This window comes from Agrobacterium sp. LMR679, from assembly GCF_027157905.1.
GTDB lineage: Bacteria > Pseudomonadota > Alphaproteobacteria > Rhizobiales > Rhizobiaceae > Agrobacterium > Agrobacterium leguminum.
Genome location: NZ_JAPVOJ010000001.1, coordinates 631,634 through 689,106 on the forward strand (window position 1 = coordinate 631,634; position 57,473 = coordinate 689,106).

The 57,473-nt window shown below is 59.1% G+C and carries 51 protein-coding genes and 6 pseudogenes (2 of these 57 running past the window's edge); 24 read left to right on the forward strand and 33 right to left on the reverse strand.

The annotated features are described in order from the left end of the window. From O3W47_RS02945 to O3W47_RS02980, 8 genes and pseudogenes are all read right to left on the reverse strand, one after another. A pseudogene (locus O3W47_RS02945) lies at window positions 1–799 on the reverse strand (autotransporter domain-containing protein); it reaches 3,616 nt to the left of the window's first position. 239 nt (window positions 800–1,038) lie between these two features. Next, window positions 1,039–1,668, reverse strand: coding sequence for an outer membrane protein (locus O3W47_RS02950; protein WP_269312916.1), 630 nt, complete (start codon window positions 1,666–1,668; stop codon window positions 1,039–1,041). Between the two features lie 273 nt (window positions 1,669–1,941). Further along, a complete protein-coding gene (locus O3W47_RS02955; protein WP_269312917.1) occupies window positions 1,942–2,961 on the reverse strand; it encodes a helix-turn-helix domain-containing protein in 1,020 nt (339 codons plus the stop codon). A gap of 20 nt (window positions 2,962–2,981) precedes the next feature. Then, window positions 2,982–3,500: a hypothetical protein gene (locus tag O3W47_RS02960; protein WP_269312918.1), complete on the reverse strand. Its 519-nt coding sequence runs from the start codon at window positions 3,498–3,500 to the stop codon at window positions 2,982–2,984. Window positions 3,501–3,685: 185 nt separating this feature from the next. Next, a complete protein-coding gene (locus O3W47_RS02965; RefSeq protein WP_269312919.1) occupies window positions 3,686–5,422 on the reverse strand; it encodes a GMC oxidoreductase in 1,737 nt (578 codons plus the stop codon). Beyond that, entirely contained in the window at window positions 5,314–5,691 is a 378-nt protein-coding gene (locus O3W47_RS02970) for an NAD(P)-binding protein (protein ID WP_269312920.1), read from the reverse strand. The genes O3W47_RS02965 and O3W47_RS02970 overlap by 109 nt, the downstream gene beginning before the upstream one ends. A 196-nt stretch (window positions 5,692–5,887) precedes the next feature. Continuing rightward, window positions 5,888–6,358, reverse strand: coding sequence for a hypothetical protein (locus O3W47_RS02975; RefSeq protein ID WP_269312921.1), 471 nt, complete (start codon window positions 6,356–6,358; stop codon window positions 5,888–5,890). 77 nt (window positions 6,359–6,435) lie between these two features. After that, complete coding sequence (locus O3W47_RS02980; RefSeq protein WP_269312922.1) at window positions 6,436–8,046, reverse strand: hypothetical protein; 1,611 nt, start codon at window positions 8,044–8,046, stop codon at window positions 6,436–6,438. Window positions 8,047–8,510: 464 nt separating this feature from the next. Between O3W47_RS02980 and fdxA the strand changes: the two genes are divergently transcribed. Together fdxA and O3W47_RS02990 are read left to right on the forward strand one after the other, a co-directional pair. Beyond that, on the forward strand, window positions 8,511–8,858 hold the full coding sequence (gene fdxA / locus O3W47_RS02985; RefSeq protein WP_269312923.1) for a ferredoxin: 348 nt from the start codon (window positions 8,511–8,513) through the stop codon (window positions 8,856–8,858). A 17-nt stretch (window positions 8,859–8,875) separates the two neighbouring features. After that, complete coding sequence (locus tag O3W47_RS02990; RefSeq protein ID WP_269312924.1) at window positions 8,876–9,766, forward strand: dihydrodipicolinate synthase family protein; 891 nt, start codon at window positions 8,876–8,878, stop codon at window positions 9,764–9,766. 222 nt (window positions 9,767–9,988) lie between these two features. On the opposite strand, the gene O3W47_RS02995 is transcribed toward O3W47_RS02990, so the two are convergent. The 10 genes and pseudogenes from O3W47_RS02995 to O3W47_RS03040 all read right to left on the reverse strand — a co-directional run bounded on the left by O3W47_RS02995 (window position 9,989) and on the right by O3W47_RS03040 (window position 20,552). After that, window positions 9,989–10,966, reverse strand: coding sequence for a DMT family transporter (locus O3W47_RS02995; RefSeq protein WP_269312925.1), 978 nt, complete (start codon window positions 10,964–10,966; stop codon window positions 9,989–9,991). A gap of 4 nt (window positions 10,967–10,970) precedes the next feature. Beyond that, the gene (locus tag O3W47_RS03000) at window positions 10,971–11,792 is read right to left on the reverse strand and encodes a phytanoyl-CoA dioxygenase family protein (protein ID WP_269312926.1); all 822 of its coding nucleotides are present in this window, start codon (window positions 11,790–11,792) and stop codon (window positions 10,971–10,973) included. Window positions 11,793–12,142: 350 nt separating this feature from the next. Beyond that, window positions 12,143–13,477: an amidohydrolase family protein gene (locus tag O3W47_RS03005; protein WP_269312927.1), complete on the reverse strand. Its 1,335-nt coding sequence runs from the start codon at window positions 13,475–13,477 to the stop codon at window positions 12,143–12,145. 47 nt (window positions 13,478–13,524) lie between these two features. Next, a complete protein-coding gene (locus O3W47_RS03010; RefSeq protein WP_269312928.1) occupies window positions 13,525–14,448 on the reverse strand; it encodes a LysR family transcriptional regulator in 924 nt (307 codons plus the stop codon). 48 nt (window positions 14,449–14,496) lie between these two features. Further along, a complete protein-coding gene (locus tag O3W47_RS03015) occupies window positions 14,497–15,270 on the reverse strand; it encodes an enoyl-CoA hydratase-related protein (RefSeq protein ID WP_269312929.1) in 774 nt (257 codons plus the stop codon). Further along, window positions 15,267–16,426, reverse strand: a pseudogene (locus tag O3W47_RS03020) (CaiB/BaiF CoA transferase family protein). Before O3W47_RS03020 ends, O3W47_RS03015 begins: the two are co-directional and overlap by 4 nt. Then, window positions 16,423–17,781, reverse strand: coding sequence for an FAD-dependent oxidoreductase (locus tag O3W47_RS03025; protein ID WP_269312930.1), 1,359 nt, complete (start codon window positions 17,779–17,781; stop codon window positions 16,423–16,425). The pseudogene O3W47_RS03020 and the gene O3W47_RS03025 overlap by 4 nt, the downstream one beginning before the upstream one ends. An 82-nt stretch (window positions 17,782–17,863) precedes the next feature. Continuing rightward, on the reverse strand, window positions 17,864–18,703 hold the full coding sequence (locus O3W47_RS03030; protein ID WP_269312931.1) for an ABC transporter permease: 840 nt from the start codon (window positions 18,701–18,703) through the stop codon (window positions 17,864–17,866). Beyond that, window positions 18,703–19,512 (reverse strand): ABC transporter ATP-binding protein, encoded by an 810-nt coding sequence (locus O3W47_RS03035; RefSeq protein WP_269312932.1) that lies wholly within the window; start codon window positions 19,510–19,512, stop codon window positions 18,703–18,705. The genes O3W47_RS03030 and O3W47_RS03035 overlap by 1 nt, the downstream gene beginning before the upstream one ends. Before the next feature lie 5 nt (window positions 19,513–19,517). After that, window positions 19,518–20,552: an ABC transporter substrate-binding protein gene (locus O3W47_RS03040; protein WP_269312933.1), complete on the reverse strand. Its 1,035-nt coding sequence runs from the start codon at window positions 20,550–20,552 to the stop codon at window positions 19,518–19,520. Window positions 20,553–20,922: 370 nt separating this feature from the next. Here O3W47_RS03040 and rutA point away from each other — a divergent pair, with 370 nt between their 5' ends. From rutA to O3W47_RS03075, 7 genes and pseudogenes are all read left to right on the forward strand, one after another. Further along, window positions 20,923–22,008, forward strand: a complete 1,086-nt coding sequence (rutA, locus tag O3W47_RS03045; protein ID WP_269312934.1) for a pyrimidine utilization protein A — start codon at window positions 20,923–20,925, stop codon at window positions 22,006–22,008. Then, complete coding sequence (gene rutB, locus O3W47_RS03050) at window positions 22,005–22,745, forward strand: pyrimidine utilization protein B (RefSeq protein WP_269312935.1); 741 nt, start codon at window positions 22,005–22,007, stop codon at window positions 22,743–22,745. The genes rutA and rutB overlap by 4 nt, the downstream gene beginning before the upstream one ends. A 35-nt stretch (window positions 22,746–22,780) precedes the next feature. Then, window positions 22,781–23,167: a pyrimidine utilization protein C gene (gene rutC, locus O3W47_RS03055; RefSeq protein ID WP_269312936.1), complete on the forward strand. Its 387-nt coding sequence runs from the start codon at window positions 22,781–22,783 to the stop codon at window positions 23,165–23,167. 8 nt (window positions 23,168–23,175) lie between these two features. Then, window positions 23,176–23,954, forward strand: a pseudogene (gene rutD / locus O3W47_RS03060) (pyrimidine utilization protein D). 12 nt (window positions 23,955–23,966) lie between these two features. Further along, window positions 23,967–24,557, forward strand: coding sequence for a malonic semialdehyde reductase (locus O3W47_RS03065; RefSeq protein ID WP_269312937.1), 591 nt, complete (start codon window positions 23,967–23,969; stop codon window positions 24,555–24,557). A gap of 23 nt (window positions 24,558–24,580) precedes the next feature. After that, on the forward strand, window positions 24,581–25,099 hold the full coding sequence (locus O3W47_RS03070; protein ID WP_269312938.1) for a flavin reductase: 519 nt from the start codon (window positions 24,581–24,583) through the stop codon (window positions 25,097–25,099). An 85-nt stretch (window positions 25,100–25,184) separates the two neighbouring features. Continuing rightward, window positions 25,185–26,696, forward strand: a complete 1,512-nt coding sequence (locus O3W47_RS03075; RefSeq protein WP_269313703.1) for an aldehyde dehydrogenase (NADP(+)) — start codon at window positions 25,185–25,187, stop codon at window positions 26,694–26,696. Between the two features lie 111 nt (window positions 26,697–26,807). Here the strand turns inward: O3W47_RS03075 and O3W47_RS03080 are convergent, their stop codons facing one another. Then, window positions 26,808–27,593, reverse strand: a complete 786-nt coding sequence (locus tag O3W47_RS03080) for a shikimate dehydrogenase family protein (RefSeq protein ID WP_269312939.1) — start codon at window positions 27,591–27,593, stop codon at window positions 26,808–26,810. A 166-nt stretch (window positions 27,594–27,759) separates the two neighbouring features. Beyond that, entirely contained in the window at window positions 27,760–28,929 is a 1,170-nt protein-coding gene (locus O3W47_RS03085) for an MFS transporter (RefSeq protein ID WP_269312940.1), read from the reverse strand. Window positions 28,930–29,196: 267 nt separating this feature from the next. Between O3W47_RS03085 and O3W47_RS03090 the strand changes: the two are divergent. Next, a pseudogene (locus tag O3W47_RS03090) lies at window positions 29,197–29,618 on the forward strand (flavin reductase family protein); the annotation flags it as partial. 563 nt (window positions 29,619–30,181) lie between these two features. Here the strand turns inward: O3W47_RS03090 and O3W47_RS03095 are convergent. From O3W47_RS03095 to O3W47_RS03135, 9 genes are all read right to left on the reverse strand, one after another. After that, window positions 30,182–30,406 (reverse strand): hypothetical protein, encoded by a 225-nt coding sequence (locus tag O3W47_RS03095; protein WP_269312941.1) that lies wholly within the window; start codon window positions 30,404–30,406, stop codon window positions 30,182–30,184. Window positions 30,407–30,533: 127 nt separating this feature from the next. Further along, window positions 30,534–31,025, reverse strand: a complete 492-nt coding sequence (locus O3W47_RS03100; RefSeq protein ID WP_442864611.1) for a DUF4189 domain-containing protein — start codon at window positions 31,023–31,025, stop codon at window positions 30,534–30,536. Between the two features lie 43 nt (window positions 31,026–31,068). After that, window positions 31,069–31,761 carry a hypothetical protein gene (locus O3W47_RS03105; RefSeq protein WP_269312943.1) on the reverse strand — a complete coding sequence of 231 codons (693 nt, stop codon included), beginning with the start codon at window positions 31,759–31,761 and terminating at the stop codon, window positions 31,069–31,071. Window positions 31,762–31,773: 12 nt separating this feature from the next. Then, a complete protein-coding gene (locus O3W47_RS03110) occupies window positions 31,774–32,364 on the reverse strand; it encodes an invasion associated locus B family protein (protein ID WP_269312944.1) in 591 nt (196 codons plus the stop codon). Between the two features lie 8 nt (window positions 32,365–32,372). After that, on the reverse strand, window positions 32,373–40,388 hold the full coding sequence (locus O3W47_RS03115) for a YadA-like family protein (RefSeq protein WP_269312945.1): 8,016 nt from the start codon (window positions 40,386–40,388) through the stop codon (window positions 32,373–32,375). Window positions 40,389–40,398: 10 nt separating this feature from the next. Then, a complete protein-coding gene (locus O3W47_RS03120) occupies window positions 40,399–40,827 on the reverse strand; it encodes a hypothetical protein (RefSeq protein WP_269312946.1) in 429 nt (142 codons plus the stop codon). Continuing rightward, a complete protein-coding gene (locus O3W47_RS25335; RefSeq protein ID WP_442864602.1) occupies window positions 40,824–41,456 on the reverse strand; it encodes a helix-turn-helix domain-containing protein in 633 nt (210 codons plus the stop codon). Before O3W47_RS25335 ends, O3W47_RS03120 begins: the two co-directional genes overlap by 4 nt. Further along, complete coding sequence (locus tag O3W47_RS03130; RefSeq protein WP_269312947.1) at window positions 41,453–41,683, reverse strand: hypothetical protein; 231 nt, start codon at window positions 41,681–41,683, stop codon at window positions 41,453–41,455. Before O3W47_RS03130 ends, O3W47_RS25335 begins: the two co-directional genes overlap by 4 nt. Then, window positions 41,680–42,465, reverse strand: coding sequence for an EAL domain-containing protein (locus tag O3W47_RS03135; RefSeq protein ID WP_269312948.1), 786 nt, complete (start codon window positions 42,463–42,465; stop codon window positions 41,680–41,682). Before O3W47_RS03135 ends, O3W47_RS03130 begins: the two co-directional genes overlap by 4 nt. Window positions 42,466–42,971: 506 nt before the next feature. Between O3W47_RS03135 and O3W47_RS03140 the strand changes: the two genes are divergently transcribed. Beyond that, window positions 42,972–43,544: a recombinase family protein gene (locus tag O3W47_RS03140; protein ID WP_269312949.1), complete on the forward strand. Its 573-nt coding sequence runs from the start codon at window positions 42,972–42,974 to the stop codon at window positions 43,542–43,544. A gap of 28 nt (window positions 43,545–43,572) precedes the next feature. On the opposite strand, the gene O3W47_RS03145 is transcribed toward O3W47_RS03140, so the two are convergent. Next, window positions 43,573–44,280 (reverse strand): helix-turn-helix domain-containing protein, encoded by a 708-nt coding sequence (locus O3W47_RS03145; RefSeq protein ID WP_269312950.1) that lies wholly within the window; start codon window positions 44,278–44,280, stop codon window positions 43,573–43,575. 540 nt (window positions 44,281–44,820) lie between these two features. Here O3W47_RS03145 and O3W47_RS03150 point away from each other — a divergent pair. The 13 genes and pseudogenes from O3W47_RS03150 to O3W47_RS03210 all read left to right on the forward strand — a co-directional run. Then, window positions 44,821–45,051, forward strand: a pseudogene (locus O3W47_RS03150) (transposase); the annotation flags it as partial. Window positions 45,052–45,551: 500 nt separating this feature from the next. After that, window positions 45,552–46,508 carry a P-type conjugative transfer ATPase TrbB gene (gene trbB / locus O3W47_RS03155; protein ID WP_269313704.1) on the forward strand — a complete coding sequence of 319 codons (957 nt, stop codon included), beginning with the start codon at window positions 45,552–45,554 and terminating at the stop codon, window positions 46,506–46,508. Continuing rightward, entirely contained in the window at window positions 46,505–46,861 is a 357-nt protein-coding gene (locus O3W47_RS03160; RefSeq protein WP_269312951.1) for a TrbC/VirB2 family protein, read from the forward strand. The genes trbB and O3W47_RS03160 overlap by 4 nt, the downstream gene beginning before the upstream one ends. Then, window positions 46,858–47,139, forward strand: coding sequence for a VirB3 family type IV secretion system protein (locus tag O3W47_RS03165; RefSeq protein ID WP_269312952.1), 282 nt, complete (start codon window positions 46,858–46,860; stop codon window positions 47,137–47,139). Before O3W47_RS03160 ends, O3W47_RS03165 begins: the two co-directional genes overlap by 4 nt. 14 nt (window positions 47,140–47,153) lie before the next feature. Continuing rightward, on the forward strand, window positions 47,154–49,658 hold the full coding sequence (gene trbE / locus O3W47_RS03170; protein ID WP_269312953.1) for a conjugal transfer protein TrbE: 2,505 nt from the start codon (window positions 47,154–47,156) through the stop codon (window positions 49,656–49,658). After that, on the forward strand, window positions 49,655–50,437 hold the full coding sequence (trbJ, locus tag O3W47_RS03175) for a P-type conjugative transfer protein TrbJ (protein WP_442864603.1): 783 nt from the start codon (window positions 49,655–49,657) through the stop codon (window positions 50,435–50,437). The genes trbE and trbJ overlap by 4 nt, the downstream gene beginning before the upstream one ends. Before the next feature lie 13 nt (window positions 50,438–50,450). Continuing rightward, a complete protein-coding gene (locus O3W47_RS03180; RefSeq protein ID WP_269312954.1) occupies window positions 50,451–50,651 on the forward strand; it encodes a hypothetical protein in 201 nt (66 codons plus the stop codon). Further along, window positions 50,567–50,755, forward strand: a complete 189-nt coding sequence (gene trbK-alt / locus O3W47_RS03185) for a putative entry exclusion protein TrbK-alt (RefSeq protein WP_269313706.1) — start codon at window positions 50,567–50,569, stop codon at window positions 50,753–50,755. The genes O3W47_RS03180 and trbK-alt overlap by 85 nt, the downstream gene beginning before the upstream one ends. Next, window positions 50,748–52,145, forward strand: coding sequence for a P-type conjugative transfer protein TrbL (trbL, locus tag O3W47_RS03190; RefSeq protein WP_269312955.1), 1,398 nt, complete (start codon window positions 50,748–50,750; stop codon window positions 52,143–52,145). Before trbK-alt ends, trbL begins: the two co-directional genes overlap by 8 nt. Further along, window positions 52,142–52,831, forward strand: coding sequence for a conjugal transfer protein TrbF (trbF, locus tag O3W47_RS03195; RefSeq protein WP_269312956.1), 690 nt, complete (start codon window positions 52,142–52,144; stop codon window positions 52,829–52,831). The genes trbL and trbF overlap by 4 nt, the downstream gene beginning before the upstream one ends. Before the next feature lie 41 nt (window positions 52,832–52,872). Further along, window positions 52,873–53,883: a P-type conjugative transfer protein TrbG gene (gene trbG / locus O3W47_RS03200; RefSeq protein WP_442864612.1), complete on the forward strand. Its 1,011-nt coding sequence runs from the start codon at window positions 52,873–52,875 to the stop codon at window positions 53,881–53,883. After that, complete coding sequence (locus O3W47_RS03205; protein WP_269312958.1) at window positions 53,880–55,094, forward strand: TrbI/VirB10 family protein; 1,215 nt, start codon at window positions 53,880–53,882, stop codon at window positions 55,092–55,094. The genes trbG and O3W47_RS03205 overlap by 4 nt, the downstream gene beginning before the upstream one ends. Next, window positions 55,091–55,325, forward strand: a pseudogene (locus tag O3W47_RS03210) (DUF2274 domain-containing protein). Before O3W47_RS03205 ends, O3W47_RS03210 begins: the two are co-directional and overlap by 4 nt. 5 nt (window positions 55,326–55,330) lie before the next feature. On the opposite strand, the gene O3W47_RS03215 reads toward O3W47_RS03210, so the two are convergent. The 3 genes from O3W47_RS03215 to O3W47_RS03225 form a co-directional block, all read right to left on the reverse strand. After that, window positions 55,331–56,254, reverse strand: coding sequence for a LysR family transcriptional regulator (locus tag O3W47_RS03215; RefSeq protein ID WP_269312959.1), 924 nt, complete (start codon window positions 56,252–56,254; stop codon window positions 55,331–55,333). Window positions 56,255–56,404: 150 nt separating this feature from the next. Continuing rightward, on the reverse strand, window positions 56,405–57,136 hold the full coding sequence (locus O3W47_RS03220; RefSeq protein ID WP_269312960.1) for a 4'-phosphopantetheinyl transferase family protein: 732 nt from the start codon (window positions 57,134–57,136) through the stop codon (window positions 56,405–56,407). A gap of 7 nt (window positions 57,137–57,143) precedes the next feature. Then, window positions 57,144–57,473: the 3' portion of a cupin domain-containing protein gene (locus O3W47_RS03225; protein WP_269312961.1), read on the reverse strand. 150 nt of this gene lie beyond the right edge of the window; 330 of the gene's 480 nt are visible here — the last part of the coding sequence; its start codon lies off the right edge, out of view; it ends in the stop codon at window positions 57,144–57,146.

Consider the following 57,473-nt stretch of genomic DNA (forward strand, 5'->3'; position numbering starts at 1 on the left):
GGGCGGCGACCTCGTACGTCTGCCCGACAATCGCTTGCCCAGGTGCAATGGTATCGAAATAGATAGCCTGGTCCGCCTTGGCTATATCGATAACGCCGCCCTGGCTGGTGCCAGACTCATGGTCCTCGTCGCCCGAATAGACGGCCGTGATGGTGTGGGAGCCGGCGCCAAGCTCATTGGTTATTATACTGAGGCTGGATCCATTGCTGGTGTCGAAGGATACCGGGTCGCCAATCCTCGTATTGCCATCCATAAAAGAGATTTCGCCGCTTGGCGGGGCACTGGTTCCTATGATGGACGCTTTTATTTGGACCGCTTGCCCATAGACCCGGCCGCTTGGCAGATCGTCCAAAAGCACTGTCGAGTTGGCCTTGGTGACCGTGAGCATCGCCGGTCTTGAGTATGCACTTTCATTGTCCTTGCTGACCACAACACGATGGAGTGTCCCGCTTTCGCTGACGCGGACTGGTTTATAGGCGTAGCTGCTCTCCGTTGCTCCTGGAATCGATGCGAAACTAGCTCCGTTTGTACTGATCTGCCATTGATAGGTCACATCGCTATCGGCAGTCGTGACGGAGAAGGTAGCAAATTGCCCGGCAGCTATCGTGAGATCGCCTGGTTGCTGGGCAATGGCGGGAGGAGCTGCATACACCGGTGAAGCGTACAACAGCAGGAGCGCCACCAGCAGAAAAGCCAACGACCAACAACTGCGGCGCAGATCTTGCCGCATTGATGGCGACACCGCGTGTGCTGCTATGATACGCGGATTCCCAGGAAAGAAGGTCTCAGGCTCGATCATGTCAATATGAATCTCGGTCGGAAATGCAAAGGCGCGCAGCCTCGACCGGCTGCGCTTGAGTGGCCTCCACGCGGATCAACCGCCCCGGTCAATGATGGTCATCACCGCCCGCGGCAGGTGCTTGCCGCGCACGCTGAGCTCATCGTCGATCTCCACCCGGTAGAAGACCGGTCACAAGGGTCGTGAAAGACTGGCGCTCTTAGAACACGGTTAAACTCTGTTCTCTGCGCCAACGGGCATTAGAACTTTACGCCCAGACCAACCTTGATGGTCTGCTGGTCGACATCGACATTGATGCCCTGAAGGTCCTTGTCCCCGTAATCGCTGTAACGATATTCCAAACGGCCGAAGATGTTGTTGGTGAAGGCGTAGTCCAGGCCGGCGCCAACTGTATAGCCGCTGAACGTCTCTTCGGCCTTGCCCAATCCCGGCACATCCACATAGCCGCCCGTTGCGGCCCAACCGGCTGTTGCATAGATAAGCGCATGGTCGAAGGCATAACCAACGCGGCCGCGCACCGAGCCTGCCCAATCGGTGCCGAAATCGGCGCCGAAGATTTCCTGTTCGTTCCAGTTATATTCGAGATCGCCTTCGATACCGACGACCAGGCTGTTATCGAATTGATAATTGTAGCCGGCGAAGCCGCCGAAAGCGCCACCATTGGCATCTTCCGAACCGGATATGCCGAAGCCCGAGAATTTACCATTGGCCCAGCTGCCACCACCCTGAACACCGAGATATGCGCCCGACCAGGTAAAGGCTGGTGCATCAACACCAACAGGCGGTGCGGTGTTTTCGAAAGTGACATCGGCCGCCATGGCGGTGGATGCGGTAAGTGAGAGGATCGCAGAAAGAAGACATGTTCTCATGATCGGCTCCGATTTCATGCGGAAAATTGTCGTTGGAAATGATCCGCCGGATTGGCAGCCATTCTTTGAATTCCCGTCGCCGCGCCGTCGCGTTGGCAACAGCATGCATGAAGGCGTCCGGCGCGCGCCGACGGCGCCCAAACAATCAAATTTTCGAAGCTATTATAAGAATGATAGAGCGTGCCCTGGTGAATCTATCCCAGCGCGCAAACGGAGCCGCTCCGAATAATCACGATACGCAAGTCGATTGCCGCCTGCGCCATGCAGGAACGGTTACCGTCCCCATAGCGCGGCACGGTCGAACCACGTTTTCGATTCGCTCATCCCGGCCATTTGACTCTTTTGCGCCACAGCGCGCGTCTCGCGCGGCGTAATGCCGTAGAGACGCTGAAAAGCGCGCGTGAAATTATGAGCGTAGACAAAACCATGTTCGAGGCTGATCTCCCCTATGGATTTGTATGACTGAGCGGGATCCCGAAGAGCGCGGCGCGCCAGTTCCAGCCGTCGTTTCTGAACATAAGAAGCAACGCCACCATCTTTCGCAAAGAGATAAGTGAGCTTGCGCAACGACATTCCGAAGTATGCGGCAATCCGCACGGGAGACATATCCGGATCCAGCGCATGAGTATCGATATACCGGCGGATTTCTGCAAGTTGTGCGCCGGCGATTCCTTGGATGGAATCCTCTCGCGGCGCGCCATTGAGGGTGGCGGCCACAAGTTGGACCGTCGGAAGAACCAGCGCCGCTGCCTGCATCTCATTGATATGGGGTAATATTTGCAGAAGATTGTTGAAGTGATTGCGGAGCAGTTCCACCATCGGATCGTCAGCCGCAAGAACCCGCATGTTGTGCTCGTCAGGATTGTTTAACAATCGCGCAAGCAGATGGCGGGGGACGAAGAGAGTTAAATTGCAAAAATTACTAGCGGATCCGGCATGGGCTTGCGCCGCATCATGAACGATCAAGTCTCCCGCCTGGGCTCGCGCGTCCACTCGTCCGTCATGGCTTCGCCAATGGCCCTCAAGAAAGAACTGTAGTTCGAAGTGGTCGTAGCCGTCCGCGCCAATGCGATAGCTGGACCGGGTGAGCTTTTGCGCCACACTGACGCAATGGGTAAGCAAAAGTTCTCCGAGGCGAAATGTGCAATGCGTGGTGTGAAATGCATCCGGGTCAAAGACGTTGAAGTCGTAAAGTGAACCTGCGGATTCATCCCAGAACGCGAGAGCCTTTTTAAGAGGAATACCACGCGTATCCGTTTTGAGCAGAAGTGTAGGATGGACGTCCTTTATCATCTCTCCTTCAGGTCCCCCTCTTATGGCGATGTCTGTTTTTCATTAATGAGGCTCAAGCGCGTCCCCGCATGGCGGGCCTTCTGGTCTTCAGACCGCGTGGTCAGCGAACTGGGCAACAAGTGCTGGGGTTCATCACGCAGCAGATCGGCGATTTGCAATGCCTTGCGGTCTACGGTTGCGGATGCGGGCGGGTGGAACGCGAGCCGGTCGGATTCGAACTCGCTTTCGGCGATTTGAGTGATTTTGCCTGGCTCAAGCCCGAGCAGAATGTTCTGCTGGGGCGTTGACCATCGACCATAAAAATCGGCATCCGCAGGAATGATCTCGATCGAACCGGCAGGGGCTGTGAACTGCCTGGGCTTATCGGAGGCAAGCGCTGTCACGCGATTTGACTGTGGTGTGAACAAGATAAGTGCAAGGTCGGCGGGTGCCTGGAACTGAATTGAGCCGGGGCCGCGTGTCGTGAGTGTAACAGCTCCGCCTGTAACTTTGGCTTTTGGACCCCAGTGTTCCGGCACCATGTCTAGTACGTTACTCATGCGACCATCGAATCGGATTTTCTGCATGATCGTTCTATAATTCGCCCTGAAATTCAATGTTAAGTTGAGACGCCGCCGAGAACACTTAGGTTCTGTTGCAAGAAATTCACCTTCAATAGATCTCGTCTGAACTGGGGGACTTAGCTACAGGCGTTCAGACTTCATCGATCTCAGTGGATGCCTTCTTAGGGCTTTGGTGGTGCCAGTCGACCGATAATATCGTCACCTGTCCTATCCGTGATGGCAAGCATCGTAAGAGTGGGATTCTGCGTCCCGATGCTCGGCATCGACCCGCAACCAACAAGATACAGGTTGTCATGTGAGTGGCACTTCTGAAAGGAATTGACCACCGATTTATCCTTTTCCTTTTCATCTCCCATGATATGGGTTCCACACACATGCCCGGCACCCTGATAGTGGTAGAAGTTTTTATATTCGTTTTTGTCGTTGCCATACTTAAATTGCAGAGGGTCCTCATCTCTAGCTTTTTTCAAGTGTATTTCGGTCTCGTGATATGGAGTGGCACCCATATGCTTGAAGAGGTCCTCGGCGGCCTTCCTCGCTGAGGCAAACCCTTTCTTCGCATATTCGGAGATGTGATAGTGGACCTCCACTCGAGGGATGCCTAGATTGTCTGTTTTGTCCTTAGACAATTCGATATAGCTTTCCTTGTTAGCGTCTTGCTCAACCAGGAAGGCCACTCTGAACTGCCGCGTGAGGAGGTTATTCAACTTCTTCACATAGTCTGTTCCAAACAGGATTTCCGTGTTTGGGTTCAATTGATTGTTATTTGTGCCATAAATGAAGTCCATGGCTGTCTGATAGGGGTCGTCTGCCGGCCAGTTCCATCCCTCATTGCCAATCTCGATGCGCCAAGCAGCCCGGTCTTTTCGAAATTCCCCGTCTCGGCCGGTTTCAATTCCACTTGTTGAAAGCGGACCGCGGTAACCGAAAGCCTGCTCACCTTCTTTGGTCAGCCCCCACGCAAGATAGACCGGGTGATCCATCAAATATTTGCCTATCAGGCTGTCCGATGCTGTCGGCACATAAGTATTGGAAACCTCGCGGAACGAATTCAGCATGATCTTGGCATTCTCTATTGCGTGTGCCGCAAGAACAAATATTGTTTTGTCATTAAGCTTGGCAAAATCAGACACCCGTTTCTGCCGAGTGCTCGGTATTTCCGTTTCTCTTGCTGGTACGGCTACATCATCGTATGTGACCAAATGGAGGTCTTGCACCTTCTGAAAAGACGCATCGAAGATGACGTAGTCGACAACGTGCTGATAGAGAATGTCAACGTGTCCCGTCTCAAGAGCTTGGCTGAGAGCCACCGTGGGATCATATTTCGCCTGAATGGGACAGATCGGGGTGCAATTGGTGTTTCCATGGCAAACCCGACGATTCTGGTAGGGGGCAGAGTTCCTCCCGGCGGGAGTAGACGTAACTAGCGCCGGTAGACCATCCAATGCTTTGGGTTTGTTTGTCTGAGCATCCGTTCCGTTGAGACTGTTTGAGATATGTATATCCAGATATGACTTCGGAATTCCTTTCATCGGGAATTCGAACTTCATTTCATGGCTTTCGGGCGAGCCTTTTATCTTTTCCTGCTCACCCGGATCACCAGCAACGCCAATCAATTTTTCAACGAAGATGTAGTGTTTTTCGAGCTCTGCATATGTAATATCAGCTGGCCAATCCAAGCCGATTTTTTTCTCTTCTTTGAAGTCTTTGAAGTATTTGCTTCGCAGTTTGAAGTCACTGTCCGTCATTCGAAGGCAGGTGCCCATCCAGTGATTGCCGGTACCACCAGCTATTCGTTCATACGTACTTGCAAAGGGGGTGAGATCGCCGTTCTTGTCCGGCTTGCTGATGAGATAGGATCTACCGTCCTCGACGAATTTGCCTTCTTTTTTCCCCATCCCAAGACAAGATCCGGAATCGACGGTCGAGGAACATTAGTCTTGTCAGGGTCACGCGCCAAGTGCTTTGGCGGGTAAGGCGATTCAGGGGACTTGAAGGTCGTGAGAAAGAAGTTCTCCATATAGTCCTCGCGACTACGGGGAACCGCCGGCCCAGCTTCAAGGATCAACACCTCCTTCCCTGCTTCGCCGAGCTTCTTGGCCAATGTCGCACCAGCGAAGCCCGAGCCGACGATGACAACATCATAATGTTTACTCTGATCAACCATTTAAGCCCCCGTCACGCGATTTTATCGAACCCGTAGTCAGACAGCTCAGGAGGCTTTTCAGCCCAGCTCCCAAAAGCAAATTGGCTCACCCCCATGGGATGCGCTTGCGCAATCCGCCAGATCCATCCGTTTGCGTAGGCCCGGCTCGAAATCACATAGTCGCGATTGGGATCCGGGATCTTGAGCTTCTCGGCGTCTACCCGCCCCTGTATGTGATTTGCACCTGATCTCTTTTTTCAGTCTCCCCCATCCACATGCCGAAGAGCCACATCATCATTGTCAGACGCATGCCCGAAGCCCACCCCGCGGGAGACGCCTTCCATGTTTCGGAAGAGCCCTCCACCGGCGACCTCAAGTCATTGAGCTTAACGCTATTTTGGCCCTTGATCTTCTCCTGGAAACTCGAGAAAGACGATGGCTGCATGCCTTTCTTCAAGAGATCATAGTAAATATCGCACAGCTTGATTTGGTCTTGCGGCACTGGCGGATTGATCAAGTCTTCCTTGACGTGGATCAACTGGCTGGATAACCGGATGAAAGCTAGCTTCTCCTCCGATGCTGCGACAGGGTCAGCCAGTACTACTCCCGGGTGTCGCATAGATGCATAGGCTGTGGCACTTCCGGCCAAACCGATCTGCAGCACCCCACGGCGGCTAATAGGTGTCATCGTATTCATCCTCTTTGAGAACTAATTTGATGTGAAAACGGCAAGGCTGCGTCAAAGTGGCCACAAGAACGACATGCCTACTGCTTCTGAGGTGACTTCGCTCGGCTCAGCGAGAACACGAAGTTGGAGCTCGTTCCGGTGGTGGTCGTTGCGTCGTAGTGGCAACTGACACAGCTTGAGGTCACCCGCTGTACGCCGCCGGAAACACCATGGGTATCTTGCGGCGCCGGTCCGGATAAGATCTGCATTGTATCCTCACTCGGTATGGTGTCGCCATTGGATGTTTGTTTGCTCAGTAGACCTTGGACGTAAGTTTCCATTGTGGAATTCGCAAGGAACGATGGCGTGGGCATGCCGTCAGGATAGGCCGAGTTCTCGGACCATTTGCCACCACCTTCGTCCTTGACGACAGTCGGGAACTGAGTGTCCACCAGAAAATAATTCTTCCACGGGCCATCGATGTTCTTGAGGTTATTTCCCACTTCTGTGTTGACCTCGGCGGCCATTGATCCCGATCGGAACGTCCTCACAATTTGCGACGGCACCGGCTTTGCCTTGTCAACTCCTGGATTCCAGGGATGTTGAGGCAGTTGATTGCAATCGGAATGATGCCCGTTCGCCGTGCTGCACTTGCCTGAGCCAAACAGGTTGAAATGCGCGTCCGCTGGCAGAAGCTCGTTGACGAGAGGCGCGTTGTCTTTGTGCTCAAACGTCGCCCAAACCCATTGCGGTGCGGAAGGTGTCCTGTGCACGATATGTAGTCCGACCAAACCGACGTCAGCTACGATGCATTGGTCGTCATCGATCCGGGTCTCGCCGATAAACGGAGCAGACCGAGTTGTCTGCGCGTCAACAGTTTTTGGAGTATAGATGTATGCCCTGGTAATAAAGTATTCCTTACGACGGTCTTCACTGTAATACTCTATCTTTGCCCCCGCCTTATCCATGAAACCTAAAATCATCCAAGCCGACTTAACGAATATGGAACCAGCTTCAATTTCATTTTCACTAGTGTAGTTGCTTGTTGGCCACTGAATTACCTGCTTTGTGTATTTGTCTCTCTCGTGTTTTTCATCAAATTTTTCCTGGCCAGCCGTGTTGTAAAGTTTGTTTTCGTCACGGGTCACATAATCATACATTACTTTGTTAAAACCGATGCCGAAGCGCAGGAAATGTCCCTGCTGGTCGACGACAGGCCCCATGCGGTTGGCCTGGACATATTCATCTAGGACCGGTAGATCGCCCATACTGAGATCGCTACATTTTTGAGGCAATATACGGGGTTGAAAATTCGGCTTCCCTCCTTTGTCAGGAAAGAGGTCCGTTGCCGAGATAAAATTCAACCACTTCGGTACGAAGGGCAAACCGTTGCCTCTGGCATGAACGTAATAACCAAGGGTAGGTTTTTGTGGCGGCTCCTTTGAGCCTGCATCGGCAACTATATCTTCAGGAGCCGGAATACTAAGCGACAGAAAATCCTGCCATGCGAGCTCCGCATAGGATCTGTAGAGCTGATCGTAGGTGCTTGTTGCGGTTCGAGGAAGCTGAATATCGACCAGCGGCTTGCAAGCGGTCGCATCTGTGTTGTCGTAACATGCTTTGTTCACCTCAGCCCGTGCTGTAGCGAGCGTCATCGGACAGAGGCTGGACGCAATTGACACAATCACCACATAGGCGGATAGCCGCATTTGAAGTCTCCCCTAAAGCATCGGACGAACTCAGGCTTTCAATTTAAAAAGACGTATTTCAATCGGTGGCAGAACGACCACGGCATGCTGCGCTCATTGCACAAGCGCCTCCACGACATGCGATCATGGAGATCATCAGCTATTTGCTAATAGTCTAATGTGGAAAATCGGCACTTGGGAATTTCAACTTTTCGGCGATCGAATTGCCAAGAATCGAACAGGATCACTATAATCGCCTGTCCCGAGGAACGGGAAAATCAAAAGCAACCGCTACGAACAAACGGATAGGCCATTTACACGCAAACACGCTGGTTGCCACAGACACTCGTAGAAAGTCCGGCGTTGCCATAACGGCAATCACCCAGGCGAAACTCTGAACTTCCTTGCGACGCGGATCTCTGGGACAAATGTCGCCGGAGGCGATCTGCCTTCGGTTTCCCGGATTCCGGAAGGAGGCTGCCCCGATGGCCTATGTCATCACTTCGCCTTGCATCGACATCAAGGACGGCGCCTGCACGGCGGCCTGCCCGGTCGACAGCATCTACGAGGGCGGGCGCATGTTCTACATCCATCCCGGCGAGTGCATAAACTGCGGCCTCTGTCTGTCCATCTGTCCGGTGGATGCGATCGTGTGGGACGAGGAAATACCCGACGACAGGCGCATCTTCCTCGACGTCAATCGGGAGTTCTTCGAACCGTCGGTGACGGGGATGGGCTCTCCCGGCGGGTGGGACAAGAGCCGTTCCACCGACAAGGACCACGCCTTGGTGGCCGCTCATCCCCGGAGCCCCGCTTCGGCACCACATCTCTGATCCAGCAAAGGCGTCCTATGTCCGAACACCCTGTCAAAGGCGTCATCGCCGCCGTACCGACCCCTTTTTCCGCCTCGCGCGAGATCGACGCCGACGCATTCGTCGAACATTGCCGATGGTGCCTCGACAACGGTTGCGATGCCCTGAACGTGCTGGGCACCACCGGCGAGGCGAATTCGCTCTCCTTTACGCAGAGAAGCCTCGTCATGGAGATTGCCGCCTCCAGCCTCGACGCCGACCGCCTGATGGTCGGCACGGGAACGCCCGACCTGGCGACCACGGTGGCGCTGACGCGGCGCGCCTCGGAATTCCGATATGCGGCAGCCCTCGTCCTGCCGCCCTTTTATTACAAGCCGATTCCGGAAGACGGACTTTTCGCATGGTTCGGCGAACTCGTCGGGCAGACACAGGCCAGGCCGATCGATCTTTATCTCTACAACTTCCCGCAGCTTACGGGCATCGAATTCAGCCCCGCCCTCGCCGCGCGGCTGCAATCCGCCTTCCCGGACCGCATCAGGGGCGCGAAGGACAGTTCCGGCAATCTCGACTATGCCCGCCAGCTCGCGACGATTCCGGGCTTTGCCGTGTTCCCGAGCAACGAAGTGTCGCTGGCCGACGCCGGCCGGGACAATTACGCCGGCTGCATCTCGGCGACCGTCAACATCGACCCCGCCGCGGCCGCCGCCTTGTGGAAGAACCAGAGCGATACGACGCTGCAGGAAGATGTCCGGTCGCTCCGGCAAGGCGTCGCCGCCTACCCGCTGGTGGCGGCGGTCAAGCATCTGGTGGGCAGGCGCACCGGCAACCCCGTCTGGAACAACGTGGCGGCCCCGAACATGGCAATCGGCGACGGCGATGCCCCGGCGCGGCTCGACGCCATCGCCGGCCGGCTTGTTCAGCCGGCCTGATCACCACTCCGCATAGTACCGCCGTGTCGCCTTCGCGAGCACCCTGACACGCGGGCGCTCCTGCTGAAGCCTGGGCAGGTCGCCCGCGCCTGTTCCACGAGTTCCCGGCGGGCAGCCGCGAAGTCGACATTTCGAAGCCGTCCGTCCCGCATGACTTCATTCCCGCCGACGAAAAGCTCAAGTGACGTGGTCGCATCACAGTGTCCGGCATCGCAGCGCACTTTATGAATACTCTGGATTTGATATACGGACGGCGACAATTGATCCCGCGATCAGGAGCAATACTCCGACAGCTTGATCCCACGACGGGAGCTCGGAGTGCAGGATCAACCCAAGGATAATCGCGAATACCGTTTCAACGGAAATCAGCTGGCCGGTGATCGCCAAGGGCAATCTCTGAGATGCTACATTCCATGCCCAGGCGCCGGCAACCGACGAAAAACCAGCTAAGCCAAACGCCCATATGAAGAGCCATACCGCGTGCCACCCCAGGAAACCGAGTTCGGGAAAATTCGACCACCCAGCTATCATTCCGAAGGGAAAAATCGTCATCATGCCGACGCCAGCCCCAAACATCATCAGTCCCGTCCAAAGCCTGGGATCAATATCATCGGCATTGCTCAATGCTTTTTGATTCAACAGGCTAAAAACAATCCAAAGGAAGACCGCAGCGAAGGAAAAGAATATGCCGACGATGATATCGTCTCCCTCCTCGCTCGGAGCTGAGACCAATGGGACGATATTGGTTATCCCAAGTCCGAGGCTGATCAACACGAGAGGCAGATACAGCTTGCTCCATGAGATTTTCTTTTGCGTGATATTTCCGAGGACGGCCACGCCAAATGGGACCGCGCCAAGAATTGCCGGCGGGATGACTGGGCCGGCAAAAATAACGCCTCCCATGACGCAATACACATATCCCGAATAGCCGATAAGACCCAATATCCCCGCCAGGACCACGTTCCAGACGCTGACGCCCTTGAGCCTCTTCCTATTCAGATAGACGATAACACCACCAATAACGCCGCAGAAAATAAACCTGACGGTCACGAAATCGAATGAAGTGTATCCTTGAAGGACATAGGGCGACAGAAAATTCAGCGACCAGCTGAACGTCGCAAATATCGCCGCCGCAATACCGATTGAACTTGCGTTGCGTGCTCGTCTCGCGGTCGCCCCCGGCGGGGATAACTGCGTCATCGGTCTATATCAGCGGACCGCAAAACCGGGACGTCCTGATCTCGTCGCCATGCTCGACATCGATGAACTGGGATCCGTAAGTCGCTTGTTTTGGCTTGCCCCAATCCATTCCCATGCCAACGCCACCACCAGTGTCGAACTCTCCTTCATACATCACCTTGTCGAAGCGTGACCTCCAGTCCAAAAACCGTATGACAATAGCAAGACGTGATGATGGAGCTTGCGTGGTGAGCGGGCTCGATCGATGCCAGACGGTCTTCCGAAAGAAGAATGCGTCTCCAGGCTCAAATGAATCTTCTTCCTTATTTTCCTCCATGAGGGACGTCAGCAGGCTCGGCGTTTCGAAAATGCTGGCGAGCGGCAATGAGATGGAAGAGATGGATTGACCGGAAACAAGCCGCGTCGAGAGCAGGTTCGATAGCTGAAAGTTCATATGTGCGGAAAGCACGCTCTCGGATACATATGCCATTCCGCCGCCGGTGCTTTCCGCACATATTTTATCGAGGGGTATCCACAGGCTATATCCTGCATCCTCTGGCCGAATAAAACGAAAACTCAGTGAATCGTAGTGCCAGGCGAAGCCGGTTTTCCCTTTTTCAAGTTCAAATGCCTGCGCATCCGCCATGAGCAGAGGGCTGCCGGTCAGTTCCACGATCGCCTTTCGAAAGATGTTGGACTTGCAAACCGTTTGCAGGAATTCGTTCTCACCCAGACCATATGCCAGACGACTGAATTCTTTTCCATAGGTTGTCTTGGAATCCGCGGCTGCACGGACATGATCTGTCGCCGCCTTTCTCAGGGAGTGCACCCCGGCAGTTGTGAACAACCGGGGATTTTCATGAATCCCTTCTTACGGAATTCCGAGATATCGGTGTCCATCATGCGCACATCGTGTACTGGCGCAGCATCATGTTCCGTCAACGGATTTTCCGCATTCGACATATTCATACCGGCTCGTTCAATGTACTTTTTTGGAGTTCAGGTCGTCTTCGGTAACTGAGGGCGAGAGAAGCTATGATGCTCTTATTTTTCGAAGACTATGCGCATGAAGTCATCAGCGTGAAGAACAATTATCAGCGTGCTCGATTGCCTTTTCGGCAATCCCCACTTCAGGCACATACTCCAAATCGCCATTCTCCAGAGTCGTCGGCTGCCGCAGTTCAAAGCTGGGCCTGATCACCACTCCGCATAGTACCGCCGTGTCGCTTCGGCGAGCGCCCTGACACGCGGGCGCTCCTGCTGAAGCCTGGGCAGGTCGGCCCGCGCCTGTTCCAGGAGTTCCCGGCGGGCAGCCGCGAAGTCGACATTTCGAAGCCGCCCGTCCCGCATGACTTCATTCCCGCCGACGAAAAGGCCCGTGGCATGGGCGGCGCGCATCCGGGTCAGGATAACCTCCGCCTCGTCGATGTCTTCAAAAAGACTATCGGCGGTGAGTGCCGCATAATCAATCACGGCAAAATCCGCCGCAGCGGGCATGTTGAGAACTTTCGCACCGGTTTGGATCGCGGCATCGAAGAGCACTGCAGCCGTGAAGGAACGTGAGATCTCCTGGCCGCCGTGCAGGAGATAGGCCAGCCGCAACTCGCTCCAGAGATCCTGATCGTCGCCGAAGCCGGTTCCGTCAAGCCCGATCGCAAATTCTGGCCCGTTCTGCGCCATCAGCGGCAACGGTGCGACGCCGGATCGCAGCCGCAGATTGGCCGATGGATTGGACACCAGCTGAACACCCCGTTCGGCCAGAAGCTCCAGTTCGTCCCCGCGGAGCTGCACCCCGTGCGCGACGGCAAGCCGCGGCGAAAGGAAGCCGATCTCATCCAGATAACGCACCACGCCCTGCGGGAAACGGCGATCAAGCCATGTGCGCTGGCGCGGACTTTCGAGAAGGTGCATATGGATGCGCCGGCCGCTCAGGGCCGATGCCCCGGCGATCGCTTCGAGAAGCGCGTCGGAACACCATTGTGGGCCAATCGGGCCGAACTGAACGTCGACCATCGGGCCGACATTCTCGGCTGCGACCTGCTCGACCGCTTCGATCTGGCGCGCGATCGGCGCATAATTCGGTATCGATGGGGAAAGCACCGTCCAGTCGGCTTCATCGAGCAATCTTCTCAACCGTTCCGGCCCGCCTCCATAAGCCCACGGATCGTAGTCCAGCAACGGGCAGGAAAGACCCAGCCTGATCCCCACATCCGCTGCCGCACGAATGACGGCTTTTGCCTCGTCGGCCAAGCGGTCGACATTCAGCGAGTTGTGGCAGTGCATCGTCGCGCCGACGCCGGTCAGCGCGAGGCGCGAAAAGGCGACCAGCACCTCCAGATACGGGTCCGTGCGCGGACGCAGCCGCAGCGACGGAATCCAGACCTCGAGAGCGTCGTCGAGCCCGCCGAAATCCAGTGTACGGATTCCGTAGCCGTGGTCGTGCGCATTGACGGGTGAAGGGATGATGAGGTTGCCATCCCGAAGAGCATCCAGTGGCAGCCCCTCCGGCAAGCCACCGATATGCGTCGTCACACGAAGCGCTGGTTCATGTCCGGGCCGCGAGAGAAAGCGGAGCTCAGTCACCTCTGGATCGCCTCATGAACTGTGTCGCTATACTTCTGAAGCGCATGGCTGAATGTCTCGATGACCGCTTCGGCGGCATGCGTCAACTGCCGCCGTTTTTGCACCAGAATACCCATATGAAGGCTTTGCAGCCTGGAGCCGGAGATCGGGATGATGACGATCTCCTCCGACTTGATCTCGTCCATGAAGCCGAGGGGCGTGAAAAAGGCCACACCGTCGCCTGACTTGATGAACGGCTTCAGCATGGTTTGGCTGTTGGAAACGATAAACGGGCGTCCTGTCCGTTCGAAAGCCGATAGTTCGATCTCGACGAGCGAGCGGATGGGTTGCGTGTCAAGCTGCAGCAGCAGATTGAACTGTGAGCACTCCGTAAGGGACACTTTCTTGTGCTTCGCCAAAGGATGCGTCTTGCCGACGCAAGCCATAAGCGGCATCGGCACTCGGCAGACCATTTCGGTGTCATCCGGACGCGCGAGATCGAACGTGATGCCGAAATCGACCTCACCTTCCGCCACGTAGTCGGTAACGTGGCCATGTCCGGCAGTCTGGATGTGAAAACTGACGGCTGGATGCAGGCGATGAAACGTCCGAACCTGCTCAGGCAGAAACGTGACCGTCAGACTATCCAGACATGCCACGCGTATTCTGCCAGTTTTCTTGCCCTGCATTGCCCCGAGATCGCTGCGCAGAATCTCGAACTCGCGCAATGTGCTCTTCGCATGCCTGAGCACTTCTTCCCCAGCAGCCGTCAATCGGAGGCCGTTGGAAAAGCGCTCGAACAGCGTGATTCCGAGTTCCTCTTCCAGCTTTTTGATCTGGCGACTGAGAGCCGACGTCGCGACATGCACTTCTTCCGAGGCCTTGCGGATAGATCCAGATCGGGCAACTGCTGCGAAATATTTCAGGATGCTGGCGTGCATGAGGCCTCCCGCCCGGATGTCCCTTTTGACTCTGGTTTTATGGTAGGATCATCGGCCTTGCCAGACGGGGGCGCGTTTTTGCTGGAAAGCTGCCACGCCTTCCAGCGCATCCTCGCTCTTGAGCGCCCTGACGAGCGCCGGTGTGCGCAGCGCCTGCGCCTCTGTCGGCGAGAGATGGCCGGTGCGGTTCACGGTCTGCTTGATGGCCCGCAGCGACAGCGGCGCGCACGCGACGATCTCCATAGTCCAGCGCTCGACGGCCTCGTCGAGGCCTTCCGCCGGCACGATCTCATTGACGATGCCGAAGTCGAACATCTCGCCGGCGGTGAACTGTCTGCCGGTCATGAGGACGGCCATCGCGCGGTTGAACGGGATCTTGCGCTGGAGCAGCACCATGCCGCCGTCAAGCGGCATGCGGCCGACGCGGGCCTCCGGCAGGCCGAATTTCGCGGCCTCCGCGGCGATCACAATGTCGCAGCCGAGCACCATCTCGAAACCGCCCCCGAGCGCATAACCGTTGACCCGCGCGATCACCGGCACGTCGAGCGAGCGCCGGAAAGCCAGGCCGCCGAAACCGTTCGGCCGCTCCTCCGCCCAATAATCGAGGCCGGATTTCTCGACCCCCTTGAGATCGGCGCCGGCGCAGAACGCCTTCTGCCCCGCGCCGGTCAGCACGACGCAGCTTACGTCGTCACGCCTTTCGATCTCCTGCCAGATGCTCTCCAATTCCCGCTCCGTCGCTGCGTCGACGGCATTCAGTCGCTCCGGTCGGTTGAGGGTCACGCGGGCGACCCGATTGGCAAGGCTGAACTCCACGCTCATGCCGCATCGTCCCGCTCTGCGCCCAGCACCGGGCCGAGGATCTCGTCATTGTGCTGCCCGAGCCGGGGCGGCGGAATGCGGACGACGACCTCGGCCGCCGACATGTCGATCGGCGAACCGATAAGACGGACCGGACCGGCTTCCGTCCTGCCCGCTTCGAGAATCATCTTGTTGATGATGGTCTGTTCGTCGGCTAGGGCCTCGGTGATGGAACGCACCGGCGCGCAGAGGATATCGACCTCTTCCAGGCGTCCGATCCAGTGTCCGGTCGAGTTCTTCGCGAAATTCTCCCGGAAGATCGCCTGGAGTTCGGGCCGGTGCTGCGTCTGGACATCGAAATTCGCATAACGCGGCTGCAGTGAGAGATCCTCGATCTCCAGCGCCGCGCAGATATCGCGCAGCGGATTCGGCTTGAAGGCCCCGACCATCACGATGGCCCCGTCCGTCGTCTCGAAAACGCCGGTCAGCGGAAAGGCGCCCCAGTTCAGCTCCCTGTCGCGCATCATCTGCACGGTCCCCTCCTGCATCTGCATGGCAAGCATGGAACTGTAGAGGTTCACGGCGACCTGTTGTCCCTCCCCGTCTTCTGCCGCTGCAGAAGCGCAAGCAGGATGCCCTGCACCAGATGCATGCCGGCCGAGAAATCTGCGAGCGGCGTGGCGTAGATCGACAGCGGGTGACCGGCGTCCGATTTGCGCCGCATCACGCCGGAAAGCGCCTGGGCCAGCACGTCCTGGCCGCCCTTGTGCTCATAGGGGCCGGAAAGGCCGAACCCCGTGCCGACCGCATAGATCAGGCGGGGATTGCGCCGGCGCAGTTCCTCGTAGCCGTACCCCATGCGCTCCATGACGCCGGGCCGGAAATTGTTGACGACGACGTCGGCCTTGTCGATGAGGGAGAGCACGGCTGCCCGGACGTCCTCGCGTTTCAGGTCGAGCGCCAGGCTTCTCTTGTTCCGGTTGAGCGAGCAGAAGACGGGATTGTTGAGCCCGTCCGGATCGGAACCGAGCGACCAGCGCGACAGGTCGCCGATCTTCTCCTTCTCGACCTTGATGACGTCGGCGCCGTAATCGGCCAGCATCTGCGTGCAGCAGGGGCCGAGCATGACCTGCGTGAAATCGATCACGCGGATGCCGTCGAGGGGAAGTGTCGTCATTCTGCTGCCTCCAAATAGGTCGCATTGGCGGACGGGATATCGCCGGGGTCGGCGCCCTGCGCCCGCATTTGTTTCTGGATGGCCCTGACATCGGCCTTGCGCACCGTCGTCCCGGCATTGAGCGCCACCGTGGCGGCAATGCCGGCCGCTTCGCCCATCGCCATGCAGGGCGGGATCTCGCGGCTGGATTTCTGTGCCTGAGGCGTCGCCGAATAGTGCCGGCCCGCCACGAGGAGCTGGTCGATCTCCTTCGGAAGAAGCGCGCGATAGGGCGTGTAGTAGTCACGGCCACGGCAAACGGTGTCGGTAAAATGCCTGCGGTTCATGACATCGTCCTTCGTCACGACATACTCGCCCTGCAGCATGCGAGTTTGGCGCACACCGGTCTGCGGTGCGAAGTCGACGACATACGCGTTCTCGAAGCCGGGAAGCTTTTCCCGCGCGAAATCGAGCAGGCGCGCCATGCGGGCACGGCCTTCCAGCTCAGCGGCCGTCAGATCCTCGACCTTGAGGCCGGAGAGCTTCGGCATATGCGGGCAGTTGAGCCAGACAACGCCCGGAAGAGGCGTCTTCAGCCACCAATAGGCCCAGCAGCCGCCAAGCAAGCGCTTGGCCTCGTGGTCGAGTTTCTTGAACAATTCCGGTTCTTCGAACTCGAAACGCTCCGCGGCGTCCGTGTCGACGCCGCCCCAGCGCGAGACCGTCGTCAGGATGAAGCTGTCCTCGACATGGGACGCGCCGGCGCTTGCCGCGACGTCGAGATCGCCGGTGGCGTCGATCACCACGCTGCCCATGACGGCCTGCAACCCCTCCTTGGTCTGACAGACCACGCCCTTGACCGTGCCGTCCTCGACGATCGCCGAGGAAAACCAGCTATGGGTGCGCAGCTTGATGCGCGTCTCGGCGAAGAGATCGTAAGCCGTCTGCTTGAAGGCGTCGGGATCGAAGGCCGCAGCATAGCAGATCGGGTGAGGCGCGGACGGTGTATGGAAATCGAACAAGCCCCAGCGCGCCCAGCGGCGCCAGCTTTCCGGCAGATCGCGCCTGTCGAGCTGTCGATCGTTCTCATCAGGCACCATGCACAGGTTCTTCTTGCGCATGCGTTCGATCATCTCGGTGCAGATGCCCTGCACGGTGATCTCGAGCCCGTTCACCATGTCGTCGAGAACGAGTACCATGCCGCCAGCGGCAAGGCCGCCCACATAGGGATAACGTTCGAGAAGGGTCACGCTCGCGCCGTTGCGGGCCGCGGAGACCGCGGCGGAGATGCCGGCCGGTCCGCCGCCGACCACCACGACATCGGAACGATCAACGATCGTGGCATGTCCTTGGGGTATTCTGATTATATTGTTCATTTTTTCCTCCTGCCGGACAAGCCGACGCAATGACTTCGGCGCGGCGATAGCCGCCGCGTCGGTTTCAACAGGCAAAACGGAATCACTCCGAGTTCGTTGGCTTCCAGCGGATCACCTTCTTCTCGATGATCGAGACCGCGAAGAAGAGCACCACCGCAAGCGCCGCTGCGATCACCACCGTCGCGTAGAGCAGCGGGGAGCGGAAGTTGTAGGTCGCCTCGATGATGAGGGCGCCGAGGCCGAAGCTCGAGCCGATCCATTCCGCGACGATGGCCCCCATGACGCTGCTCGTCGCGGCGATCTTCAGCGCCGCGAAAAGGAACGGCAGAGAAGCCGGCAGGCGGACTTTCCAGAATATCTCCGCGTTGCTGGCCGAAAGGACCCTCATGAGATCGAGCATGGCCGGGCTCGCCGACTTGAGGCCCTGGACCATGTTCACCAGCGTCGGGAAGAAACAGATCAGTCCGGCGATGATGATCTTCGGCGTCACCCCGTTTCCGAAAAGAAGGACGAGGATCGGCGCGAGTGCGATGATCGGAATGGACTTGATGATGACCGCGACCGGATAAAAGGCCTTTTCCGCCGTCCGGCTGTAGACGAACCAGACCGCCAGCAGGATCGCCACGAGATTGCCCAAGACGAAGCCCAGTGCCGCTTCCATCAAGGTCGGCAGGAGGTTGGTCCAGAGAATGGACGCATTTTCCCTGAAGGCATAGAGGACCGCGACCGGACTCGGCGCCATGAAGGTCGGAACCGAAAATCCCCAGACGACCAATTGCCAGAGCAGGATACAGCCGGCGATTGCCAGGATCGCGGGTAGATTGTCGAAAAGAGGGCCAAGAACAGCGTTGACGGAAGCGGCCTTCCTAACCGGCAGGGCCGGCGCATTGCTGCCACCAGCGGATTGAACTGTGTCAGTCATCAGCATTCCTCCAGGAGCGCACGCAGGTGCGCGGTGATCCGGATGAACTCCACCGTGTCCCGCACGGGCAGGGAGCGCGGATGGGGAAGGTCGATCTTCATGAACTCCTTGACCCGTCCCGGATGGGAAGCCAGCATCAGCACGTACTGGCCGAGGAAGACCGCTTCCGGAATCGAATGCGTCACGAAGAGAATGGTCGTGCCCGTCTCCTGCCAGAGACGTAGAAGCTCCTCGTTCAGCTTGTCACGAGTAATCTCGTCGAGCGCCCCGAACGGCTCGTCCATCAGCAGGATGCGCGGTCGGGTGACGAGAGCCCGGGCGATCGCCACGCGCTGGCGCTGGCCACCGGAAAGCTCGTGGGGTAATGCCTTCTCGCGCCCCTTCAGGCCGACCAGGGCAAGGAGTTTCTCGGGATCGGCGTAGATGGCACCGGGATCGCGTTTGCCGACTTCCATGGGAAGGCGGACATTGTCGATGGCGCTGCGCCATGGCAGCAGGGTCGCCTCCTGGAAGACGAAGGCGAAGTCACGGCCTTCGCGTGCTTTACGGGGCGGACGGCCGAGCACGGAGATGGAGCCGTCGGAAACATGCACCAGGTCGGCGACCGCGCGCAGAAGCGTCGATTTCCCGCAGCCGGACGGCCCGAGCATGGTCACCAGCGAACCCGCCGGAATCTCAACAGAAACGTCCTGCAACGCGGTGAACTCCGCGTTGTCCTTGCCGAAGCGGATGTGAAGTTTGTTGACGGAAACCGCTGGCGCCACCTCATCGGATGGCGAGGCATCATCTTTGTCCAGAGCGACTGGCATGACCGTCACCCGACCTGCTTGCGAATGTCGGTGGTTGCCTCCAGCAGCGAGAGGGTCATGACATCATCGACAGTCGGAACCTTTTCCTTGAACTGGCCGAGGTCGGCATAGGTTTTGATCTGTGCGGCCCAGTTCTCCTTCGTCATCGCACCCCAGCCGTCGGCCTTGGTCGTTTCATTGAAGGCGAATTTCATCAAAGGCCCGATCGTCTCCATTTCGCTTGTCTTGTCGAGATTCGGATAGGCCTCGACCAGGATATCGACCGCCTCTTCCTGATGGTCGCGCGCATAGCCCCAACCCTTCGCCGTGGCGGCGAGGAAACCGCTCAGTTCCTTCGAGTGCTCGGCGAGCTCCGCATCCGTCGTGTAATAAACGTTGGCGTAGAGCTGGATGCCGGTATCCCATAGCATCAGATCAATTCTGTCATCGCCAAGCACCTTGAGCGCGTTCGTGTTGGTGATCCATCCGACCACCACGTCGGCCTGCCCGGTGATGAGCTGGTTCATGTCGGCGCCCATGTTGACGACCTTGACCTGATCCTCAGGAATCCCGTTCTTCGCCAGCAGGGCACGCAACAGGATCGCGCCTGTCGGCTGGATGGCGACCGTTTTTCCGATCATGTCCTTGGCCGATCGAACCGGCTTGGCATTGCGCGAATAGTAGGCGTAGGGATGCTTCTGATAACCGGCCGCGATCGCCTTGACCGGCATGCCCGCGCCGCGCGCCAGCATCACCGAAGGGCTGGAGGAAATCTGACCGACGGCCGACTGGCCGGCCGCGACGCCGGCGACGCCATCGACATTCGGCCCGCCCGGAACGATTTCCAGCTCCACGCCCTGTTCGGCATAGAATCCTTTCTTGACGGCGACGACCTCGCCGAGAAGGCCGTTCGAGGCAAGCCAGCCAAGCTGCATGCGGATCTTGGCGGGCGACGCCGCCGAGCCCGGACGCACGGACAGAAACGTTTGCGCGGCCGCAAGCCCGCCGACCGCGGCGGCCCCTTTCACGAAGTCGCGCCTGTTCATCGAAAATTCCGACATTGCATTCCCCTCTTCTTCGTTACCGTAAGAGATTTTCTCGTTGACCGGATCATCGCCGAAGCAGGCGTTCGCGCAAAGAATAATTTTTAGACTTGAACCTTGCTCAAATAGCAACGCGACGAGGCTGCGTGTTTTTCCAGCACCCCGCGCCGAAAGTTTCATCTGTCGGCCTACGGCCGAGGCAATGCATTTTGATTGTCAACGTTATCTTCCAACGCCGTGTTGCCTTTGAAGCAATTCATGCTGCGAAAAATTATTCTTTATCGCAACGCCGTTTCCATCAAATGTTACGGCGAACGTGGCACACGCCTCAGTCCATCAAAAACATAACGGCGGGATATTTTCTGCCAGACAACCGAGGAATTACCTCATGGAAATCGGTGTTTTTATCCCGATCGGAAACAATGGCTGGCTCATCTCGGAAAACGCACCGCAATACAAGCCAAGCTTCGATCTCAGCAAGGAAATTACTCTGAAAGCCGAGGAATACGGCTTCGATTTCGCGCTCTCGATGATCAAGCTGCGCGGCTTCGGCGGCAAGACGGAGTTCTGGGACTACAATCTTGAATCCTTCACGCTGATGGCGGGCCTGGCGGCAGTCACCTCGAAGATTAAGCTGTTCGGAACCGCCGCGACGCTGGTCATGCCGCCCGCGATCGTGGCACGGATGGCGACGACGATCGACTCGATCTCCGGCGGGCGGTTCGGCGTGAACCTGGTCACCGGCTGGCAACGCCCCGAATACAGCCAGATGGGGCTTTGGCCCGGCGACGACTATTTCGGCGACCGCTACACCTATCTTTCGGAATATACGACCGTCCTGAAGGAGCTCCTGGCCACGGGCCAATCCGACTTCGACGGCCGGTATTTCCATATGGAGGATTGCCGGATGAAGCCCGTGCCACAGGGCGATGTGAAGTTGATCTGCGCGGGCTCGTCGAATGCCGGCATGGCCTTTTCGGCACAATTCGCCGACTACAGCTTCTGCTTCGGCGTTGGCGTGAACACACCCAGGGCCTTCGCATCCACCAATGAACGGCTGACCGCAGCAACTGCGAAAACCGGCCGCGACGTGCGCTCCTTCGTGCTGACCATGATCATCGCCGAGGAAAAGTCCGAGGACGCCTGGGCGAAGTGGGAATATTACAAAGCCGGCGCCGATGAAGAGGCGATCAAGTGGCTCGGCCTGCAGAGCGCCGCCGACACCAAATCGGGCACGGATACAAACGTTCGGCACATGTCGAACCCCGTCTCGGCGGTGAATATCAACATGGGCACGCTGGTCGGTTCCTACGAAGAGGTGGCGGCGATGCTCGACGAAATGGCGGAGGTGCCTGGCACAGGTGGTGCGATGCTGACATTCGACGACTTTCTGGAAGGCGTCGAGAAGTTCGGCCAGCACATCCAGCCGTTGATGAAATCGCGCCGGCATGTCTATGCGGAGGCCGCCGAATGAGCAGCATGTCAGCAGCCGGCCACTCTCCCGAGAAGAACCGTGCCGGACGCATCACGCTTCCGGCGCGTCCCGAGCCGTTGTCGATCGAACCTGCCGAAACGGCGGTCGTCGTGGTCGACATGCAAAATGCTTATTCGACCGAGGGCGGTTATGTCGATCTCGCCGGCTTCGACATTGCCGGTGCGCGGGCGACCATCGCAAACATCGGGAAGACGCTCGACGTCGCCCGCGCCAACGGCGTTCTCGTCGTCTATTTCCAGAACGGCTGGGACAAGGACTATGTCGAGGCCGGCGGCCCCGGATCGCCGAACTGGCACAAGTCGAACGCGCTGAAGACCATGCGAGCAAGGCCGGAGTTGCAGGGCACGTTGCTTGCCAAAGGCACCTGGGACTACAACATCGTCGACGAGTTGAAGCCGCAGCCGGGTGATATCCTCGTGCCGAAAACCCGCTATAGCGGCTTCTTCAACACCAACATGGACAGTGTGCTGCGCGCCCGCGGCATCCGCAATCTCGTCTTCGTCGGCATCGCCACGAACGTCTGTGTCGAAAGCTCGCTGCGCGACGCATTCCATCTCGAATATTTCGGCGTCATGCTCGCGGACGCAACCCATCATCTCGGCCCGCCAATGATGCAGGAAGCCAGCATCTACAACATCGAGACGTTTTTCGGCTGGGTTTCGACCACGGCCGACTTCTGCGGCGCAATCGGTCAGACCCCGCCCGCAGCCGAATAATCCTTCCGAGACATCCATATCCAGGGAGAAGCGCAATGCCGAAGACTGTCATCGTGCCGGAAGGCACAAGCAAACCCATCGCTCCCTATTCGCCGGGCACGCTCGCCGATGGCGTCGTCTACGTTTCGGGCACTCTGCCCTTCGACAAGAACAACGACGTCGTCCATGTCGGCGATGCAGGCGCCCAGACCCGCCATGTGCTCGACATCATCAAATCCGTGATCGAAACGGCCGGCGGCACGATGGAAGACGTGACTATGAACCATATCTTCATTACCGATTGGTCGAACTATCAAGCCGTCAACGCCGTCTACGCGGAATATTTCCCAGGCGACAAGCCGGCGCGCTACTGCGTTCAGTGCGGCCTGGTCAAGCCCGATGCGCTGGTCGAGATCGCGACCGTCGCGCATATCGGTAAGTAACGCTGGCCATGTATTACGAAGTCCATGGCCGGCAGGCAGAAGATGCACCGACAATCATCCTCTCGTCCGGGCTTGGCGGCGCCGGCACCTATTGGCAGCCGCAGATCGGCGCCCTCGCGGCCTCCATGCACGTTGTCACCTATGACCACCGGGGACGGGTCGTACCGGCGGTGCGCTTCCAGACGGCTATCGCATCGCCGATATGGCGGACGACGTGCTGGAGATCGCCGACCACCTGAAGCTCGACCGGTTTCATTTCATGGGTCATGCCCTCGGCGGCCTTGTCGGTCTCGACCTCGCGTTGCGACGGCCTGAGGTGCTTTCCTCCCTCATTCTCGTGAATGTCTGGTCGAAGGTCGATCCGCACACGGAGCGCTGCTTTGACGTCCGCCTTGCCTTGCTTGAGAAAGCCGGCGTCGCCGCCTTCCTGAAGGCTCAGCCGCTGTTTCTCTACCCCGCGGTCTGGATGTCGGAGCACGTCGACCGCCTCGCCGCGGAAGAGGCGCATGGCGTCGCGCATTTTCAGGGCGAGCACAATCTCCTCAAACGGTTTTCCGCGCTTCGTGCCTTCGACATCGACGATTGCCTCAACGGGATCGTGACGCCCACGCTGATCACAGCCACGCGCGATGATCTCCTTGTTCCTTTCACGCGTTCTCAGCGACTGGCGGAAAGACTGCCGAACGCGCGCCTGACGCTGACTGATTTCGGTGGACATGCCGTCAATGTCACTGCACCCGACACCTTCAACGCCGATGTCCTGGCGTTTCTCGAACAGCACATTTGAAAGCAGCCAACCTTGCCCAATATCCTCGACGACGACGCCCTCGACCTCCTGTTCCGCGAAGCCCGCACCCATAACGGCTGGACCGACCGGCCCGTGACCGATGTCGAGCTCGAGGACATCTATGCGCTTGCCAGAATGGGACCGACCTCGGCCAACTGCTCACCGGCGCGTTTCGTGTTCGTGCGTGCGCAGGAGGGCAAGGAAAAGCTGCGGCCCGCCCTCTCCTCCGGCAATCTGGACAAGACCATGACCGCGCCGGTGACAGTGATCGCAGCCTACGATGCGGCCTTCTACGACAAGCTGCCGGTGCTGTTCCCACATGGCGACGCGCGATCATGGTTCACCTCAAGCGCCACGCTGGCCGAAGAGACTGCCTTCCGCAATGCCAGTCTGCAAGCCGGCTATCTTATCCTCGCCGCACGCGCTCGCGGCCTCGACGCAGGGCCGATGTCCGGTTTCGACAAGACAAAAGTTGACGAAGCGTTCTTTACCGGGACGACCTGGAAATCAAATTTCCTCATCAACCTCGGCCACGGGGATCGGTCGAAGCTGTTTGACCGCCTGCCACGTCTCTCCTTCGAAGAAGCGTGCATCCTCGCCTGACCTCTCTGCCGGAGCCCGCCGCCATGCAAACCACGACTCCTGTCGAAAACAACGGTTTCGCACCTGCTGAAGACAGCAGGCTCCTGTTTCGCGATGCGATGGCGAGGCTCGGGGCTGCCGTCAACATCGTCACCACCGACGGCCCCGGCGGGGTCGCGGGCTTTGCGGCGACGGCCGTCTGCAGCGTCAGCGACGCGCCGCCGACGCTTCTCGTCTGCATCAACCGCAGTTCTTCTGCCTATCCTGCCGTCAGTGCCAATCGCATGCTCTGCGTCAACGTGCTGAAAAGCGACCATGAGGATATCAGCCGCCTCTTTGGCGGCAAGACCCCGATGTCTGAGCGTTTCAAGCTCGGCGAATGGTCGCCGCTCGAAACCGGCTCGCCGGCGCTTGAGAACGCGATCGCGTCCTTCGATTGCAAGGTCAGCAGTATCCTCGAAGCAGGAACCCATGACGTCCTGATCTGCAAGGTGGCTGCCGTCCGCAAGAGCTCGGACGGTCGCGGGCTCGTCTATTTCGACAGGAAATATGTCCACGTCTGACGCCGCTTCGAGCAGCGGTGCGACCGAATGCGAAACCGTCAATCGTGCGGCCGCTAAACAACCAACAACATACGGGAGGAATCCGATGAGTTTCAAACCACACGGCAAGCATCTGATCGCTGGCGAGTGGATCGGGACAGACGGCAAGTTCCGGAGCGAGCCCGCTCACGGAGAGCCGCATGAGTTTTCCGTCGGCACGACGGAGCTCGTGCAAAAAGCGGCCGAAGCGGCTGAAGATGCCTTCTGGTCCTACGGCTATTCCGCGCGCGAACAGCGTGCCGCCTTTCTCGAAACCATCGCGGACGAGATCGAGGCTCGCGCAGAGGCCATCACAGCGATCGGGGCTTCCGAAACCGGATTGCCGGAAGCCCGCCTGTATGGAGAGCGCGGACGGACGAGCAGCCAGCTTCGCCTGTTCGCAAGCCATATCCGGAAGGGTGAATATCTGGACAGGCGTCACGAGCCCGCCCTGCCTGACCGCAACCCCGCACCTCGTCCTGAGCTCAGACTGATGCAGCGGCCGATCGGTCCGGTGGCGGTGTTTGGCGCCTCGAATTTCCCGCTCGCGTTTTCGGTCGCCGGTGGCGACACCGCTTCAGCACTTGCCGCCGGCTGCCCGGTCGTCGTCAAAGGGCATTCCTCCCATCCCGGAACAGGTGAAATCATCGCGGAAGCTATCCATGCGGCCGTGAAGAAGCACGGATTGCATCCGGGCGTCTTCTCGTTAATCCAGGGCGGAAGGCGCGAAGTCGGCGCGGCACTGGTCCAACATCCACTGATCAAGGCAGTCGGTTTCACAGGGTCGCTCACCGGCGGACGGGCTCTGTTCGATCTCTGCGCTGAACGTCCGGAGCCGATCCCGTTTTTCGGCGAACTTGGCTCAGTGAACCCGATGTTTGTCCTGCCGGAAGCGGCAAAAGTCCGCGGCGAGGCCATCGCAAAAGGCTGGGCTGGATCGCTCACCATGGGCGCCGGACAGTTTTGCACCAATCCAGGCATAGCGATTGTCCTTGCGGAGCACGCGGACACATTCGCGGAAGCTGCTCGCGCCGCCCTTTCAGCGGTCAATCCTCAGATCATGCTGACCGATGGCATTGCCAAAGCCTATCGGAAGGGACGTGATCGTATCGCAGCAGGCGCCGGAGTACGGGAGGTGCTCTCCACGACCTGCGGATCGCGCAACGCGACCCCCTATCTGTTCCAGGTTTCTGCCGCCGACTGGCTGCCCAATCATGCGCTTTCCGAAGAGGTCTTCGGTCCGCTTGGTCTGATCGTCACGGTCGACAATCCGAACGAGATGATCGAAGTGGCCAAAAGCTTTGAGGGGCAATTGACGGCCACCCTTCATCTCGATCCGGGCGATACCGAACTCGGCCTCAAATTGATGCTGGTCCTTGAGCGAAAGGCCGGACGGGTGCTCGCCAACGGTTTTCCGACCGGCGTCGAGGTCTGTGACGCTATGGTCCACGGCGGCCCTTATCCGGCCTCGACAAACTTTGGCGCGACATCGGTCGGCACGATGGCGATCCGCCGTTTCCTCAGGCCCGTCTGCTACCAGAACATTCCTCTGGAGCTGCTTCCAGCGGACTTGCGATAAAGTCCGGGCCTGCAGCCAGAGTTTCATGTCATCGTGCAGGCTTCGCTGCTGGGCGGAGCCTTGATCAAGAACGGCTATTGATACTTCTTCAACTCATCGAATGGCCGCCAGTCAGAAAAACTCGACCATCAACTTCATGGCGCTTGCGAAAAAGCCAACACCCGTTTGGATGTTGCAGCCAATCGCCTGCGCAGCGGCCAGCAACGGTGTGATTTCGGGTGAAGTTACGACGTCGGCGACAAACGTCGACGGCGTGAGTTTGGCGATTTCAATTGGCAAAGGATCATCTGCGCGCATGCCAAGCGGCGTAGCATTGACCACGAGATCAAAGCCAGTCGGGTTGATCGAGCCTGGCACGACCTTGCCAGGATGTATCAAATCGAGTCTGGCCATCAGCTCTGAGAGCTTGTCTCGATCAAAATCGTATATCGCCAGTTGCCGTACCCCGGCATCGAGCAGCGCAAAGGCGATGGCACTACCCGCACCGCCAGCCCCAACGAGAAGCGCACGGCCGCCGGCCGGATGATAGCCGCCAGCCTCAATACCACGGACGAAGCCAAGTCCATCGGTCAGGTCGCCATGCCAGCCACCGTTGTTGCTTCGGCGGACAAGACTGGCAGCGCCGGCGATCTTCGCGCGGGAGGTCAGGGTCGCGCATTGTTTTGACGCTGAAAACTTGTGAGGCGCTGTCGCAATGAAGCCTGTGATATTCCGCACCGAATGGAGCGAGGTCACGACCTGCTTGAAGTCGTCTCCTGCTACATGGAAAGGCACCACCATCGTGTTCCGGCCCAGACGCACGAATTCGGCGGTGAGAAGTGCCGGGGCTTTCACCTGGAAAATCGGGTCACCCAGAATCGGCACCAAAAGAGTGGAACCATCAAGCAGAGTCCTCATTGCGGTTGTCCTCTGACGTGGGAAGCTGTTGACCTTGGACTGCCTGGAATTGCTCGTATCGCACCAAAGAAGCGGCGCAGTTTGACATGAGATTTGCAACGTAAACTGCTTCGTAGCGGAAGCTGAGAGAAACCGTGTTGGAGCTATTCGATGGCGCGCACCCTCACTATGGGCGCGACGTCTCAAACGTCTGCGCTCCCACGGTCCGCTTGGCGACAGATATTGCGAGCAAAGCTCCGGCCATAGCGACGGCCGCGGCAATAAACGGGAGATAGTACGCGGAAGTCCCGGCGTTGATCAGGAAACCGCCAAAGAATGCTCCAAGCGAACTGCCGAGGTAATTCGCAGAGCTGTTCAACGCGACTGCAGCCGCACCGGTATCACGATGAATTTCAAGCAACGCGTGCTGCTGTGGCGCCTGTGTTGACCAGCCAAGCAAGCCCCATGCAAAAAACGCGGCAAGGCCAACCCAGTTGAGGGGCATCACTAGCGGCAGAACGGCAAAGACAATCGCAAGCAGTGCCGCAACACGAACAATGACAAAGCGCGGCCTCCTGGACCTGTCGAGAATGTGACCAATAGAGAAACTCCCGATAACGCCTCCAAGACCCCATGCCCAAAGATAGAAAGGCAGACGTGACGCCATGCCGACGTCAACGAGCATTGCCGTGACATAAGTGTAAAGCCCCAAGCTTGCGATGCTGACGAGAAGGGTGACACCGACGATACCAACGATCCGCCGGTCATGAAGGAGAGACAAGCGCTGTCCCAAAGATGGTGGTGCGGGCGGACTGACCGCAGGAAAGAACCATAGGATACCCAGAAGGGCGATCACTCCGAATCCCGCGACAGTCCAAAACGTCCACTGCCAACCGAGATGCTCGGCAACCAGCAATCCTATGGGAACCCCCAGGACCGTTCCGAGACACATTCCACCGAGGATAAGGCTCAGAGCCCTGCCTTTCCGGGCAGCATCGACCAGAAATGCGACCGATGATCCAGCGAATGGAGCATAAAGGCCCGCTCCAGCTCCCGCAATTGCCCGTGAAATCATAAGGATAGAAAAGGAAGGAGCCATAGCGCTGAGAATATTCGCAGCAATGAAGATCGAAAGTGCGGCAGATAAGACAAGACGTGCTGAATGCCCCGTCAAAACAGTCGCAAAAACGGGGGCCGACAACGCATATGAGAGCGTGAATATAGCCACGGACATGCCCGCTGAAGCCACCGAGATGTCGAAAGCGGAAGATATTTGTGGCAGCAGCCCCGCAACCACGAAAGCATCAAAGCCCAGCACAAAGTTGCCAAGCGATAACAGGTAGATCGACTTGTGCACGGACGAGATTCCTTCATCAGCGGGACTCTTAGCCATAGATCGAAGAAAACTCGCGTGGTTACTCCAGTAGGTTTACCTAAGGAGAATTACCGCGATGATTGCAGAAACGACCTTGGATGGGTATCAGTTGTCTTTGAGCCAAATGTCTCAGAAAGAAGCCTCGTAAGGAAGTTCAGTATTTCGGGATGAAAATTGCTTAAAAGGCAACGCTCGCCGCTGAAGGCAAGTGGCCACGCATCAACAGGGGACGAGTTCAGATAGGTCCCGCCGCCATTGATCGGCAGCATCATCGGCCCCTGGGATCATAGTTACAGTGCCCTGAGAGCAACCGGCGAATGCGTTATTGCCGTCCCGACGGTAGATCTTGCGGAAGTGGTCGTCGATATCAGCAACTGCTCAGGCGATGCCGCCGATAAGTTTGATCGCTTTGGTTTGACACCGCAGCTGGCAGCAGCGTGGAAGCGCCGCTGATCAAGGAGTGCCTCGCGAACATCGAGTGCAGGATCGCCGATACCAGCCTCGTTGATGAGTACAATCTCTTCATCCTCAAAGCAGAGCGAATCTGGATCGACGCAGGCCGCAAGGAGCGGCGAACCCTGCATCATTGCGGTGACTGCGGCTTCACCGCCGATGGAAATGTGCTCGACCTGAGCGAACGCATGGTGAAATGGCGCCACTTGCCGCGCTGACGCTGTTCGAGAGGAATATGAAGGCTCCGCGCGCGTCCCCTTTTGAACTCCGTCACCTGCGCCACTTTGGGCTGCCGACCACGGAAGCTTCCGAAAGGCTGGCACTGCGCTCGGCATTCAGGAGCCAGCGTATCCGAGATCTCGATATGGTTAAGGCAGAATCTAGGAAAAGCAGCATTTCTCGACATGGTAATTTTTCGTGGCATCGGCGAAACTGTTCATTCTAATTCGACGATTTAAAAGGATTTTTTGTGACCATTTATGATCGAGTGGGGACATTCGCTACTGAGAGCAGTGGTAAGCGTCAGTTAAACCCGGCCCGCTCACAATGCCGTCCAGCTCGTCGACGCAGAGAAACTTCTTTTCCGGTGAGAGGCAGACGATCGGCCGCGTAACCTAGTGGATGTAACCGCTGTGCTCCGATCATCAGAAAGCTAGAAGCTTAGCGAGGACGGCAATTGCTACCAATGTGACGGCGCTCGCGAATGAGATTTTCGCAATGCGAACTTGTCGTTGCCGACGGCGAACACTGTCACCTGACCAGTCGTATGGCTTATAGCGCATTATTGATACAGAAATTCGCTTCCAAGAATTGTTCGGTCTAAAATATGTGGAGCTGCGAGGTTTAGCAGAGCATAAACCACCTGCTCGCGGTCCCATCCCGCATCGACCGCCAACTCAATCAATTTGCTCACCGATGGTTCAAGGGCAAACTGGCATTCTTCCTGATATCTCGGACCTTCATCGGGCGCCCGGCTCGGGCCGTTGATTTTCGTTTTTGCTGTCATCGCCGCCTGTTTTCATGTGGAGGGCACAGTCCGGTAATCGAACCCCTGCCCTACCCGCCTTTGAGGCGCAAAGTGAATTCAGGCCAAGACAGGAGCGGTTAGAGCACCAATTTCTGCAATATGCCCGTTAGGTGCAGACCCACTCCCTGATTTCGCATTGCGTTCCGCTTGCTTCGCATTTCTGCAGGGACAGGTTTTCCGCCTCCTTTCGATTGGGAGCGGATGTTGCGCCCCAGATCGATATCCCTGCGGGCGAGATCTTGCTCACGGCCAGGGCTCCGCACGCGTTGTATGGAAATCCGCTTCCGTCGTTATCGTCCCAATGACGATGGTTTCGGAATGTTGTGACGACCGAACATGCCGAGCCGCCCGCGCGCTCGCAATGGCGCAATGCATTGGCCCCAGCCTCGGCTCGTTTATCGGCACCCCAGAAGAAGCCGTGCTTTCGGTCGATCTTCGAAAACGCGATCGCTGCCCAGATGCCATGTTGTTCGACGGGTGGCGCAGGGTCGGCCTCGACCTGAGCCGACGCGTCCGGAGGCGGCTGGATCAAATCAGCGGCGGACGCGGGCTGGAGCAAAAGCAGCGCAATAGCCGTGGCAATCGGCAAGGGTTTCATGTTCATGAAAGTCGGTCCTCTGGACTGAAAGTTAAGGCCGTCCTCATTTTCGCGCTGCCTGTGCGACTGAGATGGCAACACAGGCTTGGGAGGACGGAAGGAGCATGAGCTGTCCGCCATTGTTGGCCAGGTCATAGACGATGGTCTGGCTGAGGTCGGACCTTTTGGTGCTCCCCGCCGGCAGGATCTTGGCGACGGCATCGCAAGTCTGTTGATACGGCACGATCCTGATCATCGTGCCTTCGCAGCTCGAACCATTCGGCGACGCGACGATAAGGCCCGCGGCCGGTCCCGAATAATCCTTAGACGCGATGTTGAGGCCAACCAAAGACCGTATGGCGTGCTTGTCGGGTTCAGCGGGGCTCCAGTCACTCTGGACACTGTATTTCGCGCCTCCGGTGAGAAGCTGCCCGAGAACCGGGAACACGGTCCCACAGGCCTGGATGCCGGCCTCTTTGGCATGGGCAAGAAAGGGAGTATTGGGCAAATTTGGATCGGCGGCCGATGGCGCCGCGGCGACTTCCTGCGAAAACAGGTTCTGGATAGCAGGAAGCTGCATCGCGCCGAACCCGGCTCCCGCGACCAACACGATCCCCAGAGCCGAAAAAGCGGCCATGCGCAGCCAGGATTTTTTCGGCGTTGATTTGCTCTCGGCTTCTTCAGCTTCCACCGAAGGATGGCCCTGTGTTGCGTTGTTTCGGGACATGATCCGGTCCTGAATCGATTGTTCTGTCATGGTGAACTCGCTTCATTTGATCGCCGACAGGGCTGTGGCGAGCCCTTTCAACGATGCTGTGACGGAGATTTTCTCTCCGGTTGTCGTGGAATACGAAATGGTCGGTTGGGCCTCTTTGCCGATCTGCTCGCGCATGATCGGCCCGACGGGAACCATCCCGACACAAACGGTATCATTGCAGCCGTCGAACGCGACCTGCACGGGTTTGTCCCGACCCGGAAAAGCGAGAGAAATCCTGCCCTTCGCATCGGCATTGGAGCCGGTACGCAGGATCATGAACGGCTTGCCGTCCTCGGTGGCTGCGAGCGACCAACTGAACATCAACCTGCCCGTCCCGTCGGCGATCGCCTGGCTGACATTGCAGACCATCTGCTTGGCTTTCAGGTTCTCGTCGCAGACCAAGGTCCAGTTCTCGAAAGGCGTGATCGTCCGACGGTACTTCCCCAGCGGCACGCCTTCAGGAACGGCCACCTCGGATGGCTTGATGTGAAACTCCCGCTGCACGGAAGAAACCTCCTGTCCGGCGGCTGGCGGGCTGCCGGACAGGAGTAGGCAAGCTACAACCATGCGGGCATGGGGGTTTGTCATAGCCTGCCTGAACATGGACGGCCTCAGTTGAGCGTGAAGCTCAGGCCGGCGCCAACACCCCACTTACCGCCGGCAGTGGTGGCGGAAAGATTGGTGCGCAGGCGGCCGTCTTCGCTGGTATAGCCGGCGCCGAAGGCAAGAGCGCCTTCTCCGCGCCAGAAGCCGCCACCGACTGCAACGCTTGCCTTGCCCGGACGGTCATCGTAGCGCAGCGATGCCGCGGCCAGGCCGATTGCGGCGGCCTGTCGTGCCTCGCTCCGCACTTCGCCGATTTCCTGGTTCAACTGTCCGAACTTGTAGTCGGTGTAGTTGTTGGCCTGGTTCAGTGTCGTGACGGCGACCTTATCGGTATAGGCATTCGACGTTTCGATCGCGTAGTTGACGCGATTGTCGGTATATGATTTCGACTCATTCAACGTGGTCGAAAGCCCTTCCTTGAGCTGCCCGACATTGGCCGCGTCGGTATCCTTGACGCCGGCGGCGACGTTGGAGATCAGGACCGGCGCATTCGGATCGCCGCCGACGAGCGTGACCGAATTGGCCCTGCTGCCGTCGGGGTTCTTGTCATACATGACCGCGCCGTCGGCCACTTCGCCGATTTCCCCACTGAGGTTATCGATGGCCTGATTGGTGGCATGAAGCTGGGAGCCGTTGACCGCGTCGGTGGAGGTTTCGGAGATCCGACCCGCCGCGACATTGGTTATGGTCCGCTCAGCATCCTTGTCACCAACGCTGACGGTGCCGACCGGAGCGGTGCCGGCGAATTTGTAGTCGGTGCCATTGATCGTCGTGCCGGTGGTAGCGACGGCTTCCTGAGTCACTGAGCCAGATCCAAGCGCAACATCATTGGCATTGTTGGCCTTGGCCCCTTTGCCGATCGCGATGGCGCCATCCGCGCCCGTGGCGGTTGTCGCACCGTTGCCCATGGCGATGCTGCCATCACCATTTGCAATGGCCTCGGGTCCGATCGCAACGCTCTCCTGACCGACTGCCTGACTGTCCGGCGCCGACGAATTCGTGTGGAAGTATTTGATGCCTCCGCCATTGTCGATGTTGTCAATTCGTGAACTGACATTGGTCACGCTCTGGCTGAGGCCGCCAAGTGCATCGCCCACATTGTCATGGGTAACGTTAGTCACATTGCCGTTCGGATCAATCGCCGCAATCTGATAAGAAGGCGCCGACAGCGTGCCATCCGGCAGGACCGATACACCGTAATCACTGCCTCCCAGATGGTTGGCGATGCTGTTACCCATGCCCCACAACTGGCTGCCGTTGATGGCGTCGAGAGACGAAGCGCCGATCATGCCGGGAGCGACGTTGGTGATGCGCAGACTGCCCGCGTCGATGCCGGTGGTCGTGATGCTCGGACCGCCGGCAATGGTCAGGCCGGTGCCATCGATATAGGTGTCGCCCACCGTGATCGAATTGCCGATCACAAGATCGTCGGCGAGATCGAAGGTAACGTCGTTGCTGTCAGCGGTTTTTGCGACCTTGATATTGCCGTCGGTGTTGCTGAGGTCGACCGTATCGCCCGGGGCGACCTTGCTCACGTTCTCGCCGCTTGCCGAGATGTTCCAGCCGGCATTGGCGGTCTCGGCCACCTCGTTAAGCTGGTCGACATTGACCGCGTCGGTACCGTCGACGCCGGCAGTGACGCCGGTGATCCGGCCGCTGCCATCGGCGTTGATGACGACATCGCCGAACTTCGGCGCCTCGGCCATCAGGAGCTGAAGATTGCCGTCGGCGTCGACCTCGGTGCGTAGGTTCCCGCCGCTATAGGCGCCGATCGTGGTGCCGCCGCCGACGATGTTCATGGTCTCGCCAAGCTTGCGGGCCACCGAGCCGGAATTGCCCGCGAAGGTCAGCGGGGTGTCGGCCAGTTCCGTCACCGAGTTGTCGACATACTCCTTGTTGGCAATATGCGTGTTCTCTGTGATCGGGCCGTCATAGTGGGCGCCGCTGTTGTCGACATAGAAGTTGTCGCCAGCTGTCAGGTTTGTCGTGGTGACGCTGTCGCCGTTGATGACCGTGCCCCCCACCGTGATCGAGTTGCCGATCTCGAGATCGTCCGCCAGATCGAAGGTCACATCGTTGCTGTCGGCCGCCTTGGCGACGACGATGTTGCCGTCGGTGTTGTTCAGGTCGACCGAGCCACCAGGCCCGACATTCGTCTGGTTCGCACCCTGAGTCGAGATGTTCCAGCCGGCATTGGCGGTCTCGGCGACCTCGTTGAGCTGGTCGACGTTCACCGCATCGGTGCCGTCGACGCCCGCCGTGACGCCGGTGATCCGGCCGCTGCCATCCGCATTGATGACGACATCGCCGAACTTCGGTGCCTCGGTCATGAGGAGCTGAAGATTGCCGTCGGCGTCCACTTCGGTGCGCAGGTTCGCACCGCTATAGGCGCCGATCGTGGTGCCGCCACCGGCGATGGTCATCGTCTCGCCAAGCTTGCGATCGACGCTGCCGGAGTTGCCGGCGAAGGTGAGCGGGGTGTCAGCCAGTTCCGTGACCGAGTTGTCGACATAGCTCTTATTGACGATGTGGGTTTCGTCGGTGATCGGGCCGTCATAATGCGCCCCGCTGTTGTCGACGTAGAAATTGTCGCCAGCTGTCAGGTTTGTCGTGGTGACGCTGTCGCCGTTGATGACCGTGCCCCCCACCGTGATCGAGTTGCCGACCTCGATATCGTCTGCGAGATCGAAGGTGACGTCGTTGCTGTCGGCCGCCTTGGCGACGACGATGTTGCCGTCGGTGTTGCTGAGATCGACCGAGCCGCCCGGCCCGACATTCGTCTGGTTGGCACCCTGGGCCGAGATATTCCAGCCTTGATTTGCCACCTCGCTTACGTGCTCCACGGCCTGGTTCGTGGCATGAAGCTGCGATCCATTGACAGCGTCAGTCGAGGTCGCGCTAAGCTCGCCAGCCGCGACGTTGACGATCTGCCGCTCTGAACCCTCGGTGCCGACGCTCAGGACGCTCGCGGGATTGCCGCCGGCGAAGGCGTAGGTCTGCCCGTTGATGGTGACACCAGCAACGGAGGTTGCAGCCCTCGTAACCGACCCCGCACCGATGGCGACGGAACCCTCTTCAGTCGCCTTCGCTCCCCAGCCAAGTGCAAGGCTGCGGACTCCGGCTGACGTCGCCCCATTACCGATGGCAACCGACTCGTCACCGAGCGCCCCCATCGTTCCACTACCGTCAGTCCAGCCGAGTGCGATGGCTCCGCCACCTGATGCGTTGGCGTTGTTGCCAATCGCCGTGGCGAGATCACCGGATGCCGTTGCCGTTGTGCCGATAGCGACAGCCGAGGTCCCCGAGGCGCTCGAGTTTTCTCCCATGGCCAAGCTGTGATCGCCTGAAGCCGTGGTGTTGAAGCCGAGCGCAGTAGCACCTTCACCCGACGCCGAGGCGAGGACGCCCGCGGCCAAGCTATTTTCTCCAGTGGCGCCGTCGTTATTGTAGTTGCCGCCGACGGTCCCGCCGTCGTTGACGCTGTAATAATGCGTCGCAGACGCATCGACGTGCTCGCCAAGAGCTTTCAACTGCGCGACATTTACGGCGTCACTATCTTGCGTGCCGGCCGCAACGCCGGTGATCTGGCGATACTGGCCATTGGCGGCATCGCCGATCGAGAGTGCCCCCAAGGTGCTGGTGGTGGCGTTGATCGCCGCAGGATCAGCGCCTATCGGAACATAGCCTGATATCCCGGCCGCGGTGTTCGCTACCGAATGGCTGCCCAGGGCAACGCCATCGGCCACCGACGCTTCAGCGTGTGCTCCAAGCACAGTCGCGCGGTCGGCACCTGCCTGAATATTGTTTCCCGTGCCAACAGCGGTGGCCTCATTGGCCATGACGGTATTGCCACTGCCGAAAGCGTTCGAGTCCTCACCGTAGGCGCTATTCATGCGCCCCACGGCAGTGCTGCGGATACCCCCGGCGTCGTTGGCGAAACCGACGCTCGTGGTTTCGTCTTCACGAGCGATGTTGGCGCCACCGATAGCAGTGGAGTAAAAACCCTCCGCAATACTCTGCGCACCTATGGCCGTGGCGTAAGTGTCTTCTGCGCGGCTGTACAGGCCCATAGCGAGAGAACTAGTTCCGCTCGCTACGTTGTAGGCACCAAACGCCGCCGAAGCTCCTCCACTCACGTTATTACCTTGTCCCACGGCAGTGCCGCTCTCGATGGCGACCGTGTTCAGCGATCCGATCGCCACGGAGCCTCTACCGGTAACGGTATTCCTAAAACCTACCCCGGTTGCCGCCTCCGAAGTTTGCCCGTCCACCATATTGCGGTCGCCGATGGCGACATCTGACGTACCGACGGCGACACTTTCCGTGCCCGCTGCAAAGCTCCGATCCCCGCTAGCGGTGTTTAAGACGCCGACTGCGCTGCTGTTCGTCCCGGAAGCCGTGTTGGAGAAGCCGAAAGCATTGCTCCAATCGCCATTTGCGAAATTGGCGCTGCCCATCGCGCTGCTCAGATTGCCCGAAGCCGAATTGCCTTGGCCAACGGCCGAAGCACCTTCGTTGCTCGCGATATTGCCGCCACCGATCGCGGAACTGTAGGTGCCGGATGCTGAGTTGTTGTTGCCAACGGCAGTGCTCATATCCCCCGATGCCGCAGCGCCATCGCCTACGGCGAGAGAAGACGAGCCGGAAGCGGCCGCGCGATATCCGACCGCCGTGCTGCCAACCGCTGATGCCGTGCTGTCGGTACCGACTGCCGTGGCGTTGGTGCCCGCCGCGGATGCGCGAACACCAGCCGCCAGAGCATTGGAGCCCGTCGCACCGTCGTTGTTGTAGTTGCCGCCGGCCGCACCACCGTCATTGACGCTGTAGTAGTGCGTTGCCGTGGCATCGACATGTTCTCCAAGAGCATTGAGCTGCGAGACATTGACCGCATCCGTATCAGCGGAGCCGGCCGCCACATTGGTAATACGGCGCTCCGAGCCAGCCGAGCCGACCGACACTTCACCCACTGGAGCGATTCCGGCGATTCCAGTCAGATCTCCCGTGGGTGTGAAAGCCGTATTGGCCAGCGTGCTGCCGTCAGCGACGCTACCTGCGCCAAGAGCCACACTGTTTTCCGCCGTCACTTCGGCCAGGCTTCCCAGCGCAAGTGAATTGTCTGCGGCCGCATTGCTGCCTGCGCCGACAGCGGTTGCGAACCGCCCTGTTGCTCTGGCATTGCTGCCGTGGGCGACTGTCGAGATGTTCTCCGCATGGGCGCCCCAACCGATCGCTACGCCAGCTCTTCCGCTTGCCACGCTGCCATTGCCGGCGGCGATCGCGTTCAGACCGCTGGCCTGGCTCGTGAAGCCAATCGCAACGGCCGTCTGACCTGCGGAAGAACTACCCGTACCTACCGCAATCGACTGGGTGCCAGTTGCGTTGGCCTCCGTGCCGAGCGCGAGGGCACCGGCATTGTAGCCATTCAGCGTGCCGGTGAAACCATCTGCGAACGCACCGTCGCCGATGGCGAGACTGCTTGCCCCGGCTGCCTGCGCGCCGTTACCAACCGCCACAGAGGATTCTCCCGAAGCGACGCTTTCCGTACCCGCTGCGAAGCTTCGATCTCCGCTGGCGGTGTTAAGAACGCCGATGGCGCTGCTGAACGTGCCATCTGCCGTATTTTGGGCGCCGACGGCGGACGCTGCGGCGCCCGAGACCCGATTATTGACGCCAACCGCACTCGCGCCATCAGCCGAGGTCCTGTTGTTGTTGCCGATCGCGCTGCTGGCATTACCGGAGGCTTCATTTCCGTATCCCAGTGCGCTGCTTGCCGTGCCACGTGCCTCGTTATTGCGGCCGATCGCAGAACTCTGATCGCCGACGGCCTCGTTATCGGAGCCGATCGCGTTGCTCCATTCCCCGCTGGCGACGTTCCGGTAGCCGACTGATGTGCTGAAATCGCCTGAAGCCTCGGCCTCGATGCCGGCAGCCAAGGAATTATTGCCGGTCGCGCCGTCGTTGTTGTAGTTGCCGCCGGTCATGCCGCCGTCGTTGACGCTGTAGTAGTGGGTCTTCCCGGCTTCGACCTCGTCAGCCAAATCGGTCAACTGAGAGACATTGACCGCATCGGTGTCGGCAACGCCCGCAGCAATACCGGTGATCCTGCCGCTGCCATCGGCATTGATGACGACATCGCCGAACTTCGGCGCCTCGGCCATGAGGAGCTGAAGATTGCCGTCGGCGTCGACTTCGGTGCGCAGGTTCGCGCCGCTATAGGCGCCGATCGTGGTGCCGCCGCCGACGATGTTCACCGTCTCGCCGAGCTTGCGGGCCACCGAGCCGGAGTTGCCGGCGAAGGTCAGCGGCGTGTCGGCCAGTTCCGTGACCGAGTGGTCGACGTACTGCTTGTTAGCGATATGCGTGTCCTCGGTGATCGGGCCACTATAGTGAGCCTCGTTGTTCATCACCGAAAAGCTGTTGCCGAGATGGGTGTCGCCCACCACCGTCAGGTTGGTAGTGTTGACGCTGTCGCCGTTGATGACCGTGCCACCGACGGCGATCGAGTTGCCGACCTGCAGATCGTCGGCCAGGTCGAAGGTGACGTCGGCACTGTCGGCCGTCTTGGCAACGACGATGTTGCCATCGGTGTTACTGAGGTCGACCGAGCCGCCCGGTCCGACATTGGTCTCGTTCGCGCCACCCGCCGAGATGTTCCAGCCTTGATTTGCCACCTCGCTTACGTGCTCGACAGCCTGGTTTGTGGCATGGAGCTGCGATCCGTTGACGGCGTCAGTCGAGGTCTCGCTGATTTCGCCGGCCGCGACGTTGACGATCTGCCGCTCTGACCCTTCGGTCCCAACGCTGACAACGCTGGAAGGCGTGCTTCCGGCAAAGGTGTAAGTCTGGCCGTCAATAGTGATACCGGAGACCGAAGCAGCTTCGCGCGTCACCGAGTCTTCGCCAAGGGCAACGCCACCTTCATGAAGGGCCTGCGCACCAGGCCCAAGAGCCAATGCGCGATCTGCGGTTGCCTCTGCGAAGCCGCCGAGTGCGACTGCCTCCGAACCAGACGCACTGCTCGCACCGCCAACGGCCACGCTATTGTAACCGGACGCCTCTGCCGTCGATCCGAAAGCGGATGCGAATTCGCCCGTGGCGTTCGCGCGCTGGCCGAAGGCTGCGGCATTGTCTGCCGTGGCCTTCGCATTGAAGCCAAGCGCGGTAGCACTCAGGGCTGATGCCTCTGTATCGTAACCGATCGCAACACCCTGTTGGCCAGCGGTAGCCTGATCACCGATCGCCACGCCGAACTCTTGTTCGACCGATGAACGCACGCCGATGGCAATGCCCGACTGAGCTTCCGCCGCCACCGTGCTCTCACCGCCAAGTGCGATGGAATCGGCTGCGGCGGCCTGCGCGCCACGAACATTGTTGGCGCCGACCGCAATCGCTCCGGCTCCCGTTGCGCGGGTCGAATTTGCTTCTGAAAGCGCCGTCGTGCCGTTTCCAGCGGCACTGCCAATGGCAACAGAGTTCGTGGCAGTTGCCTGGCTGCCAAAGCCGAGCGCGGTGCTGCCGGTTCCGGTCGCCCGGGTTTCGACGCCGAGAGCCGTTGCCCATTTGGCCGCATCAGCATTGAATCCGATCCCCGTCGCTCCCTGACCTGTGAGATCGACAAAGGTGCCGTAGCCGGTCACCCCCAATTGGTTGTTGCCCTTGGCGTCGCACCCGGCCACAGTTGAATAGGTGCCTGACCCATCGGTCGCTTGAGTGCTTGTCAAGCCGTTCCCCAAACGACCAACTGACGGCGTGGCGCCACCTTGCACACAAGTGGTTTTGGTATCGATCGTGTTCGCAGAGGCGGGAACGCTCACTCCCAGCACGGAAATCGCGACGGCCGCCCCCGCGCCCAGCGCACCCAGCCCAAGACGCTTGCAGCCCAATCCCAGCGTCATATGCGCAAGCCGCAAGATCGCCATCAGCCGACGGCGGAGCGAGCGGGTGTTGGCCGCGCCCGCAATCCAGCTCTGAATAAATCCGGGCCGTCGTATCGGGCGCTTGGAAAGCATTGGTATAGACATCGTTTCTTCCTTAGTTACTGCCGCCATCACTGGCCCTGGCCGCCGGCGAACTGGTCATGTCATTGTTTGAGATCAATGGATTGCGTAGTTGTTCGAGAAGGCTTTGCCCGTCCCGAATTCCAAGCTGCTCAATGGAGACAAACGCCTTCTGAACCCCCTCGTGGGACGGCTTTGGCACCATGCAAAGGGCGTTTTCGATCCTCTCCGGCGTAAGCGACCGGAGCAGAAGCGTTCGACATGCATCGAGATGCGCTGTCGGCTCGTGGTCACCAAAGAACGGGGTGGTGAGGCCGAGAACGTAAAGTGCGTAGAGGTAGTCGATTTCTTCGGTCGAGACCTGCCCGGAGTAACGCCCCTCCAGCGCGCGCCAGGCTGCTTGCGCCTTCGGCTCGAGCAGCTTCGGGTCGTTGTACATGAAAGATGGGAAGGCAGCGTTCATGACTGCCCTCCCCCTGCTTCGGAGGTCCGCCAGTATTCCCGAAGCTTGTTGCGGATCGTGCGGAGCGAAACGCCGAGCATGTCAGCAGTGCGCGCCCGGTTGCCATGGCAATGGCGCAGGGTTTGCAGAATGACCCTGCGCTCCACATCGGCGAGCGTCTGCCCCACCAGTCGGCGCGCAGCCTGGTTGGCTGTTTCCGTTCCCGTCGCTTCCGGACCGGCCGCAAGATGGCAGATGACGTGATCGATCAACCGTTCGTCGCTGGCGGTGACCACAATCACGCCTGAATAGGGCGTTTCTTCCCGAAAGACGAACAAACCGGTCTCGCCGTCGATCAGGACGGCAGCCGTCTCTCCAATGAGAAGCTGTGGCGCCTCACCCTCGGTGAGCATGATTGACGGCGCATTCTCAGGTGCGGCTTCATCATGGAACAAGGCATGGAGCTCGGAGCGAAGATAAGAGAGGCGCGCACGCTGTAGCGAAAGGCTGTGGCACGGCGAATGAGCACGCTTGCCGAAAACAGGCTGCGTTTTTCCGATATCGACAGCATTACCTGCACCACGGCGGCCGAAGCTACCGAGGACTGTGCACAAGCCATTGGAACCGAACAGCGAGGGCTTCTCGTTCATGCGAGCTCCCGCGCGGCCCAGCCGATCCAGCCCGCCAGTATTGAAAATACAACGAGCCCGGCCGCTGCGTAGAAGCTCCCGGCAAATACAAATCCCATGATCGCGCCGGAGATCGCCGAGATACCCGCCGTCAGCACTGTTGCCCGCCCGCGATCGGCGTCCTGACAGCTCGGGCAGGTGCTTACCTGGTCCTGATGAGGCAGGGATTCGTGCTCTTGAGGTCTCATGACACGACCCCTTCCGAGGCTACATGCTTTGCCTTGCACCCCTTCACGGGCTGAGACAGGTGATATCCCTGAAGGTGGGTCGCGCCGGCACCTCGCGCGCAGTTGGCCTCGTCTTCGGACTCGACACCTTCGATGACGACGATCGGCGCAAAGCAGCCGGCCAGCCCGACCATATGCGAGAGACTATCGCCGCCATTGGGCGACCGGTGGATATCCCAGAGAAACGAGGCGTCGATCTTGACGATGTCGACGGGCGTCAGGCGGAGAACTTCCGGCGAGGCAAAGCCGGTTCCGAAATCGTCCAGAGCAACGCGGCATCCCAGTCGCCGGATATCCGCAAGCATCATTGCGGATAGCGTTAGATCCTTCAGCGCACGCGTTTCGGTCAATTCGAGAACAAGCCGGTTCGCAAGCTGGGCACGCGCTGCGACTTGACGGAGGATCACATTCCAGGTCGCGGCATCCACCAAATTGTGGGCAGACAGGTTGCATCCGAGAACCGCATGAGGATCCGCCTCCAACATGTCCAGGACGAGGGCAAGCACATGCCGGTCGAGCATTGGCGTTTCGCCCAGGATCTCAAGCAGCGGGACGAAATCACTGGCGCCATACATGCACCCGTCGCTTCCCGTCAGATGCGCGGAGCACTCGCCATAAAGTATTTGGTCCGTATTCGATGCCGCATGGATGCCTTGAACATCGAGCCCAACACGATCGTCAGCAATCGCTTCCGCGACCAGATCGGCGCACTTTGTGTCAAGAATATCAAGCTGCCCGAGCATGACCGCCCTCCCTTGTCCAAGTGAAGGGTGCTGCGTGCATGATCCTGGAATCTGGTGTCCGAAAGTAACGCTGCGGCCAAACTGCCGAAACGATGGTCGATTCGAGACACTTTTTCTTTGAAGAACCTGATGGCGCACAATTGGCAAGATTCCATACCGACCGTTCCATCTGGAACGAATCGCGCTTGCGCCCCGCTAACTCAACTTCATCCCTCTTAGACCGGCAAAAACGCCAGATCCATTTCCTTGCCCCCATGCGCACCAAGGGTTCCCTTGTTGTACATCAGAGAAAAGGCGGTTTTTTACTGTTATCCGACGACTTTGTCGGAATTTAAGCAGTGATTTTTGGCCTTACGGGCAATGGGCGAAAGGGAACCATTATTGTCAAGAATGGGGCGCTTGGAAGACGAAACGATGGTCAAATGGACGGTGGCGGCGGGTGCGTGAAGCGTCGTGCCAAGGATGTCTACTTGGAGCAACGCCGCAATCGGCGGGAAGTAGAATCTATGAAGATTGGTTATGCTCGGGTCTCAACGGAAGAACAGAAGATGGACCTTCAAATGGAGGCCCTGAAAAGATCTGGGTGCGAGCAAATTTTTGTTGATCGCGGCGTTTCAGGAAGTCTGTTTGATAGACAGGGCCTCGACGCTGCGCTCGAATACCTGAATACTGGCGATATGCTTGTGGTTTGGCGACTTGACCGGCTTGGGCGTTCACTATCGAAGCTGATCGAGCTGGTGGAGCAACTGGGCAAAATGGGGGTGGAATTCCACTCCCTTTGCGAAAGCATCGACACCAGCTCGTCCGGCGGGCGGCTGATCTTCCATGTCATGGCGGCGCTTGCTGAGTTCGAGCGTTCGTTGATCAGCGAGCGCACCCGGGCCGGCATGCAAGCCGCAAGGGAGCGAGGCCAGCACCTTGGCCGCCCACCTTCTCTGACAGCCGAACAGGTTGATGAGGCGATCATCGCGGTCGAAATGAACGGTGAATACATCACCGACGTTGCGCGCCGTTTCGACGTCTCCAGGCGAAGCTTGAGACGCTTGATGAGGATGCGACTGGAACGGCAGGCAGGATGACCAGCATCGTTCCAAGCATTGGAAGGGCTCAACTCTTCCGATTGCGGCGGATATCGCTGGGTGTGAGACCCCAATAGCGTTGCATCATCGCGGTCATCTGACTTTGCGTGGCAAATCCTGCGATGGGGGCGATTTCACCGAATGTCAGAAGCTGCTGTTTTGCCAGATCCTCGACGAGGCGCAGCCGAAGCGTCGTTATATAATGATAGGGAGCCTGCCCCGTTGTTTCTCGAAATGCCCTGTTGAAATGGCTGGGAGATAGGCACGCAACAGCAGCCAGGTCAGCAACGCTGATCTTCCGGCTAATGTTGGCGCGAATGAAATCGTCCACGCGCTTCAACGTGTGGACGCTCATCCCGCCCTGCTTTGCGCCGCGAAACCTCGAACGCGCACCGGCGTACCGTCTGAGCAGATGTGTCGCAAATACCGTCAGCAAGGAGTCCAGATAGATCTCGTTGACAGAGCCGTTTCGTGTGTGGCGGAACTCGGCTTCTATGAGCTTGGCAATCCTGTGGGCATCCCCATCGACTTGGCCTGAGCGCGGCAAGGCGAAATCGATCCTGTCGTCGTCATATTCCGCTATCGCCAACTGTTGGAAGCGTTCCGGCGCCAGTGCCAAAAGAAGGTTTTCCTTCGGTTGCCGCCACTCCGCGAACAGCTCCGCATTAGCCGGGACCAATTCAAGCGTTCCAGCAGGTGCACCGAACAGCCGGCGGCGGTCGCTGTTGAGTGTCATGATCCGCTCTGGCTGCGGGATCAACATGAGGATGGCATAGTGGACCTTGCTCGTAAATTCGATCGCATGCGGCCCAATCCGTGTCCTTGTTACGCTGCCGGAAGAGGCGTGAAGCTGAGGCCCCCACGCCGGCGGCACAATTGAAAGCATAGTCCCCCTTTCGCCCGAGCACATGAGCAGCGGCCATGATTGATTCGGTCACTGCTCAAAGATATCTATCGCTGGCAATTTCAGCTATGGCGGGAGGCCGTCAAAATGGCTGCGCGTTTTGAGTGAGACACGGTGGGGACCGGGAACCCGCGCCCGGTTGTGCTAAAGGTCCGTTTCGGGATCGAGCCGGCGTCCGGCGAAGTGGTCGGCGGCCTATAGAGCGGCCGCGGACGCAGAACTCGGCGAACTCGCGCCACGGGGACTTTGCAGGCCCGCTCGGGCCTACAAATAAGAGAGTTCGAGGCCACTGACATGGAGCCGGTTTTCGAAATCGAAGGTCTGCGCGTCGAATTCCCGCTGAGGGAGAACACCCTCGCCGCCGTGCACGACGTCTTTGCCGAGACATTCGCGCTGCTGGCCGGCCAGCTCGGCCGCAAAATGCGCCGTGAGGGCACAGCAATGCTGCGGCTGATCGATTCAACCCCCATCCCGCTCGGCAAGCTCTACGACTGGGCCAAGTCGAACGGCCGCATCCGTGGCATGAAGCTGCATATCGCCTATGATCCCAATGCCGATTGCCCACGTGTCCTCGACATCACCGACGCCAATGTCAATGCGGCAGGATACGCACCAAATCACCATGCGCATCGACCGTGTAGAGGGCCGACAGCATCGCGATCTGCGCGCCAACAAAACCCCGGAATTCTCCTAAGGCGGTGAAGAAGGCTGCCGGATGTGTCCAATGACGCAACCGGCCGTGATACTCATCCCGCTCGAAGTACGGATCACGGCGACGTTCCATGATGTCATCGAAGGTCCGGATCCTCAAGCTGGCGGTTCAACTTCTCAAAGCCTGTAATCTTCATGATTCGCTCTCCAAATTGCGGAGAAGAATACCACCTGCAATGGCAACAACAGAACTCACTTTAGGAGAAGAGCGAAAATCGCCTGTCTTTGTAGGTCGGAGCGCGATTAGCACCTTTCCCTTGTTGCAAAAGGCGGTTTCCTGTCTCTTCTAATCATCCCCGTTAGCGGCACGAGAAACCTCGCCGCGAGAAACAGGGACCATCGTGGCACATCATCACCATCATGACCGGGAGGTGATCTCTCGCAGCGTGCGGATGCTGCGCACGGCGCTTGGAGCGTCGGTCGTCCACTATCTCGAAGACCCCGCCGTTGTCGAGGTGATGCTGAACCCGGACGGTCGGCTTTGGGTGGACCGTCTGAAGGAAGGGCTTGCCGATACCGGCGAGGTTCTGTCGCCGGAAGACGGTGAGCGCATCGTGCGGTTGGTCGCGCACCATGTCGGTGCGGAAGTCCATGCAGGCAATCCCCGCGTCTCGGCCGAACTGCCGGAAACGGGCGAGCGGTTCGAGGGTCTGTTGCCGCCCGTTGTCACGGCGGCGGCCTTCGCGATCCGCAAACCGGCCGTCGCCGTGTTCACCCTGTCGGATTATGTGGCGGGCGGGATCATGACGCAGCAACAGGCTGACGTGCTGCGCATCGCCGTCGAGAAGCGGAAGAACATTCTGGTCGCGGGCGGCACCAGCACCGGAAAGACCACGCTTACCAACGCCCTTTTGTCGGAAGTCGCCAAAACATCCGACCGTGTAGTGCTGATCGAGGATACGCGGGAACTGCAATGCGCGGCCCAAAACCTTGTCGCCATGCGGACCAAGGACGGCGTGGCTTCACTGTCCGATCTGGTGAAGTCGTCACTTCGTTTACGTCCTGACCGCATCCCTGTCGGTGAGGTGCGCGGCGCGGAAGCGCTCGATCTCCTGAAGGCGTGGGGAACGGGGCATCCGGGCGGGGTCGGCACGATCCACGCCAATACGGCCATCGGCGCGCTTCGGCGGCTCGAACAGCTCGTGCAGGAAGTCGTTATCTCGGTCCCGCGTGCGCTGATCGCCGACACCATCGATGTGATCGCCGTCCTTTCCGGCCGCGGCTCCGCCCGCCGCCTTTCCGAAATCGCCCTCGTGGACGGGATCGATCCTGTCACCGGCGATTACCGCACCTTGTCCGCTCAACTTTCCGCTGACCGTCAACCGCTCCCGAAAGGAAAAGACGCATGAACACGTTTGCCCCGTCCGAACCTTCTATCCTTCGCCGTCTCCGCACACGTCTTGCGCAAACGACAGTGCTTGTGTCCGTCACGCTGCTGATGGCTGCACCCGCCCACGCTTCCGGCTCCTCGATGCCGTGGGAAGAACCGCTGCAACAGATTCTGGAGAGCATCGAAGGCCCGGTCGCGAAGATCATCGCCGTTATCATAATCATCGCCACCGGCCTCGCGCTCGCATTCGGCGATACCGGCGGTGGCTTCCGCAAGCTGATCCAGATCGTATTTGGTCTCTCGATTGCCTTCGCCGCGTCGAGTTTCTTCCTGTCCTTCTTCTCCTTCGGCGGCGGAGCGCTGATCGCATGACGGTGCTCTCTACCGAACAGGAAGAAGTGCGCGGCTTCTTTGCGCCGGTCCACCGGGCGCTGACCGAGCAGATATTGCTCGGCGGTGCTCCCCGTGCCGTGGCCATCGTCAACGGCACACTGGCAGGGGCCGTGGGCCTCGGCCTTCGTCTCTGGATTGCCGGTCTGGTGATATGGGCGATCGGCCATTTCGCAGCCGTTTGGGCGGCACGGCGCGACGCGCAATTCGTGGACGTCGGCCGCCGTCACCTGCGCTATCCCGCACATATGGCCGTTTGAGGGGAAGACCGCCAATGCTCAATCTCTCCGAATACCGAAAGAAGAATGCGGCGCTTTCCGACTTCCTGCCGTGGGCGGCGCTGATCGCACCGGGTGTCGTTCTGAACAAGGACGGCAGTTTCCAGCGCACGGCCCGTTTCCGTGGTCCCGATCTCGACAGCGCCACGCCGTCCGAACTGGTCGGCACCACGGCGCGGCTCAATGGCGCGCTACGGCGTCTCGGCTCAGGCTGGGCGATCTTCATGGAAGCGCAGCGCAACCCGGCCACCGAATATCCGACAAGCCTGTTTGCCGACAGTGCTTCCGCGCTTCTCGATATTGAACGCCGCGAACAGTTTGAAGAATCCGGGTTGCTCTACGAGAGCAGCTATTATCTCACCTTCGTCTGGCTGCCGCCGGCTCAAGAAGCCTCGCGCATGGAAGGCTGGCTTTACGAGGGCCGCGAACGCTCCGGCATCGATCCGCGCGAACTATTGAAAGGCTTCATCGACCGCACCGACAGGGTGTTGAACCTGGTCGAAGGATTTGTGCCGGAAGCGGCGTGGCTCAATGATGCCGATACGCTCACCTATCTGCATTCCACCGTTTCCACGAAACGCCATAAGGTTCGCGTTCCGGAAACGCCGATGTACCTCGACGCGCTTTTGGCCGATCAGCCGCTTGCCGGTGGGCTGGAGCCAAGACTGGGCGATTTCCATCTTCGCACCCTGACCGTGATCGGTTTCCCGACCGTAACCCTTCCCGGTATTCTCGACGACCTCAACAGGATCGCCTTTCCCTATCGCTGGTCCACGCGGGCGATCATGCTCGACAAGCTAGAAGCGACCCGGCTAGTGACGAAGATCAGGCGGCAATGGTTCGCCAAGCGGAAGTCGGTCGCCGCGATCCTCAAGGAAGTGCTGACCAACGAGCAATCCATCCTTCTGGATTCGGATGCCGCCAACAAGGCGGCCGATGCTGACGCGGCCTTGCAGGATCTCGGCTCCGATCAGGTCGGCGAAGCCTATGTGACCGCGACCGTCACCGTCTGGGATGCCGATCCGCGCATCGCCGACGAGAAGCTGCGTCTCGCCGAAAAGGTCATCCAGTCCCACGACTTCACGGCTATCGTGGAGACGGTGAATGCGATCGAGGCATGGATGGGCGGCATTCCCGGCCATGTCTATGCCAATGTCCGGCTACCGCCGATCAGCACGCTCAATCTGGCCCACATGATGCCGCTCTCGGCGGTCTGGGCCGGCCCGGAGAAGGACGAACATCTCGACGCGCCGCCGCTGTTCTATGCCAAGACCGAAGGCGCAACGCCGTTCCGCTTCGCGTTGCACGTCGGCGACGTTGGGCATACCGTGATCGTCGGCCCGACAGGTGCCGGCAAGTCGGTCCTGCTGGCGCTGATGGCCTTGCAGTTCCGGCGCTATGCGAATGCCCAGGTCTATGCGTTCGACTTCGGCGGTTCTATCCGCGCGGCGACATTGGCAATGCGCGGCGACTGGCAGGATTTGGGCGGCTCGCTCTCCGACGATACATCGCTCCTCAACACCGTGTCGCTCCAGCCGCTCGCCGGTATCCATGACACGCCGGAACGGGCATGGGCGGCCGACTGGCTGGTGGACATTCTGGTCCGCGAAGGCGTGGAAATCACGCCGGATGTCAAGGAACACCTCTGGACGGCGCTCACGTCTCTGGCATCCGCGCCTGTCGTGGAGAGGACCATTTCCGGACTTGCCGCATTGCTGCAATCAAACAGCCTCAAGCAGGCGCTTCGCCCGTATTGCATCGGCGGTCCCTATGGCCGGTTGCTCGACGCTGAGATGGAGTGGCTTGGTTCCGCCTCGGTGCAAGCCTTCGAGACCGAAGGGCTGATCGGGACCGGGGCGGCTCCTGCCGTGCTGTCCTATCTCTTCCATCGTATCGAATCCCGTTTCGACGGTCGCCCTTCACTTCTCATCATTGACGAGGGCTGGCGGGCGCTGGACGACGGCGGATTTGCGCAAAAAATCAAGGAATGGCTGAAGACGCTGCGCAAGAAGAATGTCTCCGTCGTCTTTTCCTCGCAGTCGCTGGCCGACATCGAAGCCTCTCCGATCGCGCCGGTCATTGTCGAAAGCTGCCCGACCCGCATCTTCCTCGCTAACGAACGGGCCATCGAACCTCAAATCTCATCCATCTATCGGCAATTCGGCCTCAATGACAGACAGATCGAAATCGTCGCCCGCGCCACACCGAAGCGGGATTATTACTGCCAGTCCCGACGCGGCAACCGCCTTTTCGAGCTTGGCCTTGGCCACATCGCGCTCACGCTTTGCGCTGCGTCCGACAAGGCCGCCCATGCCCTCATCGACGCGCTCATGAAGGACGGCGCGAAGCCGTATTTCCTAGAAGCATGGCTTGAGGCCAACGAGCTTCGCTGGGCGACCGATCTTATCCCCGACCTCACCAATGTCATCGACCAGTCCGCCGTAAGGAATGGTCAACCGCTCTCTGTTTCCCCGTCGTCCGAAGAGGAGTTCCCACTATGAGGCATACCGCTCGTTCCCCGCGTGCCCGTGTCATGGCCTGCGTCGTCAGCGCATCCGCCATCCTGCTGTCGGTTTCCCTGCAACTGGTCATCCTGCCCCTCACGGCTCAACCGGCCTCGGCGCTGATCGTCTATGACCCGACGAACTATTCGCAGAACCTTCTTTCGGCTGCGCGCGCGCTGGAACAGATTAACAATCAGGTGACGTCCCTCGCCAACGAGGCGCAGATGCTCATCAACCAGGCGAGGAACCTCACCAGCCTGCCGACCTCCTTGCTCTCGCAGATCGAAGGCAACTTCTCCGAGATGAAGTCGCTTCTCAATGAGGCGGACCAACTCGCCTACAATGTCCAGAATATCGAGACGCAGTTCAACGCCACTTATCGCGATTTTGCTTCCGGCGACCGCACAGCATCGCAACTGGTCTCTTCGGCGCAGCAGCGTTGGCAGCAATCGGTATCGGCCTTTGAGCATTCGCTGAAGGCCGGAGCGGTTACGGTCGAGAATATCGAAGGCACGCAGGAACAGACCAGCGAGCTTGTCAGCGCCAGCCAGTCGGCCGTCGGCCTGCTTCAGGCGACGCAGGCCGGCAACCAGCTCCTCGCCGTGCAGGCCAAGCAGATTTCCGACCTGACCGCCATGCTGGCCGCGCAGGGCCGCGCCACCGCTCTCGAACAGGCAAGACAGGCCGCCGCACAGGAGCAGGCCCGCGAGCAGTTTTCCCGCTTCATGAGCGGCACAGCCTACAGTTCGTCCACCGTCCGTATGTTCCACGATTGAGGAGTTTCGGAAGATGGACACAAAGATCGCCGCCCGGATGATCGCCGTCTTCGCAATCGGTGCAGGGCTGACCGCCGCAATCACGGCCCTGCATGACGATGAAGACCGGCCCGATGCCGACGCCCCCGCATCGAGCGTTCGGGCGGTGATCCTTCTAGTAAAAGCGAGCTTGGTCGTTGCCGCGACCTTGGCACGGCGGCGCTCGAAGACGTAGCCTGCCGCAAGGCATGGGCGGAGAACCGCCGCCGCTTTTTCCGCGTGAACAAGCCGGATCGGCCGACGCCGCCTAAGGCGAGCGGGGAGACCGCGCATGAATAATGTCGGCGTTATCGACCGTTTCCTTGAGACCTTCACCAGCTATATCGACAGCGGTTTCGGCCTGTTGTCCGGCGAAGTTGCCTTCCTGACCTCGACGCTGATCGTCATCGATATTGTGCTCGCCGGCCTGTTCTGGGCGTGGGGCGCCGACGAGGACATTGTCCAGCGGCTCGTGAAGAAGACCCTCTATATCGGCTTCTTCTCTTTCGTCATCGGCAACTTCAACAACCTCGCCAAGATCGTCTTCGAAAGCTTTTCCGGGCTGGGCCTCAAGGCGGGCGGTTCCAGCCTGTCCGGCTCCGAGCTTCTTCAGCCCGGTCGAGTGGCGCAGGTTGGGCTTGACGCCGGCGAGCCGATCCTGACCGCCGTGGGCGAATTGACCGGCTATATTTCCTTCTTCGAGAATTTCATTCAGATCTTCGTGCTGCTGGTGGCTTGGGTCGTGGTGCTGATCGCCTTCTTCATCCTGGCGATCCAGATTTTCGTGACGCTCATCGAATTCAAGCTGACGACGCTCGCGGGTTTCGTCCTCATTCCATTCGCGTTGTTCAACAAGACCGCCTTCCTTGCGGAAAAGGTGCTCGGCAGTATCGTTGCGTCCGGCGTGAAGATATTGGTTCTGGCCGTGATCGTCGGTATCGGTTCCGGCCTGTTCAGCGAGTTCACCGTAGGTTTTTCCGAACAGCCCACCATCAGCGAAGCCCTGTCTCTGGTGCTCGGCGCGCTGGCTCTCATGGGACTTTCGATCTTCGGTACTGGCATTGCTACCGGTCTTGTCTCCGGTGCGCCGCAGCTTGGCGCAGGTGCGGCGGTCGGGACCGGCCTTGCCGCCGCCGGTATCGGTGCTGCCGGTTTCATGGCCGGAAAGGCCGGTTTGGGTGCCGCTGTAAGCGGAACCGGCGGAGCCGCGCGCGGTGGCGCTGCCTTGGCCGGTGGCGTCAGGACAGCCTACGGTCTCGGCGATGCTTCCGTGGGATCGACCGGGACCGGCGGCGGAGCGGCCGGCTTCGCGGCTGTCGCCCATGCAGGAGCCGGCCTTGCCATGAACAAGGGCAGGGATGCGGCCTCGCGCGCCGGCGAATCCATGCGCTCCAGCTATCGTTCCGGACAGGCCGCCGCGTGGAAAGCAACCGGCGGCAAGAACGACGTCAATCCGGGCGGCGCTGGTGGCGAGGCCGCCAATGATCCGGACTATGCGGCGTCGCAGCCCGCCAAGGCCGTTTCCGGTTCCGACATTTCTCCGCCGTCATCCGCACCCGATTGGGCGCAGCGGATGAAGCGCAACAGCACCATTCACCACGGCATCAATACCGCCGCGCACACGGTTCGTTCCGGCGATCACGGCGGCGGCTCCATGTCCGTCTCTCTCAATCAGGATGACAGCAAATGAATATCTTCAAGCGTCCTTCCGTGCGCTATGCCCGCACGCCAGAACCCGAAACGCCCTATCAGCGCGCCGGACAGGCATGGGACGAACGGATCGGCTCGGCCCGCGTGCAGGCGAAGAACTGGCGGCTCATGGCCTTCGGTTCTCTCTTCCTCGCCGGAGGCTTCGCTTCTGCCCTTGTCTGGCAATCGACGCGCGGCGCGGTGGTTCCGTGGGTGGTGCAGATCGATAAATTCGGCGAGGCGCAAGCTACTGCGCCCGCCGTGGCCGATTACCGGCCGACCGACCCGCAGATCGCATGGCACCTTGCCCGCTTCATCGAGCAGGTCCGGTCCATACCTGCCGATGCGGTCATTGTCCGGCAGAACTGGCTTCGCGCCTACGAGTTCGCCACGGATCGCGGCGCGATCGCGCTCAACGATTATGCGCGGGCGAACGACCCGTTCACCAAAGTCGGAAAGACGCAAATCTCGGTGGAGATTTCCAGCGTTATCCGCGCCTCTCCGGATTCGTTCCGCATCGCATGGGTGGAGCGTTCCTACGAGAACGGCCAGCTTTCCGGCACCGAACGCTGGACGGCCATTCTGACGGTTGTGATCCAGCAGGCGCGCACCGCCGAAAAACTCCGGGCCAATCCGCTCGGCGTCTATGTCAACGCAATAAACTGGTCGAAGGAAATGGGGCAATGAGAAGGAAGGTATCGCGTGTAAGGTCGCGTTTCGCGTCGGCAATGGTTCTGGCTCTGGTATCGGCAACCGTGCTGGCCGGTTGCGCCAAGAAGTATATCCCGCCGGAAATCGATTATGACGACGCGGCTCCCGCCATGCTCAGGGCCGATCCGGTCGCGCCGGTAAAGGTAGTCGAGGTTCCCAAAACTCTGCCGCTGCCCGGACAGTTGAAGCCTGTCGATGGCGGCAAGAAGACCGCCGAAGCGGCCGACCCGAAGGCCCGGATCAGTGCGGCCAATGAAGCGGCGCGTATGCAGCCCGTCCGTGACGGATTCATCAACGCCGTGCAGGTCTATCCCTTCGCGCTCGGCGCGCTCTATCAGGTCTATGCGGCCCCCGGTCAGGTGACGGATATTGCCCTTCAGCCGGGAGAAACCCTTGTCGGTTCCGGCCCGGTTGCTGCCGGCGACACGGTGCGCTGGATCATCGGCGATACCGAGAGCGGGACAGGTGCCACCAAACAGGTCCATATCCTCGTGAAGCCGACCCGGCCGGATCTTCAGACCAATCTTGTCATCAACACCAACCTGCGCACCTATCACCTGGAACTGCGCTCGACGGAAAAGACCTACATGGCATCCGTCTCTTGGCAATATCCGGCCGACCAACTCATTGCCCTGCGCCGCCAGAATGCGAAAGCGGCGGAAACCCAGCCTGTCGCGTCCGGTGTGGACATATCGAAGATCAACTTCCGCTACCGCATCGAGGGCGATGCAGCGCCCTGGCGGCCGTTGCGCGCCTTCGACGATGGCGCGAAAGTCTATATCGAGTTTCCATCCGGTATCGGACAGGGAGAAATGCCGCCGCTCTTCGTCATTGGCGGATCGGGCAATTCCGAACTGGTGAACTATCGCGCCCGCCAGAACTACTATGTCGTGGATCGGCTGTTTGCCGCCGCGGAATTGCGGCTTGGCGCCAAGGATACGCAGAAGCGCGTTCGCATCGTCCGCACCGATGGCCGTCCGGCGACCGCGAAGCGCACGGCGCTCTTCTCACGGAGCAGCGACCGATGACCGAGGCAGCGAAATCACCGGACGCGGATATTGCCGCGCAATTGCGCCTGCGACCAGAACCGCCGCGCGTCACGCGGCTTTCCCGCAAGGTTCTGATCGGAGCCGGCGGCGTGGCGGGCATCGCCATTGCCGCTGCCCTGTTCTGGGCGCTCGACACCAGCCGGCGCGGCAACCAGTCCGCGACGGAACTCTATAACGTGGACAACAAGACGCCTGCCGATGGGCTGGCCGGGTTGCCGAAAGATTACACCAACATTCCTAAACTCGGCCCCGCGCTTCCCGGCGACCTTGGCCGCCCGATCCTGCGGGCGCAGGAACAGGGCAAGCCTGTTGCCGCGCCAAACATCCAGACGCCGCGTGTCGATCCCGAAGAGCAGCGCCGCCTAGCAGAGATCGAGGCGGCGCGGTTGGCGAAGCTGTTTACCGATAGCCGTGGAGAGCGGACGACCGGCAATCAGCAGGTTGCATCCGCAACGGCGGCGACAGCAACAGGCTCCGGCCTCAACCTACCTGCCGAAACGCCGCCGCTCGACTCCGGTTCCACGCAGAACATGCAGGATCGCAAGCTTGCCTTCGTCAACGCCGAAACCGACCGCCGCTCCGTCAGCGCTGACCGCGTGCAGGAAAAAGCATCTGCCTATATCGTGCAGGCCGGCACCGTAATCGCCGCCGCGTTGATGACCGGCATCAAGTCCGATCTTCCCGGCCAGATCACGGCGCAGGTCACGGCGCACGTTTATGACAGCCCGACCGGGAGCCATCTTCTGATTCCGCAAGGTTCCCGCCTGATCGGCCAGTATGACAGCCAGGTCGCCTTCGGCCAGAGCCGTGTGCTTCTGGTTTGGAACAGGCTCATCATGCCGGACGGCACATCCATCATGCTCGAACGCCTTCAGGGTGCCGATCCCCAAGGCTATTCCGGTCTTGAGGATGGCGTCGATTACCATTGGGGCCAACTGTTCAAGGCCGCCGCCCTGTCCACGCTGCTTGGCATGGGAACCGAGATCGGCTCCAGCAATGACGAGAACGAAATCGCCAGGGCGATCCGTGAAAGCGCGCAGGACACGGCTTCCGACATCGGCCAGCAGATCGTGCGCCGCCAACTCAATATCCAGCCGACGCTTACCATCCGGCCCGGTTTCCCCATGCGTGTGGTTATTCAGCACGATCTGGTCATGCAGGCGTGGGACGCGGCGAAGGAGGATAAATGACCAAACTAAAGGTATCCGCGATCCCCGATGATCGGCCGGTGAAGATCACTGTCGAGCTTCCGGCTGTGGTGTTTCGGGATTTGCAGGCGTATGCAGATTTTGGCTCATATTGCCGGTGACGACGCCACACCGCCCGATCCAGGGAAGCTCGTTACCGCAATGTTGCAGCGTTTTATGGCGACTGACAAGGGGTTCAGGAAAGCGAAGCGATCCGATAAAACCGAGACCTGATTACCTCATTGTTTGTCGTGTCCTCCAAAGATATAGCGTTCGTGGAGCAAATGAATAAAGCGCTTCAACACTGGGTTTGTGTTGTCGGAGCGCCAATGAGCAAGGTAATGAACTCGCGCCACGTGTCCATTTGCTTGGATTTCCCGATAAGCGATCTCCGAATGGACAATGCCGGTGTCTGTCTCATAAACAAGTGCGACGCCATCGCCTTTTCGGACAAGCCCGAGCAGCGAATCTCGTCCCACATCATGGTGGACAATCTGCATCTCCGGAGCTTCACCGACATTCGAACGTAGCAGGTCCCGCAGCTCATTCCCTGGCTCATGGCGACGAAGAATGATTTTCTCCGTAGCGAAATCCTCCCAACTAATAGTCGATTTCACTACCAGAGGGTGATCGATCGGAAGGGCCACAAGGACGCGCTCACGCCACAACGGTAGGCAGGAATCGCCCGCACCAGCCTGTGACGTCGAAATTTTCACGTCAATCGCATTATTGTTTAAGGCTACCGCAAGATCAGACCGTGGCGCCTCCAGAAACTGGAGGGAGATTTCAGGATAGAGGCCGATAAACTGTTTGACGATATCGCAAAGTTCACCATCTAACATTGAAATATAAAAGCCAATCGAAAGCCTCCCGCTCGTTCCTGTCCGCGCTGTATTGGCCAAGCTTAGAACGCTTTCAAGATCAGTAATCACACGGCGAATTCCGTGCAGAAAATCCGCCCCTTCTGGGGTTGGCGTCACGCCATTACCCCTGCGGGTAAATATGCTGATACCAACCGATTCTTCCAGCGCTCGGATCTTCCGGCTAACTTGAGAATAATGAGTGTTCAGTCTCTTCCCGGCGCGAATGAAGCTCCCTTCCTCGGCGATAATCAGCGCCTGACGAAGCTGCATGAGTTGGACGTAGTTGAGGATCGGTCGCATAGTTAGAAAGCCTCGTTTTGATAGCAACCGGACCTGTTTTTCTGCCTATGGTATCGGTTCAAAAACCAGAAACGCTTTTTTTGGAAAGCACAATGCGTATCTTCAACAAGTTAGAGCATTTTATGTGTGTTTGAATGGACGTATGGCGCCTTAGATTGACTTCTGCCGTGACAGTTTTATGTATTGCTGCAGGTTACCTCTCCAGAAGCGCAAGGGTTGCCAAAATTCTGTGATAGCCACTGCGAGGGCATAACCATCGATCGCGGGAAGCTGAAAAACCGGATATCTCTTGTACTGGCTCGCAGTCTTGATTTCTGCAATTTCGCAAGGCCACCGTGGGCCTGAAAGGATTTCAATTCGTCGGGGATCAAAAGAGCCATCTGCTGAAAGCTTAAACGCGGCCTCCTTCTTGGCCCATAGAGTGAAAAGCAGACCCTGCTCATGCTTTCCATGCGTGCGAAGTTCGCGTTCGGAAAGCACCAGATCATCTGCCTCAACATGTAGCCGCGCCGCCGTGTCCTGGATATCGACGCCAATCGAGTTCCCATTAGACATCCCGATCAGAATAAAACGACCGCTGTGCGACAAGCTAAAATTGATGGCATCCTGTCCGCAAAGCATCGGCTTGCCACTATCTGCTATTCGAATGTCGATTCTTGATGGTGGTGTCCCGATTTTTCGTGAAAGTATGTGCCGCAAGCACGTTCGGGCGGCAAGAAACTGATGAGCGACAGGCGGGTGCAGTCGTGCTGCTCGTTCAAGTTCTTCGGTGGATAAAGCGTCTCGGTCCCAATTTCCGGAAATTTCGCAAAGAAAAATATCAGTTGCACCGGCAGAACCTGGCAGATCATAATCCCGTATAAGTTGCCAATCTGTCTCCATATGGGACTCAATAAGGGAGGCCATCTTTGGTATAGAAGGCGTAACTGCCGTCGGACTGGAATCGTATTGCGATATCGTCGAGAGGATATTCAACTTCGTCATTCTTGTTTCTGTCTCCCACCTCAATGATCATTGCAGGAAGTTTCGCACGATTCTCCAAGTGGTGGGCTGCTCCGTTCGGCAGAAAACCAGCACACATGCCGGGCTTCAACTCGATTTCCCCCTCGTCGCTTACTAGGGTGGGAGTGCCTTCGAGCACATAAATGAATTCCTGATCATGCGTATGGCGGTGGTGCAAAGAACTGTGCCCTCCCGGTGGGAGAACAGTCAAATTCAC

Bases quoted from the DNA above. Each gene is read 5' to 3' on its own strand.
- O3W47_RS02950 (WP_269312916.1), bottom strand. From the start codon at position 1,668: ATGAGAACATGTCTTCTTTCTGCGATCCTCTCACTTACCGCATCCACC.
- O3W47_RS02955 (WP_269312917.1), bottom strand. From the start codon at position 2,961: ATGATAAAGGACGTCCATCCTACACTTCTGCTCAAAACGGATACGCGT.
- O3W47_RS02960 (WP_269312918.1), bottom strand. From the start codon at position 3,500: ATGAGTAACGTACTAGACATGGTGCCGGAACACTGGGGTCCAAAAGCC.
- O3W47_RS02965 (WP_269312919.1), bottom strand. From the start codon at position 5,422: ATGGGGAAAAAAGAAGGCAAATTCGTCGAGGACGGTAGATCCTATCTC.
- O3W47_RS02970 (WP_269312920.1), bottom strand. From the start codon at position 5,691: ATGGTTGATCAGAGTAAACATTATGATGTTGTCATCGTCGGCTCGGGC.
- O3W47_RS02975 (WP_269312921.1), bottom strand. From the start codon at position 6,358: ATGACACCTATTAGCCGCCGTGGGGTGCTGCAGATCGGTTTGGCCGGA.
- O3W47_RS02980 (WP_269312922.1), bottom strand. From the start codon at position 8,046: ATGCGGCTATCCGCCTATGTGGTGATTGTGTCAATTGCGTCCAGCCTC.
- fdxA (WP_269312923.1), top strand. From the start codon at position 8,511: ATGGCCTATGTCATCACTTCGCCTTGCATCGACATCAAGGACGGCGCC.
- O3W47_RS02990 (WP_269312924.1), top strand. From the start codon at position 8,876: ATGTCCGAACACCCTGTCAAAGGCGTCATCGCCGCCGTACCGACCCCT.
- O3W47_RS02995 (WP_269312925.1), bottom strand. From the start codon at position 10,966: ATGACGCAGTTATCCCCGCCGGGGGCGACCGCGAGACGAGCACGCAAC.
- O3W47_RS03010 (WP_269312928.1), bottom strand. From the start codon at position 14,448: ATGCACGCCAGCATCCTGAAATATTTCGCAGCAGTTGCCCGATCTGGA.
- O3W47_RS03015 (WP_269312929.1), bottom strand. From the start codon at position 15,270: ATGAGCGTGGAGTTCAGCCTTGCCAATCGGGTCGCCCGCGTGACCCTC.
- O3W47_RS03025 (WP_269312930.1), bottom strand. From the start codon at position 17,781: ATGAACAATATAATCAGAATACCCCAAGGACATGCCACGATCGTTGAT.
- O3W47_RS03030 (WP_269312931.1), bottom strand. From the start codon at position 18,703: ATGACTGACACAGTTCAATCCGCTGGTGGCAGCAATGCGCCGGCCCTG.
- O3W47_RS03035 (WP_269312932.1), bottom strand. From the start codon at position 19,512: ATGCCAGTCGCTCTGGACAAAGATGATGCCTCGCCATCCGATGAGGTG.
- O3W47_RS03040 (WP_269312933.1), bottom strand. From the start codon at position 20,552: ATGTCGGAATTTTCGATGAACAGGCGCGACTTCGTGAAAGGGGCCGCC.
- rutA (WP_269312934.1), top strand. From the start codon at position 20,923: ATGGAAATCGGTGTTTTTATCCCGATCGGAAACAATGGCTGGCTCATC.
- rutB (WP_269312935.1), top strand. From the start codon at position 22,005: ATGAGCAGCATGTCAGCAGCCGGCCACTCTCCCGAGAAGAACCGTGCC.
- rutC (WP_269312936.1), top strand. From the start codon at position 22,781: ATGCCGAAGACTGTCATCGTGCCGGAAGGCACAAGCAAACCCATCGCT.
- O3W47_RS03070 (WP_269312938.1), top strand. From the start codon at position 24,581: ATGCAAACCACGACTCCTGTCGAAAACAACGGTTTCGCACCTGCTGAA.
- O3W47_RS03075 (WP_269313703.1), top strand. From the start codon at position 25,185: ATGAGTTTCAAACCACACGGCAAGCATCTGATCGCTGGCGAGTGGATC.
- O3W47_RS03080 (WP_269312939.1), bottom strand. From the start codon at position 27,593: ATGAGGACTCTGCTTGATGGTTCCACTCTTTTGGTGCCGATTCTGGGT.
- O3W47_RS03095 (WP_269312941.1), bottom strand. From the start codon at position 30,406: ATGACAGCAAAAACGAAAATCAACGGCCCGAGCCGGGCGCCCGATGAA.
- O3W47_RS03100 (WP_442864611.1), bottom strand. From the start codon at position 31,025: ATGAAACCCTTGCCGATTGCCACGGCTATTGCGCTGCTTTTGCTCCAG.
- O3W47_RS03105 (WP_269312943.1), bottom strand. From the start codon at position 31,761: ATGACAGAACAATCGATTCAGGACCGGATCATGTCCCGAAACAACGCA.
- O3W47_RS03110 (WP_269312944.1), bottom strand. From the start codon at position 32,364: ATGTTCAGGCAGGCTATGACAAACCCCCATGCCCGCATGGTTGTAGCT.
- O3W47_RS03115 (WP_269312945.1), bottom strand. From the start codon at position 40,388: ATGTCTATACCAATGCTTTCCAAGCGCCCGATACGACGGCCCGGATTT.
- O3W47_RS03120 (WP_269312946.1), bottom strand. From the start codon at position 40,827: ATGAACGCTGCCTTCCCATCTTTCATGTACAACGACCCGAAGCTGCTC.
- O3W47_RS25335 (WP_442864602.1), bottom strand. From the start codon at position 41,456: ATGAACGAGAAGCCCTCGCTGTTCGGTTCCAATGGCTTGTGCACAGTC.
- O3W47_RS03130 (WP_269312947.1), bottom strand. From the start codon at position 41,683: ATGAGACCTCAAGAGCACGAATCCCTGCCTCATCAGGACCAGGTAAGC.
- O3W47_RS03135 (WP_269312948.1), bottom strand. From the start codon at position 42,465: ATGCTCGGGCAGCTTGATATTCTTGACACAAAGTGCGCCGATCTGGTC.
- O3W47_RS03140 (WP_269312949.1), top strand. From the start codon at position 42,972: ATGAAGATTGGTTATGCTCGGGTCTCAACGGAAGAACAGAAGATGGAC.
- O3W47_RS03145 (WP_269312950.1), bottom strand. From the start codon at position 44,280: ATGACACTCAACAGCGACCGCCGCCGGCTGTTCGGTGCACCTGCTGGA.
- trbB (WP_269313704.1), top strand. From the start codon at position 45,552: ATGCTGCGCACGGCGCTTGGAGCGTCGGTCGTCCACTATCTCGAAGAC.
- O3W47_RS03160 (WP_269312951.1), top strand. From the start codon at position 46,505: ATGAACACGTTTGCCCCGTCCGAACCTTCTATCCTTCGCCGTCTCCGC.
- O3W47_RS03165 (WP_269312952.1), top strand. From the start codon at position 46,858: ATGACGGTGCTCTCTACCGAACAGGAAGAAGTGCGCGGCTTCTTTGCG.
- trbE (WP_269312953.1), top strand. From the start codon at position 47,154: ATGCTCAATCTCTCCGAATACCGAAAGAAGAATGCGGCGCTTTCCGAC.
- trbJ (WP_442864603.1), top strand. From the start codon at position 49,655: ATGAGGCATACCGCTCGTTCCCCGCGTGCCCGTGTCATGGCCTGCGTC.
- O3W47_RS03180 (WP_269312954.1), top strand. From the start codon at position 50,451: ATGGACACAAAGATCGCCGCCCGGATGATCGCCGTCTTCGCAATCGGT.
- trbL (WP_269312955.1), top strand. From the start codon at position 50,748: ATGAATAATGTCGGCGTTATCGACCGTTTCCTTGAGACCTTCACCAGC.
- trbF (WP_269312956.1), top strand. From the start codon at position 52,142: ATGAATATCTTCAAGCGTCCTTCCGTGCGCTATGCCCGCACGCCAGAA.
- trbG (WP_442864612.1), top strand. From the start codon at position 52,873: ATGGTTCTGGCTCTGGTATCGGCAACCGTGCTGGCCGGTTGCGCCAAG.
- O3W47_RS03205 (WP_269312958.1), top strand. From the start codon at position 53,880: ATGACCGAGGCAGCGAAATCACCGGACGCGGATATTGCCGCGCAATTG.
- O3W47_RS03215 (WP_269312959.1), bottom strand. From the start codon at position 56,254: ATGCGACCGATCCTCAACTACGTCCAACTCATGCAGCTTCGTCAGGCG.
- O3W47_RS03220 (WP_269312960.1), bottom strand. From the start codon at position 57,136: ATGGAGACAGATTGGCAACTTATACGGGATTATGATCTGCCAGGTTCT.